General features: G+C 55.1%; 56 protein-coding genes (2 of these 56 running past the window's edge). 25 read left to right on the forward strand and 31 right to left on the reverse strand.

Annotated elements, in window-relative coordinates:
• On the reverse strand, positions 1 to 1,434 hold the 5' portion of the coding sequence (ftsH, locus tag ACOYA6_RS18585) for an ATP-dependent zinc metalloprotease FtsH (RefSeq protein ID WP_039031647.1). 501 nt of this gene lie to the left of the window's left edge; the window shows 1,434 of its 1,935 coding nt (coding positions 1-1,434); its start codon is at positions 1,432 to 1,434; the stop codon falls past the left edge of the window.
• Positions 1,435 to 1,536: 102 nt separating this feature from the next.
• Positions 1,537 to 2,163 carry a 23S rRNA (uridine(2552)-2'-O)-methyltransferase RlmE gene (rlmE, locus tag ACOYA6_RS18590; protein ID WP_039031646.1) on the reverse strand — a complete coding sequence of 209 codons (627 nt, stop codon included), beginning with the start codon at positions 2,161 to 2,163 and terminating at the stop codon, positions 1,537 to 1,539.
• A gap of 122 nt (positions 2,164 to 2,285) precedes the next feature.
• On the opposite strand from rlmE, the gene yhbY reads away from it, so the two are divergent.
• Positions 2,286 to 2,579, forward strand: a complete 294-nt coding sequence (gene yhbY, locus ACOYA6_RS18595; protein ID WP_032614629.1) for a ribosome assembly RNA-binding protein YhbY — start codon at positions 2,286 to 2,288, stop codon at positions 2,577 to 2,579.
• Positions 2,580 to 2,731: 152 nt separating this feature from the next.
• On the opposite strand, the gene greA is transcribed toward yhbY, so the two are convergent.
• A complete protein-coding gene (gene greA / locus ACOYA6_RS18600; protein ID WP_039031645.1) occupies positions 2,732 to 3,208 on the reverse strand; it encodes a transcription elongation factor GreA in 477 nt (158 codons plus the stop codon).
• Positions 3,209 to 3,454: 246 nt separating this feature from the next.
• Between greA and dacB the strand changes: the two genes are divergently transcribed.
• Genes dacB through pmrB form a run of 3 tightly spaced genes read left to right on the forward strand, consistent with a single transcriptional unit; the run spans position 3,455 to position 6,593 of the window.
• Positions 3,455 to 4,888 carry a serine-type D-Ala-D-Ala carboxypeptidase gene (gene dacB, locus ACOYA6_RS18605; RefSeq protein WP_422655190.1) on the forward strand — a complete coding sequence of 478 codons (1,434 nt, stop codon included), beginning with the start codon at positions 3,455 to 3,457 and terminating at the stop codon, positions 4,886 to 4,888.
• Positions 4,889 to 4,890: 2 nt separating this feature from the next.
• Positions 4,891 to 5,553: a two-component system response regulator PmrA gene (pmrA, locus tag ACOYA6_RS18610; protein ID WP_039031643.1), complete on the forward strand. Its 663-nt coding sequence runs from the start codon at positions 4,891 to 4,893 to the stop codon at positions 5,551 to 5,553.
• Positions 5,550 to 6,593, forward strand: a complete 1,044-nt coding sequence (pmrB, locus tag ACOYA6_RS18615) for a two-component system sensor histidine kinase PmrB (protein WP_138370305.1) — start codon at positions 5,550 to 5,552, stop codon at positions 6,591 to 6,593. Before pmrA ends, pmrB begins: the two co-directional genes overlap by 4 nt.
• A 35-nt stretch (positions 6,594 to 6,628) precedes the next feature.
• On the opposite strand, the gene cgtA is transcribed toward pmrB, so the two are convergent.
• From cgtA to rplU, 4 genes are all read right to left on the reverse strand, one after another.
• Entirely contained in the window at positions 6,629 to 7,804 is a 1,176-nt protein-coding gene (cgtA, locus tag ACOYA6_RS18620) for an Obg family GTPase CgtA (protein WP_039031641.1), read from the reverse strand.
• A complete protein-coding gene (locus tag ACOYA6_RS18625; RefSeq protein WP_039031640.1) occupies positions 7,801 to 8,784 on the reverse strand; it encodes a DMT family transporter in 984 nt (327 codons plus the stop codon). The genes cgtA and ACOYA6_RS18625 overlap by 4 nt, the downstream gene beginning before the upstream one ends.
• Positions 8,785 to 8,880: 96 nt before the next feature.
• Positions 8,881 to 9,138 carry a 50S ribosomal protein L27 gene (rpmA, locus tag ACOYA6_RS18630; RefSeq protein WP_007673187.1) on the reverse strand — a complete coding sequence of 86 codons (258 nt, stop codon included), beginning with the start codon at positions 9,136 to 9,138 and terminating at the stop codon, positions 8,881 to 8,883.
• Positions 9,139 to 9,157: 19 nt separating this feature from the next.
• Positions 9,158 to 9,469, reverse strand: coding sequence for a 50S ribosomal protein L21 (gene rplU, locus ACOYA6_RS18635; RefSeq protein WP_003025032.1), 312 nt, complete (start codon positions 9,467 to 9,469; stop codon positions 9,158 to 9,160).
• Positions 9,470 to 9,725: 256 nt separating this feature from the next.
• Here rplU and ispB point away from each other — a divergent pair, with 256 nt between their 5' ends.
• Positions 9,726 to 10,697 (forward strand): octaprenyl diphosphate synthase, encoded by a 972-nt coding sequence (ispB, locus tag ACOYA6_RS18640; RefSeq protein WP_039031639.1) that lies wholly within the window; start codon positions 9,726 to 9,728, stop codon positions 10,695 to 10,697.
• Between the two features lie 230 nt (positions 10,698 to 10,927).
• Positions 10,928 to 11,215, forward strand: a complete 288-nt coding sequence (gene sfsB, locus ACOYA6_RS18645; protein WP_138370306.1) for a DNA-binding transcriptional regulator SfsB — start codon at positions 10,928 to 10,930, stop codon at positions 11,213 to 11,215.
• A 60-nt stretch (positions 11,216 to 11,275) separates the two neighbouring features.
• On the opposite strand, the gene murA is transcribed toward sfsB, so the two are convergent.
• From murA to mlaF, 7 genes are all read right to left on the reverse strand, one after another.
• Entirely contained in the window at positions 11,276 to 12,535 is a 1,260-nt protein-coding gene (gene murA / locus ACOYA6_RS18650; RefSeq protein WP_039031637.1) for a UDP-N-acetylglucosamine 1-carboxyvinyltransferase, read from the reverse strand.
• A gap of 52 nt (positions 12,536 to 12,587) precedes the next feature.
• The gene (gene ibaG, locus ACOYA6_RS18655) at positions 12,588 to 12,842 is read right to left on the reverse strand and encodes a BolA family iron metabolism protein IbaG (protein WP_032614457.1); all 255 of its coding nucleotides are present in this window, start codon (positions 12,840 to 12,842) and stop codon (positions 12,588 to 12,590) included.
• 126 nt (positions 12,843 to 12,968) lie between these two features.
• Positions 12,969 to 13,259 (reverse strand): lipid asymmetry maintenance protein MlaB, encoded by a 291-nt coding sequence (gene mlaB / locus ACOYA6_RS18660; protein ID WP_039031636.1) that lies wholly within the window; start codon positions 13,257 to 13,259, stop codon positions 12,969 to 12,971.
• A 1-nt stretch (position 13,260) separates the two neighbouring features.
• Positions 13,261 to 13,896, reverse strand: coding sequence for a phospholipid-binding protein MlaC (gene mlaC / locus ACOYA6_RS18665; protein ID WP_039031635.1), 636 nt, complete (start codon positions 13,894 to 13,896; stop codon positions 13,261 to 13,263).
• A 3-nt stretch (positions 13,897 to 13,899) separates the two neighbouring features.
• Positions 13,900 to 14,460, reverse strand: a complete 561-nt coding sequence (gene mlaD / locus ACOYA6_RS18670; protein WP_139563703.1) for an outer membrane lipid asymmetry maintenance protein MlaD — start codon at positions 14,458 to 14,460, stop codon at positions 13,900 to 13,902.
• A 4-nt stretch (positions 14,461 to 14,464) separates the two neighbouring features.
• Positions 14,465 to 15,247, reverse strand: a complete 783-nt coding sequence (mlaE, locus tag ACOYA6_RS18675) for a lipid asymmetry maintenance ABC transporter permease subunit MlaE (RefSeq protein WP_103824932.1) — start codon at positions 15,245 to 15,247, stop codon at positions 14,465 to 14,467.
• A gap of 7 nt (positions 15,248 to 15,254) precedes the next feature.
• Positions 15,255 to 16,067 carry a phospholipid ABC transporter ATP-binding protein MlaF gene (gene mlaF, locus ACOYA6_RS18680; protein ID WP_039031633.1) on the reverse strand — a complete coding sequence of 271 codons (813 nt, stop codon included), beginning with the start codon at positions 16,065 to 16,067 and terminating at the stop codon, positions 15,255 to 15,257.
• A gap of 230 nt (positions 16,068 to 16,297) precedes the next feature.
• On the opposite strand from mlaF, the gene ACOYA6_RS18685 reads away from it, so the two are divergent.
• The 11 genes from ACOYA6_RS18685 (at position 16,298) to npr (ending at position 24,217) form a co-directional block, all read left to right on the forward strand.
• Positions 16,298 to 17,275 carry a calcium/sodium antiporter gene (locus ACOYA6_RS18685; protein ID WP_039031632.1) on the forward strand — a complete coding sequence of 326 codons (978 nt, stop codon included), beginning with the start codon at positions 16,298 to 16,300 and terminating at the stop codon, positions 17,273 to 17,275.
• Positions 17,276 to 17,288: 13 nt separating this feature from the next.
• The gene (gene kdsD / locus ACOYA6_RS18690) at positions 17,289 to 18,275 is read left to right on the forward strand and encodes an arabinose-5-phosphate isomerase KdsD (RefSeq protein WP_039031631.1); all 987 of its coding nucleotides are present in this window, start codon (positions 17,289 to 17,291) and stop codon (positions 18,273 to 18,275) included.
• 14 nt (positions 18,276 to 18,289) lie between these two features.
• Positions 18,290 to 18,856, forward strand: a complete 567-nt coding sequence (gene kdsC, locus ACOYA6_RS18695; protein WP_039031836.1) for a 3-deoxy-manno-octulosonate-8-phosphatase KdsC — start codon at positions 18,290 to 18,292, stop codon at positions 18,854 to 18,856.
• On the forward strand, positions 18,853 to 19,428 hold the full coding sequence (gene lptC / locus ACOYA6_RS18700) for an LPS export ABC transporter periplasmic protein LptC (RefSeq protein ID WP_039031630.1): 576 nt from the start codon (positions 18,853 to 18,855) through the stop codon (positions 19,426 to 19,428). The genes kdsC and lptC overlap by 4 nt, the downstream gene beginning before the upstream one ends.
• A complete protein-coding gene (gene lptA, locus ACOYA6_RS18705) occupies positions 19,397 to 19,951 on the forward strand; it encodes a lipopolysaccharide ABC transporter substrate-binding protein LptA (RefSeq protein ID WP_039031629.1) in 555 nt (184 codons plus the stop codon). The genes lptC and lptA overlap by 32 nt, the downstream gene beginning before the upstream one ends.
• 6 nt (positions 19,952 to 19,957) lie before the next feature.
• The gene (gene lptB / locus ACOYA6_RS18710; RefSeq protein ID WP_039031628.1) at positions 19,958 to 20,683 is read left to right on the forward strand and encodes an LPS export ABC transporter ATP-binding protein; all 726 of its coding nucleotides are present in this window, start codon (positions 19,958 to 19,960) and stop codon (positions 20,681 to 20,683) included.
• Positions 20,684 to 20,730: 47 nt separating this feature from the next.
• Positions 20,731 to 22,164 (forward strand): RNA polymerase factor sigma-54, encoded by a 1,434-nt coding sequence (gene rpoN, locus ACOYA6_RS18715; RefSeq protein WP_039031627.1) that lies wholly within the window; start codon positions 20,731 to 20,733, stop codon positions 22,162 to 22,164.
• A 22-nt stretch (positions 22,165 to 22,186) separates the two neighbouring features.
• Positions 22,187 to 22,474 (forward strand): ribosome hibernation promoting factor, encoded by a 288-nt coding sequence (gene hpf, locus ACOYA6_RS18720; protein WP_039031626.1) that lies wholly within the window; start codon positions 22,187 to 22,189, stop codon positions 22,472 to 22,474.
• 82 nt (positions 22,475 to 22,556) lie between these two features.
• The gene (gene ptsN, locus ACOYA6_RS18725; RefSeq protein WP_039031625.1) at positions 22,557 to 23,048 is read left to right on the forward strand and encodes a PTS IIA-like nitrogen regulatory protein PtsN; all 492 of its coding nucleotides are present in this window, start codon (positions 22,557 to 22,559) and stop codon (positions 23,046 to 23,048) included.
• Positions 23,049 to 23,093: 45 nt separating this feature from the next.
• Entirely contained in the window at positions 23,094 to 23,948 is an 855-nt protein-coding gene (gene rapZ / locus ACOYA6_RS18730; RefSeq protein ID WP_039031624.1) for an RNase adapter RapZ, read from the forward strand.
• Positions 23,945 to 24,217, forward strand: a complete 273-nt coding sequence (gene npr / locus ACOYA6_RS18735) for a PTS phosphocarrier protein NPr (RefSeq protein ID WP_032614489.1) — start codon at positions 23,945 to 23,947, stop codon at positions 24,215 to 24,217. The genes rapZ and npr overlap by 4 nt, the downstream gene beginning before the upstream one ends.
• Here the strand turns inward: npr and mtgA are convergent.
• The 5 genes from mtgA to lptF all read right to left on the reverse strand — a co-directional run bounded on the left by mtgA (position 24,214) and on the right by lptF (position 30,473).
• Positions 24,214 to 24,939, reverse strand: coding sequence for a monofunctional biosynthetic peptidoglycan transglycosylase (mtgA, locus tag ACOYA6_RS18740; protein ID WP_039031623.1), 726 nt, complete (start codon positions 24,937 to 24,939; stop codon positions 24,214 to 24,216). The two genes, npr and mtgA, sit on opposite strands and share 4 nt — an antisense overlap.
• Complete coding sequence (elbB, locus tag ACOYA6_RS18745; RefSeq protein ID WP_422655209.1) at positions 24,936 to 25,589, reverse strand: isoprenoid biosynthesis glyoxalase ElbB; 654 nt, start codon at positions 25,587 to 25,589, stop codon at positions 24,936 to 24,938. The genes mtgA and elbB overlap by 4 nt, the downstream gene beginning before the upstream one ends.
• A 233-nt stretch (positions 25,590 to 25,822) precedes the next feature.
• Entirely contained in the window at positions 25,823 to 28,156 is a 2,334-nt protein-coding gene (arcB, locus tag ACOYA6_RS18750) for an aerobic respiration two-component sensor histidine kinase ArcB (protein ID WP_039031622.1), read from the reverse strand.
• Positions 28,157 to 28,290: 134 nt separating this feature from the next.
• On the reverse strand, positions 28,291 to 29,373 hold the full coding sequence (lptG, locus tag ACOYA6_RS18755; protein WP_039031621.1) for an LPS export ABC transporter permease LptG: 1,083 nt from the start codon (positions 29,371 to 29,373) through the stop codon (positions 28,291 to 28,293).
• Positions 29,373 to 30,473, reverse strand: coding sequence for an LPS export ABC transporter permease LptF (lptF, locus tag ACOYA6_RS18760; protein ID WP_039031620.1), 1,101 nt, complete (start codon positions 30,471 to 30,473; stop codon positions 29,373 to 29,375). The genes lptG and lptF overlap by 1 nt, the downstream gene beginning before the upstream one ends.
• A 266-nt stretch (positions 30,474 to 30,739) precedes the next feature.
• Between lptF and pepA the strand changes: the two genes are divergently transcribed.
• The 5 genes from pepA to ahr all read left to right on the forward strand — a co-directional run bounded on the left by pepA (position 30,740) and on the right by ahr (position 37,289).
• Positions 30,740 to 32,251: a leucyl aminopeptidase gene (gene pepA, locus ACOYA6_RS18765; protein WP_039031619.1), complete on the forward strand. Its 1,512-nt coding sequence runs from the start codon at positions 30,740 to 30,742 to the stop codon at positions 32,249 to 32,251.
• Positions 32,252 to 32,372: 121 nt separating this feature from the next.
• A complete protein-coding gene (holC, locus tag ACOYA6_RS18770) occupies positions 32,373 to 32,816 on the forward strand; it encodes a DNA polymerase III subunit chi (RefSeq protein WP_039031618.1) in 444 nt (147 codons plus the stop codon).
• Positions 32,816 to 35,671: a valine--tRNA ligase gene (locus ACOYA6_RS18775; RefSeq protein WP_422655191.1), complete on the forward strand. Its 2,856-nt coding sequence runs from the start codon at positions 32,816 to 32,818 to the stop codon at positions 35,669 to 35,671. Before holC ends, ACOYA6_RS18775 begins: the two co-directional genes overlap by 1 nt.
• Positions 35,672 to 35,682: 11 nt before the next feature.
• Complete coding sequence (locus ACOYA6_RS18780; protein WP_039031834.1) at positions 35,683 to 36,186, forward strand: GNAT family N-acetyltransferase; 504 nt, start codon at positions 35,683 to 35,685, stop codon at positions 36,184 to 36,186.
• A gap of 83 nt (positions 36,187 to 36,269) precedes the next feature.
• A complete protein-coding gene (gene ahr / locus ACOYA6_RS18785) occupies positions 36,270 to 37,289 on the forward strand; it encodes an NADPH-dependent aldehyde reductase Ahr (RefSeq protein WP_422655192.1) in 1,020 nt (339 codons plus the stop codon).
• Between the two features lie 89 nt (positions 37,290 to 37,378).
• Here ahr and ACOYA6_RS18790 read toward each other — a convergent pair whose 3' ends face one another.
• Positions 37,379 to 39,016 carry a dihydroxyacetone kinase subunit DhaK gene (locus tag ACOYA6_RS18790; protein WP_422655193.1) on the reverse strand — a complete coding sequence of 546 codons (1,638 nt, stop codon included), beginning with the start codon at positions 39,014 to 39,016 and terminating at the stop codon, positions 37,379 to 37,381.
• 137 nt (positions 39,017 to 39,153) lie between these two features.
• Between ACOYA6_RS18790 and ACOYA6_RS18795 the strand changes: the two genes are divergently transcribed.
• Positions 39,154 to 40,656 carry a helicase HerA-like C-terminal domain-containing protein gene (locus ACOYA6_RS18795; RefSeq protein WP_422655194.1) on the forward strand — a complete coding sequence of 501 codons (1,503 nt, stop codon included), beginning with the start codon at positions 39,154 to 39,156 and terminating at the stop codon, positions 40,654 to 40,656.
• On the opposite strand, the gene mnmL is transcribed toward ACOYA6_RS18795, so the two are convergent.
• Positions 40,633 to 41,577 carry a tRNA modification radical SAM protein MnmL/YtqA gene (mnmL, locus tag ACOYA6_RS18800; RefSeq protein ID WP_039031613.1) on the reverse strand — a complete coding sequence of 315 codons (945 nt, stop codon included), beginning with the start codon at positions 41,575 to 41,577 and terminating at the stop codon, positions 40,633 to 40,635. The genes ACOYA6_RS18795 and mnmL overlap by 24 nt on opposite strands.
• A gap of 681 nt (positions 41,578 to 42,258) precedes the next feature.
• On the opposite strand from mnmL, the gene gltB reads away from it, so the two are divergent.
• Together gltB and ACOYA6_RS18810 are read left to right on the forward strand one after the other, a co-directional pair.
• A complete protein-coding gene (gene gltB, locus ACOYA6_RS18805; protein WP_138370315.1) occupies positions 42,259 to 46,719 on the forward strand; it encodes a glutamate synthase large subunit in 4,461 nt (1,486 codons plus the stop codon).
• A gap of 9 nt (positions 46,720 to 46,728) precedes the next feature.
• Positions 46,729 to 48,147: a glutamate synthase small subunit gene (locus ACOYA6_RS18810; protein ID WP_039031611.1), complete on the forward strand. Its 1,419-nt coding sequence runs from the start codon at positions 46,729 to 46,731 to the stop codon at positions 48,145 to 48,147.
• Between the two features lie 41 nt (positions 48,148 to 48,188).
• Here ACOYA6_RS18810 and ACOYA6_RS18815 read toward each other — a convergent pair whose 3' ends face one another.
• The 10 genes from ACOYA6_RS18815 to zapE all read right to left on the reverse strand — a co-directional run.
• Positions 48,189 to 48,872, reverse strand: a complete 684-nt coding sequence (locus tag ACOYA6_RS18815; protein ID WP_422655195.1) for a DUF1120 domain-containing protein — start codon at positions 48,870 to 48,872, stop codon at positions 48,189 to 48,191.
• 14 nt (positions 48,873 to 48,886) lie between these two features.
• On the reverse strand, positions 48,887 to 49,417 hold the full coding sequence (locus tag ACOYA6_RS18820; RefSeq protein WP_422655196.1) for a DUF1120 domain-containing protein: 531 nt from the start codon (positions 49,415 to 49,417) through the stop codon (positions 48,887 to 48,889).
• Positions 49,414 to 51,792, reverse strand: coding sequence for a fimbrial biogenesis usher protein (locus ACOYA6_RS18825; RefSeq protein ID WP_422655197.1), 2,379 nt, complete (start codon positions 51,790 to 51,792; stop codon positions 49,414 to 49,416). Before ACOYA6_RS18825 ends, ACOYA6_RS18820 begins: the two co-directional genes overlap by 4 nt.
• Positions 51,793 to 51,812: 20 nt before the next feature.
• Complete coding sequence (locus ACOYA6_RS18830) at positions 51,813 to 52,484, reverse strand: fimbria/pilus chaperone family protein (RefSeq protein ID WP_039031608.1); 672 nt, start codon at positions 52,482 to 52,484, stop codon at positions 51,813 to 51,815.
• Positions 52,485 to 52,626: 142 nt separating this feature from the next.
• Positions 52,627 to 53,331 (reverse strand): DUF1120 domain-containing protein, encoded by a 705-nt coding sequence (locus ACOYA6_RS18835; protein ID WP_138370319.1) that lies wholly within the window; start codon positions 53,329 to 53,331, stop codon positions 52,627 to 52,629.
• Positions 53,332 to 53,796: 465 nt separating this feature from the next.
• Entirely contained in the window at positions 53,797 to 54,288 is a 492-nt protein-coding gene (sspB, locus tag ACOYA6_RS18840; RefSeq protein WP_039031832.1) for a ClpXP protease specificity-enhancing factor, read from the reverse strand.
• A gap of 5 nt (positions 54,289 to 54,293) precedes the next feature.
• Positions 54,294 to 54,932, reverse strand: a complete 639-nt coding sequence (sspA, locus tag ACOYA6_RS18845) for a stringent starvation protein SspA (protein ID WP_039031606.1) — start codon at positions 54,930 to 54,932, stop codon at positions 54,294 to 54,296.
• 312 nt (positions 54,933 to 55,244) lie between these two features.
• Positions 55,245 to 55,637, reverse strand: a complete 393-nt coding sequence (gene rpsI / locus ACOYA6_RS18850; RefSeq protein WP_003025138.1) for a 30S ribosomal protein S9 — start codon at positions 55,635 to 55,637, stop codon at positions 55,245 to 55,247.
• A 15-nt stretch (positions 55,638 to 55,652) separates the two neighbouring features.
• Entirely contained in the window at positions 55,653 to 56,081 is a 429-nt protein-coding gene (gene rplM / locus ACOYA6_RS18855; RefSeq protein WP_024551131.1) for a 50S ribosomal protein L13, read from the reverse strand.
• Between the two features lie 338 nt (positions 56,082 to 56,419).
• Positions 56,420 to 56,874 carry the 3' portion of a cell division protein ZapE gene (gene zapE / locus ACOYA6_RS18860; RefSeq protein ID WP_138370320.1) on the reverse strand. 670 nt of this gene lie beyond the right edge of the window, so the window shows 455 of its 1,125 coding nt (coding positions 671-1,125); its start codon lies off the right edge, out of view — the gene reads right to left on this strand; the stop codon is at positions 56,420 to 56,422.

Raw genomic sequence — 56,874 nt, forward strand, 5'->3', positions numbered from 1 at the left:
AATCTCTTCTGCCAGACGACCGCCGTAAAGGGTCGAAATCTGGCTTTCCAGTTTCTGGCGGCTGGCGCTGATAGCATCGCCTTCCGGCAGGAAGAACGTCACGCCAAGCGCACGGCCACGAGGGATAATCGTCACTTTATGCACCGGATCGTGTTCCGGTACCAGGCGACCGATAATCGCATGACCTGCTTCGTGGTAAGCCGTGGACTCTTTCTGCGCTTCCGTCATCACCATGGAGCGACGTTCCGCACCCATCATGATTTTGTCTTTCGCTTTCTCGAACTCCACCATGGAAACCACACGCTTGTTGCCACGGGCAGCAAACAGCGCAGCTTCGTTCACCAGGTTAGCCAGATCGGCACCGGAGAAGCCCGGTGTACCGCGCGCAATGATTGCCGCATCGATGTCCGGAGACAGCGGTACGCGACGCATATGCACTTTCAGGATCTGCTCACGACCACGAACGTCTGGCAGACCCACTACAACCTGACGGTCAAAACGGCCTGGACGCAGCAGCGCAGGGTCAAGAACGTCCGGACGGTTAGTCGCCGCGATAACGATGATACCTTCGTTACCTTCGAAGCCATCCATCTCAACCAGCATCTGGTTCAGCGTCTGTTCACGTTCATCGTGACCGCCACCCAGACCTGCGCCACGCTGGCGGCCTACGGCGTCGATTTCATCGATAAAGATGATGCATGGGGCTGCTTTCTTGGCCTGTTCGAACATGTCACGCACACGAGATGCACCGACACCCACGAACATTTCCACGAAGTCAGAACCTGAAATGGTAAAGAATGGCACCTTCGCTTCACCTGCGATGGCTTTCGCCAGCAGGGTTTTACCGGTACCCGGAGGGCCGACCATCAGGACGCCTTTCGGGATCTTACCGCCCAGTTTCTGGAAGCGGCTCGGCTCGCGCAGGTACTCGACCAGTTCACCTACCTCTTCTTTTGCTTCGTCGCAACCTGCCACGTCAGCAAAAGTGGTTTTGATCTGGTCTTCCGTCAACATACGCGCCTTGCTCTTACCGAACGACATGGCACCTTTGCCACCGCCGCCCTGCATCTGACGCATAAAGAAGATCCAGACGCCGATAAGCAGCAGCATCGGGAACCAGGAAATGAAGATAGAAGCCAGCAGGCTTGGCTCTTCCGGCGGCTCACCGACCACCTTGACGTTTTTAGTCAGAAGGTTATCAAGCAGCTTAGGATCGTTCACCGGAATGTAAGTCGTGTAACGGTTACTATCTTTCTTGGTAACGTTGATCTCACGTCCGTTGATACGCGCTTCGCGAACCTGATCCTGGTTGACCTCTTGCAGGAAGGTAGAGTAGTCCACCTTGCGGCCATTAGACTCGCTGGGCCCAAAGCTCTGGAATACTGACATCAGCACAACGGCAATGACCAGCCAGAGTATTAGGTTTTTCGCCATGTCACTCAAGGGATTAACCTCTTATTACAACTGTGTTAAAAACAGCGTCAGGATACTCTGTATCCGATTTATTTCAAACTTTCGCCTGAAATTCACCGGTTATCATTTTCGCCCGGTCGCTACAATATACACTTCACGTGAACGCGCACGCGAAGAGTCCGGCTTACGAACTTTAACCTTCGTAAACAGGGAGCGAATTTCCTTCAGATACTCCTCGAAACCTTCGCCCTGGAACACCTTCACTAAAAAACTACCACCCGGCGCTAATACATCACGACACATTTCTAACGCCAGTTCTACCAGATACATGGAGCGAGGGATATCCACCGCCGGTGTTCCGCACATATTTGGCGCCATATCGGACATGACAACCTGAACTTTACTGTCACCTACCCGTTCAAGTAACGCTTTCAGTACTAATTCATCACGAAAATCGCCCTGAAGGAAGTCCACACCAACGATGGGATCCATAGGTAAAAGATCGCAGGCGATAATTCGACCAGTTCCGCCGATTTGTGTTACCGCATACTGCGACCATCCACCGGGCGCTGCACCGAGGTCGACAATCGTCATCCCCGGCTTAAAGAGTTTGTCACTTTGCTGTATTTCATCAAGTTTAAACCAGGCACGGGAACGTAACCCCTTTTTCTGTGCCTGTTGAACATATTTATCGCTAAAGTGTTCCTGGAGCCAGCGGCTCGAGCTAGCAGAACGCTTTTTACCTGTCATTTAACTTTCCGTCCTGGTTCATCGTAGCCTGTGGTGTAAATTTCCACTCAGCAATTTGGCGATATTAGGGAGATGGCGGTAGAATGAACCGTTTTCAATCCCAACGTAAGCAAAAATATACGATGAATCTGAGTACTAAACAAAAACAGCACCTTAAAGGTCTGGCACATCCGCTCAAGCCTGTAGTTATGCTTGGCAACAATGGTTTGACCGAAGGGGTACTGGCCGAGATTGAACAAGCGCTGGAGCACCACGAATTAATCAAGGTGAAAATTGCCTCTGAAGACAGAGACACCAAGACCTTGATCGTGGAAGCAATCGTGCGCGAGACCGGCGCCTGTAATGTACAGGTCATCGGTAAAACGCTGGTGCTCTACCGCCCATCTAAAGAGCGTAAAATCTCGCTGCCACGCTAAGATTATCCTGAATTGAACACAGTTACTGTGTAAAACGAGGGGTTTTTCTTTAGCAGGTGAGCAAAATGCCATGCTCCTTGAGTTGATAAAAGGCCGCTATGCGGCCTTTTTCCTATCTTTACAATGTATCAACATCTGCCCGTGGATGCGAATTACAGGTAATCAACCTTGGTAATTTCGAATTCCACTTCGCCACCTGGGGTGCGGATGGTGACAACATCGTCCTGCTCTTTACCCACCAGGCCGCGTGCGATTGGTGAGTTTACCGAGATCAGATTCTGCTTAAAGTCAGCTTCGTCATCACCCACGATGCGGTAGGAGACCTCTTCATCGGTATCCAGATTGATCACGGTGACGGTTGAACCAAAAATCACACGCCCGTTATTTGGCATTTTTGTGATATCAATCACCTGTGCATTCGACAGCTTGGCTTCGATATCTTTAATACGCCCTTCGCAGAACCCCTGCTGTTCACGCGCAGCGTGATACTCAGCATTCTCTTTCAGATCGCCATGCTCACGCGCATCAGCGATCGCAGCAATGATTTCAGGGCGGCGAACAGATTTCAGGAAATCCAGTTCTTCACGCAGTTTTTCAGCGCCACGTAAGGTCATCGGAATAGCTTGCATTTGTTATACCTCTTTGACATTCCTGTTGGGTACGGGTAACCGACCCGACGACTGGCCCCGCAGGCATCACAGCCTGGCACAGGTCAGAAGCAAAAGAAAACTGACCCGGAAGCAAACTCCCAGGTCAGCAGCAATTTTTCAATTTGATACGCATTTTACCGCGAAGTTCAGTATGGGTCATCGTTTACTTTACAGGGCGTTGGGCCGTAGTATGGCGGTTTGTTTCCGGGTTGTTAGCGCGAGATTATGCGATTTTCCAGATTTATCATCGGATTGACCACCACTATAGCGTTCACTGTCCAGGCAGCGAACGTCGACGAGTATATTAATCAGCTGCCCGATGGCGCCAATCTTGCTCTGGTCGTGCAAAAGGTGGGTGCCCAGGCGCCTGAAATTGATTATCACAGCCAGCAGATGGCTCTGCCCGCCAGTACGCAAAAGGTGATCACGGCGCTGGCTGCCCTGCTGCAGCTGGGACCTGATTTTCGTTTCACGACCACGCTTGAAAGCAAAGGCAACATCGAGAGTGGCGTACTGAAAGGCGATCTTATCGCCCGCTTTGGCGGCGATCCGACCTTTAAGCGTCAGGATATTCGCAACATGGTCGCCGTGTTGAAGAAGTCTGGCGTCCAGCGCATTGAAGGTAATGTGCTCATTGATACGTCCATTTTCGCCAGCCATGATAAAGCGCCCGGCTGGCCGTGGAATGATATGACCCAGTGCTTCAGCGCCCCGCCTGCGGCAGCGATTGTCGATCGCAACTGCTTCTCCATTTCGTTATACAGCGCACCAAAACCCAACGATTTAGCCTTTATTCGGGTGGCGTCTTACTATCCGGTCAACATGTTCAGCCAGGTGCGTACGCTGGCGAAAGGCTCACCGGAAGCGCAGTACTGCGAACTGGATGTGGTCCCGGGCGATCTGAACCGCTTTACCCTGACCGGTTGCCTGTCGCAGCGTGCCGATCCGCTGCCGCTGGCCTTCGCTATTCAGGACGGAGCAAACTATGCGGGGGCGATCCTCAAAGATGAGCTGAAGCAGGCCAACATTACCTACAGCGGTACCCTGCTGCGCCAGACGCAGAGCAACGAGCCCGGCACCGTGATTGCCAGTAAGCAATCGGCACCGCTGCACGATCTGCTCAAAATCATGCTGAAAAAATCGGACAACATGATCGCCGATACCGTGTTTCGCATGATTGGCCATGCACGTTTCGGCGTACCTGGCACCTGGCGTGCCGGTTCAGATGCGGTGCGTCAGATCCTCCGCCAGCAGGCCGGCATCGATCTCGGCAATACCATCGCGGTGGATGGTTCAGGTCTGTCGCGTCATAACCTGATCTCCCCTACCACCATGATGCAGGTGCTACAGTACATTGCTCAGCACGACACTGAACTAAACTTCATCTCAATGCTGCCGCTTGCCGGTTATGACGGTTCATTGCAGTACCGTGCGGGGCTGCACGCTGCGGGCGTCGATGGCAAAGTCTCTGCCAAAACGGGTTCCCTGCAAGGGGTGTATAACCTGGCCGGGTTTATCACCACCGCCAGCGGACAGCGAATGGCATTTGTGCAGTACCTTTCTGGCTATGCGGTTGAACCTGCTGACCAACGTAACCGCCGTATCCCGCTGGTGCGCTTTGAAAGCCGGCTTTACAAGGACATTTATCAGAATAACTAGCGATGAAATTACTCATTGTTGAAGACGATCTGCTGCTACAGGAAGGGCTGGCCCTGGCGCTCTCGGCCGAGGGCTACACGCTTGATTGTGCGGGTACTGCCGCCGAGGCTGATGGTCTTATCCAGAGCGGCGAGTACAGCCTGGTGATCCTCGATCTTGGCCTGCCGGATAAAGACGGGGCGACCCTGCTGAGCCAGTGGCGCCGCCGGGGGTTCGATAATCCCGTGCTGATCCTGACCGCCCGCGACGCGCTGGAAGACCGGATTAACGGCCTGGACTCCGGCGCCGACGATTATCTGGTTAAGCCCTTTGCGCTGGCAGAACTTCAGGCGCGCGCCAGAGCGTTGATACGCCGCTATCAGGGGCACAGTGACAACCTGCTCAGCGATGGCGATCTCACGCTGAATCTGCAAACGCAGCAGGTTTTACAGCACTCCCGGCCGGTCGAAGTCACCCCAAAAGAGTTCGCCCTGCTGACGCGGCTGATCATGCGTACTGGACAGACCGTCCACCGGGAAACCTTACAGCAGGATATCTACTCCTGGCAGGACGATCCGGGCTCCAACACGCTGGAGGTTCACATCCATAATCTGCGGCGTAAGCTGGGTAAAGACCGGATCAAAACGGTGCGCGGCGTGGGATATCGCCTTGAGAGTCAAAAATGAACAGCATGCGCCGTCGTCTGATGGTGCTGTTGGCAGTGATTCTGCTGTTCTTTCAACTGGTCAGCGTCATCTGGCTGTGGCATGAGAGCCGGGAGCAGATCAGCTTCCTGGTGAGCGAGACGCTCTCCGCAAAAGCCCGTAATCAGCATGTCGAGAAAGAGATCCGGGAGGCGATCGCCTCGTTGCTGGTCCCTTCGCTGGTGATGGTCGGCTTTACGCTGCTGTTCTCCTTCTGGGCCGTCAGCTGGATCACCCGTCCGCTCAATCAGCTACGCACCAGCCTGGCAAACCGATCTGCCGACAATCTCACCCCGCTGCCGATGTACTCCGACATGGAAGAGATTGGTGCCGTCACCACCTCATTAAATCAGCTCCTTGCCCGGCTGGATCAAACCATTCAGCAGGAGCGTCTGTTCACCGCTGATGCCGCGCACGAGCTCCGTACACCGCTGGCGGGCATTCGCCTGCATCTGGAACTGATGGCGCAGTCAGGCTCGCCTCAGGCGACGACGCTGGTTGCCCGCATCGACCAGTTGATGCATACCGTGGAACAACTGCTGATGCTGGCCCGCGCAGGCCAGGCTCTGGCTAGTGGGCACTACGACACGGTTAACTGGAGCGAAGCAATTTTTGCACCGCTGGCGCTGGAGAATGAGGCGAAAAGCCATACCCTCATCTGGCCGCAGGCGGGCCCGCAGAGCGTGCAGGGTGACGCCACCTTGCTGCGACTGATGCTGCGCAATTTGCTGGAAAATGCGGTGCGATACAGCCCGGCAGGAACCACCATTGAAGTGGGAATGCAGGAAGTCGACGGCGGTACGTGGGTGAGTGTCTGCGATCAGGGGCCTGGCATTGAGGAAGCCCATCGCCAGTCAATTACCGAGCCGTTCCGTCGTATCGATCAACGCTATGGCGGTAGCGGACTGGGATTGAGCATTGTTCAGCGTATCGTGCAGCTGCACCGCGGCAGACTGACGCTGGAGAATCGACCTGAAGGTGGATTAATCGTCGCCTGTTGGCTACCGGAAAAACTGAACTAAAAAAAGCCCCCTTGATAAGGGGGCTGATGACCGTCTTAACGCTTATAGATGAACTCGACGCCTTCTTCGTCGTCTTCATCCCAGTCGTCATCCCAGTCTTCGTCGTCTTCTGCTTCCGCCTGCTCTTCGAGCTGCTCGCGGTGGTAGTCATCCCACATGAATTCGACTTTTTCAGGCTGTTTCGCTTCTTCTGCCTGGGTAACCGGGTTCTCGATGATAAAGGTCATCACATCCCAGCAAAGGTCTTTTACGCCCATCTGGCTTGCAGCAGAGATGAGATAGTACTTATCTTCCCAGCCCATCGCTTCAGCAATGGCTTTCGCCTTCGCTTCGGCTTCAGCTTTGTCCATCAGGTCAATCTTGTTGAAGACCAGCCAGCGCGGCTTGGCAGCCAGTTTATCGCTGTATTTTTCCAGCTCGCCAATAATGATACGGGCGTTTTCTACCGGATCGGAACCGTCGATCGGATCGATATCGATGAGATGCAGCAGAACGCGGCAACGCTCAAGGTGCTTCAGGAAGCGAATACCTAAGCCCGCCCCTTCGGCAGCGCCTTCGATCAGGCCCGGGATGTCGGCCACCACGAAGCTCTTCTCGTTGTCCATACGCACCACGCCGAGGCTTGGTACCAGGGTCGTAAACGGATAGTCAGCCACTTTCGGTTTAGCTGCAGAGACGGCGCGGATGAAGGTAGATTTACCCGCATTCGGCATCCCCAGCATACCGACGTCAGCCAGCAGCATCAGCTCCAGCTGCAGATCGCGCTTATCGCCCGGCGTACCCATCGTTTTCTGACGCGGAGTACGGTTAACGGAAGATTTGAAACGGGTATTGCCCAGACCGTGCCAGCCGCCTTTAGCAACCATCAGGCGCTGACCGTGTTTGGTCATGTCACCCATGGTTTCGCCAGTGCCCTGATCGATAACGCGCGTACCGACAGGAACTTTAACCGTAACGTCTTTACCACGTTTACCGGTACAGTCACGACTCTGGCCGTTCTGGCCACGCTCAGCACGGAAAGATTTTTCAAAACGATAATCGATCAGGGTGTTAAGGTTCTCGTCGGCTTCAAGCCATACGTCACCGCCGTCGCCGCCGTCGCCGCCGTCAGGGCCGCCACGCGGAATGTATTTTTCACGGCGGAAGCTAACGCAACCATTACCGCCATCACCTGCCACGACCAGGATCGTTGCTTCATCAACAAACTTCATTTTACTCTCCGTAAATCATTCGCCTGAGCGGGGGACACTACGACCGCTTCACTTTTGCGCCAACGTCCCCAAAGACGATGACCAATGGCGGAATACATCGCGCCCGCAACCACGACAAACGCACCGAGATAAGCCAACAGGTTTAACATCGGTTTGACGAAGAAATCGGGCCAGGCCATTGATAATAAATCTGAAAATAACAGTGTAAACAGTGGCGTCAGGGTAATCAGCGCGCTCACCTGCGCTGCCTGCCAGCGCGCCATCGCTTCTGCAAGGGCACCATAGCCCACTAACGTGTTAAGACCACAGAAGATCAGACACGCCAGCTGCCAGTCGCTAAGCTGGGTAATCACACCCGGCTTCGCCAGCGGCAACAGTGCAATTGTACATAAAGTGTACAGCAAAAACAGGATCTGCTGTGACGCCAGACGGCGCAATAACACCTTTTGCGCGACGCCATAACTCACCCACACCGCCGCCGCACCCACGCCGAAAATCACACCCCAGGTGTAATCCGTCAGACGGGTAAAAATCTCTATCAGGCTGGTATTGAAGAACAACACCAGACCGCAGAGAAGCATCAGCGCCCCGATAATCTGCGTGCCGCGCATCTTCTCTTTAAGGATGAAGACGCTGGCAACCATCATGCCTACCGGTGAAAGCTGACCAATAACCTGCGAGGCCGTGGGACTGAGGTACTGCAGGGAAGAGCTGAACAAAATGAAGTTGCCAAACAGGCCGCCCGTCGCAATCGCCAGCATTACCAGCCAGCGTGGCTTACGAAAGATGCGCAGAGGGGGAAGCTTACCTTTTATCGCCAGGATAATCCCCAACCCAATGCCGGCCATCAGGAAGCGGTAGAACACCACCGTTGGCGGCTCCATCACTTCCAGTACCTGCTTCATTGCAATTGGCAGCGCACCCCAGCACATTGCGGTCGTGAGCGCCAAAAGAATACCAATGCCGGCCTGCTGCTTCATGCCCGTTTTCCCTACAGAAAAAATTACCGGGTTTCCAATGTAAAAAGCCCCGCAACAGGTTGCGGGGCTTTAATCCGTTACCGGACCGAGAAAACCTTACTCAGCAACAATGCTGATGTATTTACGGTTGTTCGGGCCTTTAACTTCAAATTTCACTTTACCGTCTGCTTTAGCAAACAGAGTGTGGTCACGACCGCAACCTACGTTGTTACCAGCGTGGAATTTGGTGCCACGCTGACGAACGATGATGCTACCCGCCAGAACGGTTTCGCCACCGAAACGCTTAACGCCAAGGCGTTTAGCTTCTGAATCGCGACCGTTACGTGTGGAGCCGCCAGCCTTTTTATGTGCCATTTAAATCTCTCCTCAGGTCTTAGGCGCTGATGCCAGTAATTTTCACATCAGTGAACCACTGACGGTGGCCCTGCTGCTTACGGTAGTGTTTACGACGACGAAACTTAACAATTTTAACTTTCTCGCCACGACCATGAGCAACAACTTCAGCTTTGATAACGCCGCCATCAACGAAAGGAACGCCGATTTTGACTTCTTCACCGTTTGCGATCATCAGAACTTCAGCGAATTCAACAGATTCGCCAGTTGCGATGTCCAGCTTTTCCAGGCGAACGGTCTGACCTTCGCTTACTCGGTGTTGTTTACCACCACTTTGGAAAACCGCGTACATATAAACTCCGCTTCCGCGCACATCCTCGTGTGATTCAGAGTGCGCTATAAATATTCACAATAGGGCGCGAATATTACGCAAAACGCGAGCCTTTGACAAGTGCTACAGTCAATACATGAAGAAAAAAAACACAACGCGTACGGTAACGTTTATCTGCCGCGTTTTTTCAGTACAATCAGCGCTACTATTGATAAACCGAACCCTTCGTTAGCCCATTTGATATGTGGTAAACAGGACTACAAGCCCGGCTTTTGCGATGAATTTAGAAAAAATCAATGAGTTAACCGCGCAAGATATGGCGGGTGTGAATGCAGCAATCCTGGAACAGCTCGATTCTGACGTTTCCCTAATCAATCAGTTGGGCTATTACATCGTCAGCGGCGGGGGCAAACGCATCCGTCCGATGATCGCTGTGCTGGCCGCTCGCGCGGTCGGCTATCAGGACAATGCCCACGTCACGATCGCGGCGCTGATCGAATTTATTCATACCGCCACGTTGCTGCATGATGACGTCGTCGATGAGTCCGACATGCGTCGTGGCAAGGCCACCGCCAACGCCGCGTTTGGTAATGCCGCCAGCGTGCTGGTAGGCGATTTTATCTATACGCGTGCCTTCCAGATGATGACCAGCCTGGGATCGTTGAAGATCCTTGAAGTGATGTCCAAAGCGGTGAACGTTATCGCGGAAGGCGAAGTTCTGCAGCTGATGAACGTCAACGATCCGGACATCACCGAAGAGAACTACATGCGGGTGATCTACAGCAAAACCGCGCGTCTGTTCGAGGCCGCTGCGCAGTGCTCCGGTATTCTTGCTGGCTGTACTGACGAGCAGGAACGTGGGCTGCAGGATTACGGGCGCTACCTTGGCACCGCCTTCCAGCTGATTGACGATCTGCTCGACTACAGCGCCGATGGCGAGACGCTCGGCAAAAACGTTGGTGATGACCTCAACGAAGGTAAACCGACGCTGCCGCTGCTACATGCCATGCGTAACGGCACCCCTGAGCAGGCAAAGCTCATCCGCGAAGCCATTGAGCAAGGAAACGGCCGGCACCTTCTGGAACCTGTACTGGAAGCAATGGCAACCTGTGGTTCTCTGGAGTGGACGCGCCAGCGTGCAGAGGAAGAGGCTGATAAAGCCATTGCCGCCCTCCAGGTTATTCCTGACAGTCCATGGCGAGATGCCCTAATCGGCCTCGCGCATATCGCTGTTCAGCGCGATCGATAATTACCCATGAACTCTCTTTTACGTGAAAAGAGAGTTCTAATAAGTTCCAAATCTTAATCCAGTAAATTGTTAAATAATTCGCTTACAGACCGCATGAATAAAGTCTTGGCAAAATCCGAATGTGGCTTCGTGTAATGCGAACTTTTTAGAACCGATGTTCGAAGTAGGTATAGTAACACTGTCATTTAAGAGGAAATGACGTACTCATACCAGAACAGAGGGATTGCTGAATGGATAAGAAATTTACCGACTGGCACTCGGCTGACATTATCGCCGCGCTGCGTAAAAAGGGAACATCACTGGCTGCAGAATCCCGCCGAAATGGTCTCAGTTCTTCTACCCTGGCTAATGCGCTGACGCGTCCCTGGCCGAAGGGAGAACTGATCATTGCCACGGCGCTCGGCACCGACCCCTGGATCATCTGGCCATCGCGCTACCACGACCCGCTCACCCACGAATTTGTCGACAGAACGCGCATGATGCGGCAGAAAAGAGAAGACAAAGAGCGCCAGGAGTGACGCTCTGTTAGACGGGAATAGCAACCCCCCGGTCGATACGGCAGGGGGCTGCCAGGACGATTACTCGCCCTTCACACGCTCAATGTTGGCACCCAGTGCGCGCAGTTTATCTTCGATGCGTTCATAGCCGCGATCGATGTGATAAATACGATCCACCAGCGTAGTACCTTCCGCAATACAACCCGCCAGCACCAGGCTCGCAGATGCACGCAGATCCGTTGCCATCACCTGAGCACCGGACAGTTTTTCAACGCCATGACAAATCACGGTGTTGCTTTCGATCTCAGCGTGCGCGCCCATACGGATCAGTTCCGGCACGTGCATAAAGCGGTTTTCAAAGATCGTTTCGGTGATCACACCCGTCCCTTCCGCCACCAGGTTCAGCAGAGTGAACTGCGCCTGCATATCGGTTGGGAATGCCGGATGCGGAGAAGTACGCACGTTGACGGCCTTCGGACGCTTACCGTGCATATCCAGGCTGATCCAGTCTTCGCCGGTTTCAACATCGGCACCCGCTTCACGCAGCTTGGCCAGAACCGCATCAAGAGTATCAGGCTGGGCGTTACGGCAGACGATTTTACCGCCGGAGATAGCTGCAGCGACCAGGAAGGTCCCGGTTTCGATACGGTCAGGCAGGACGCGATACACGCCGCCACCCAGGCGTGCGACGCCTTCAATGGTGATACGGTCGGTGCCCTGGCCGGTGATCTTCGCCCCGAGCGTGTTCAGGAAGTTCGCGGTATCCACGATCTCCGGCTCGCGCGCGGCGTTCTCGATGATGGTGGTACCTTCAGCCAGCGTGGCCGCAGACATGATGGTGACGGTAGCGCCAACGCTTACCTTGTCCATCACGATGTGCGCGCCCTTAAGACGGCCGTTCACGGACGCCTTAACGTAGCCCTCTTCCAGCTTAATTTCTGCGCCCAGCTTCTCCAGGCCAAAAATGTGCAGATCGACCGGACGCGCGCCAATAGCGCAACCGCCCGGCAGAGAGACCTGACCCTGGCCAAAACGTGCCACCAGCGGGCCCAGCGCCCAGATAGAGGCGCGCATGGTCTTCACCAGGTCGTACGGCGCAGAGAAGTTGTTCACGTTGCTGGCATCGATCCACACGGATCCATTACGCTCAACCTTGGTACCCAGCTGGCCGAGCAGCTTCATGGTGGTATCAATGTCTTTCAGCTTGGGTACGTTCTGGATCTCTACCGGCTCTTCCGCGAGCAGTGCGGCGAAGAGGATTGGCAGCGCGGCGTTTTTGGCGCCGGAAATTGTGACTTCGCCCTGGAGGCGCGTAGGCCCCTGAACACGAAATTTGTCCATGTGATTACTCTCTGTATGAATTCAACCGTGCTGCGGGCAAACCACCCTCAGCTCAAAAACCGTTTAGTTTGCGATCGCGTGCCCACTCAGTCGGGGTGAACGCTTTGATCGACAGGGCATGGATACGATTATCCGCGATATATTCCATCAGCGGCGCATAGACAGCCTGCTGCTTCTTCACGCGGCTCATGCCGTCAAAAATCTCACCCACAGCAATAACCTGAAAATGGCTGCCGTCGCCGGAGACGTGGGCTTCCTGAAGGGCGAGTGCGTTCATCAGCACTGTCTGGATTTCATGATTTTCCATGGGTTCTATATCATCTGGTAGTGAAAACAAGCCCAACATCTTAGAGCAAAGTGACGCGGTCTTAAACAAGCAAAAAGCCCCGACGATGAAACTGTCAGGGCTTTTGATAGTAACGTACTGAAAAAATTAGCGAGGCAATACGTCTTCCGGCAGATTATAGAGCTGGGCCAGCGTGACGACGTTGTCGCTGACGCCCGAAAGCGTCACCTGTGCGCCCTGCCGCTTGCCCGTTGACACCAGGTGAACCAGCAGCGCCACACCCGCCGTATCCACGCGAGAGATACCGCTCAGGTCGATACGGGAAACACCCTTCATGGCATCTTCACGCGCATCCCAGAGAGGATTCAGATAATCCTGATCCAGCTCGCCTGAGAGGAGTAACGTCTCACCCTCACGGGTCCAGCTCAGCTGCGACATATTACTTGTTCCCTTCCAGGGTAATTTTCTGACGTGCGATGCTGTTCAGCTGTGCAGTCAGACCATCGATACCCTTGGTACGCAGCAGATCGCTCCATTCGTTCTGCTTGGTGGTAATCATGCTGACGCCTTCTGCAATCATGTCGTAGGCCTGCCAGTTACCGGTCTGGGTGTTCTTACGCCACTGGAAATCCAGACGCACTGGCGGACGACCGTTCGGATCGACGATGGTCACACGGATAGGCAGGATAGTAGCGGAACCCAGCGGCTGTTCCGGCGCGATCTGATACGTCTGGCCGTGGTACATCGCCAGTGCCTGGCCGTAAGCCTGCTTCAGATATTCACGGAATGCAGTGAAATAGGCTTCACGCTGTGCTGGCGTAGCGTCTTTGTAGTAACGGCCCAGCACCAGTGCACCGGCATATTTCACCTGCACATACGGCAGCAGCTCCTGATCGACCACGTCACGCAGGTAATCGGGGTTGGAACGGATCTTCGGCTGCTCGTTTTTGAGGCGATCGAAGGTTTTCTTTGCTGCCTCATTCATCTGTTGATAAGGATTGCTCTGATCGGCTGCGTTAGCTGCAGTCAGAGGGGCAATCATCAACATGGCAACCATTAACAGTCGTTTAATCATGAATTACTTCTCCTGAGATGAATTCGTCGTGCCAACAGGCGGCGTAATGTCACTCTGCGCAGGGGTTTGCGCAGCCTGATTCTCGTCACCCCCTTTACTGTTACTGTTGTAAAGGAACTGACCAATCATATCTTCCAGCACCATGGCTGATTTTGTATCCTGAATGACACCACCGTCTTTCAGGATAGTCGTTCCCAGCTCGGGATCTTCAAAACCGATGTTCAGGGCCAGATATTGTTCACCTAACAGGCCGGATGTACGGATAGAAAGGGAGCTGGTATCCGGGATATGGTTGTAGCGCTCTTCGATATCCAGCGCGACGCGCGGCAGGTAGGTTTTCTCATCCAGCGTGATATCGGCAACGCGCCCTACCACCACCCCGCCAATACGCACCGGAGAACGGCTCTTCAGGCCACCGATATTATCGAAAGTGGCATAAACGCGGTATGTCGGCTCGGTACGGATGGTCGTCACATCGGCCACTTTAAAGCTTAAAAACAGCGCTGCCAGCAGTGCCAGCAACACAAATACGCCTACCCAAATTTCTACTTTTTTCGTTTGCATGAACTCATTTCCCAAACATCAGTGCGGTGAGCACAAAATCCAGTGCCAGTATGGCCAGCGACGAATGAACAACGGTGCGAGTGGTTGCCCGGCTGATCCCGGCAGACGTCGGGATCGCATCGTAGCCGTTGAACAGCGCAATCCAGGTGATCGTCACGGCAAATACCGCACTTTTAATCAGGCAGTTAACCAGGTCCAGACGCCAGTCAACGGCACCCTGCATCGCTGACCAGAAGAAACCGGCATCAATCCCTTTCCACTGGACGCCAACCATCGAACCGCCCCAGATCCCGACCGCGACAAAGAGGATAGTCAACAACGGCAGCGAGATCATGCCCGCCCAGAAGCGCGGTGAGATCACCCGGCGCAGCGGATCCACGGCCATCATCTCCATACTGGAGAGCTGCTCGGTGGCCCGCATCAGGCCGATTTCCGCCGTCAGCGCCGAACCGGCACGCCCTGCGAACAGCAGCGCAGCGACCACCGGCCCCAGCTCACGCAGCAGGGAGAGCGCCACCAGCATACCGAGGCTGGTTTCTGCGCTGTAGGTGGTGAGAACCAGATAGCCCTGCAGCCCCAGCACCATGCCGATGAAGACCCCGGAAACAATGATAATGAGCATCGACAGCACGCCGACATTATACAGCTGGCGTACCAGCAAAGGGGCATGTTTGCGGAATTCCGGTTTCCCGACCAGCGCATTGAATAACATCAACCCGGCACGCCCGAACGTCCTGATGGTTTTTATGCCACGGTGTCCGAGAGCGGCCAACGCATTTAACAGCATGAGTGGCTTAACTCCCTATTCCCAATAAATCTTTATGATAATCACCCGCCGGATAACGGAACGGCACCGGGCCATCTGCAATGCCGTCAAGGAACTGACGGACTCGCGCATCGCTGTTGGTTTGCAATGACTGGGCGCTACCGTGCGCCACAATTTTCTTATCCGCTACGATATAGGCGTAGTCGGCAATGCTCAGCACTTCGGGTACGTCGTGAGAGACCACGATACAGGTTACACCCAGCGCGCTGTTCAGCTCAGAGATCAGTTTGACCAGCACGCCCATGGTGATGGGATCCTGCCCGACGAACGGCTCGTCGAACATAATCAAATCGGGTTCCAGCGCAATGGCGCGCGCCAGGGCCGCACGACGGGCCATCCCGCCAGAGAGTTCGGAAGGCATCAGTTTCGCCGCGCCGCGCAGACCTACGGCCTCGAGCTTCATCATGACGGTGCTTTTTAACAGCTCCGGCGGCAGGTGCGTATGTTCACGCAGCGGGTAGGCGACATTATCGAAGACGTTCATGTCAGTAAATAGCGCGCCGGACTGAAACAGCATGCTCATGCGTTTACGCACGGTATAAAGGCGCGAGCGCGACATCGCCGGGATATTTTCGCCGTCAAAGAGGATTTCGCCCTGCGCTGGCGGGATCTGACCACCAATCAGGCGCAATAATGTCGTTTTACCAATGCCGGACGGGCCCATGATGGCGGTAATTTTACCGCGTGGCACGGTGAGAGAGATATTGTCAAAAATGACCCGGCTGCTGCGCGTGAAGCTGACGCCACGGACATCGACTAAATTCGCCTCATTCAGGCTCATGTACATTTCCTTTCTGTTGCCGGTTCAGGATCGGCTTGATGCCTGATTTCGCCGCAAACCCAACATTTTTACAGAATATTACCTCTGGGGGTAAGCGAAAGCTGGCATTTGTTTTACTTTTACAGCGCATAAAGTCAAAATTAGGAATTCGTTACGCCCACAGACAGTATGCAGCGGCAGAGATTTTTTTCTCGGTGGACCGGCGAGTATACCTGAAGAAAGGACTTTTGATGCTTCTTGCAACGGCACTGTTAATAATTGGTTTACTTTTGGTGGTCTACAGTGCCGACCGTCTGGTGTTCTCCGCATCAATACTCTGTCGTTTATTGGGCGTTCCCCCGCTAATTATTGGGATGACAGTGGTCAGCGTCGGCACCTCCCTGCCGGAGATCATTGTCTCTGCCGCCGCCTCGATGCACGATCAGGTCGATCTTGCCGTGGGAACGGCTATTGGCTCCAATATCGTCAACATTTTGCTCATCCTGGGCCTTGCTGCGCTACTGCATCCATTTCGCGTGCATTCTGATGTTCTGCGGCGTGAATTGCCGCTAATGTTAATTGTCAGCCTGCTGGCGGGTTACGTGTTATATGACGGGCAGTTAACCTTTAGCGACGGCATTTTCTTGCTGGCGCTGGCGGTCATCTGGCTGTTGTATATCGTCAAGCTTGCCCGGGCGGCAGAAAAGCAAGGCAGTGACACCTTAACCCGCGAACAGGTAGCAGAGTTGCCGCGTGAGGGAAATTTACCCGTCGCGCTGCTCTGGCTGGGCGTGGCATTAATCATCATGCCCATGGCGACGCAGATGATTGTTGATAACGCCACGGTGCTGGCCAACTATTTCGCCATGAGCGAATTGACTATCGGCCTGACGGTGATTGCCATTGGCACCAGTCTCCCCGAACTCGCGACGGCTATCGCCGGGGCGCGTAAGGGTGAGGACGACATGGCGATTGGCAATATCATCGGCGCCAATATTTTCAATATTGCCATTGTGCTTGGCCTGCCTGCCCTGATTGCCCCTGGCGCGTTCAATCCGCTCGCGTTCAGCCGAGACTACGGGGTAATGGTGGTCGTCAGCGCAATCTTCGCCCTGCTCTGCTGGCGGCGAAAAAGGCAGATTGGTCAGGGTGCTGGCGCGCTGCTGACGGTGGGATTTGTCGTATGGATGGCGATGCTGTACTGGCTCTCGCCGCTTCTCTCTGGGTAAACGGAAACGCATTATGTCGCAAATAGAATTGCAGCCGGGTTTTGACTTTCAGAAAGCAGGAAAACAGGTTCTGGAGATTGAACGTGAAGGTCTGGCGCAGTTAGATCAATATATTAATCATGACTTTAGCCTGGCGTGTGAGAAGCTTTTCCACTGCACCGGCAAAGTTGTGGTGATGGGGATGGGCAAATCCGGCCACATTGGCCGTAAAATGGCCGCTACCTTCGCCAGTACCGGTACGACCGCGTTTTTCGTTCACCCTGGCGAAGCGGCGCACGGCGATCTGGGCATGGTTTCATCCCAGGATATCGTCATTGCGTTATCCAACTCGGGCGAATCGAATGAGATCCTGGCGCTGATCCCGGTGCTGAAGCGCCTGCAGGTTCCGCTTATCTGCATCACCAGCCGCCCCGAGAGCAGCATGGCGCGCGCCGCGGATATTCACCTGTGTGTCAAAGTCCCAAAAGAAGCCTGCCCCCTGGGGCTGGCGCCGACCTCCAGCACCACTGCCGCGCTGGTCATGGGTGATGCGCTGGCCGTCGCCCTGCTTGAGGCGCGCGGCTTTACCGCTGAAGATTTCGCCCTCTCCCACCCCGGCGGTGCGCTGGGGCGTAAGTTGCTGCTGCGCGTGAATGACATCATGCATACTGGCGATGAAATCCCACACGTCAGTAAAGATGCCTCCCTGCGCGATGCGCTGCTGGAAATTACCCGCAAAAACCTGGGCATGACCGTCATCTGCAATGACCAGTGGAAGATTGACGGGATCTTCACCGACGGGGATTTGCGTCGGGTATTTGATATGGGCGTGGATGTCCGCAAGCTGGGTATCGCCGATGTCATGACCACAGGCGGCATTCGGGTGCGTTCCGGCACGCTTGCCGTCGAAGTGCTGAACCTGATGCAGTCCCGCCATATCACCTCCGTTATGGTTGCAGATGGCGACCAGTTGCTGGGTGTGGTACATATGCATGATCTTCTGCGCGCAGGCGTAGTGTAATGAAGGATAAGACAATGATTAATACGGGTGCTTCCCTTGCAACCTGTTATGGCCCGGTAAGTGCGCAAATGATGTCGCAGGCTGAAAAGATTCGCCTGCTGATCCTGGATGTGGATGGCGTGCTCTCTGATGGTCTGGTTTATATGGGCAATGATGGCGAAGAGCTGAAAGCGTTCAACGTACGTGATGGTTACGGCATTCGCTGTGCCCTGACGTCTGGCATAGAAGTTGCCATCATTACCGGACGTAAGGCTAAACTGGTAGAAGATCGGTGCGAAACGCTGGGCATTACACATCTCTATCAGGGGCAATCCGATAAGATGGTCGCTTTCAGGGACTTACTTGGTAAACTTGCCATTGCGCCGGAAAATATCGCCTATGTCGGAGACGATCTTATTGACTGGCCAGTGATGGCAGAAGTGGGACTCAGCATCGCCGTGGCCGATGCCCATCCGCTTTTGATCCCGCGCGCTGACTATGTCACCCGTATCAACGGTGGCCGTGGCGCAGTACGAGAAGTCTGCGACCTGTTGCTGCTGGCGCAAGGTAAGCTTGATGAGGCCAAAGGGCAATCGATATGAGTAAAACCAGACGTTGGGTTATTATTCTGCTAACGCTTGTCGCACTGGTACTGATTGGCGTGAATCTCGCTGACCGGGACGACGAACAAGCGCCGACGGTCAACACGAACGATCCGACGTATAAAAGCGATCACAGCGATACCGTCGTTTACAGCCCTGAAGGGGCGCTGAATTACCGCCTTATCGCTCAGCACGTTGAGTATTTTTCCGAGCAGGGCGTCTCGTGGTTTACCCAACCGGTAATGACCACGTTCGATACCAATAAGATCCCGACGTGGTCGATTAAATCAGACCGGGCAAAACTGACGAATGACCGTATGCTTTATCTGTATGGTCATGTTGAAGTGAATGCGCTGACTGCCGATTCGCAGCTGCGCAAAATCACAACCGATAACGCACAGATAAACCTTGTGACGCAGGATGTAACCTCGCAGGATCTGGTTACGTTATACGGCACAACATTTAATTCCAGCGGTCTGAGAATGCGCGGGAACTTACGCAGCAAGAACGCAGAGCTGATTGAAAAGGTTAGAACCTCCTATGAAATTCCAAGCAAACAAACTCAGCCTTAATAGTGTTATAGCCGGCGCGCTGCTGGCCCTCAGCCTTCCTGCGCTTGCTGTGACGGGTGATACCGAGCAGCCGATCCATATCGAATCTGACACGCAATCACTCGATATGCAGGGCAACGTGGTGACCTTTACCGGCAATGTGGTCGTGACTCAGGGCACCATCAAAATCAACGCCGATAAAGTCGTGGTGACGCGTCCTGGCGGTGAGGACGGAAAAGAGATTATCGATGGCTACGGCAACCCAGCCACCTTCTACCAGATGCAGGATAACGGTAAGCCGGTGAAAGGCCACGCTTCCCAGATGCACTACGAGCTGGCGAAAGATTTTGTGATTCTTACCGGTAATGCGTACCTGGAGCAGCTCGACAGCAACATCACGGGCGACAAGATCACTTACCTGGTTAAAGAACAAAAAATGCAGGCCTTCAGTGAAAAAGGCAAACGCGTGACTACCGTACTGGTTCCATCGCAGCTGCAGGACAAAAACAGCACTCAGGCCCCGGCACAGAAAAAGAGTAACTAATTCGTTATGGCAACATTAACTGCAAAGAATCTCGCCAAAGCCTATAAGGGCCGCCGCGTAGTGGAAGATGTCAGTTTGACCGTTAACTCCGGCGAGATTGTCGGCCTGTTGGGTCCTAACGGTGCGGGTAAAACCACCACGTTTTACATGGTTGTGGGCATTGTGCCGCGCGATGCGGGTAACATCATCATTGATGATGAAGATATCAGCCTGCTGCCCCTGCACGCGCGTGCGCGTCGCGGCATCGGCTATCTGCCGCAGGAAGCCTCGATTTTTCGCCGTCTGAGCGTTTACGACAACCTGATGGCCGTACTGCAGATCCGCGATGATTTGACCTCTGAGCAGCGTCAGGATCGCGCCAACGAGCTGATGGAAGAGTTCCATATTGAGCACCTGCGCGACAGCCTGGGTCAGGCGCTTTCCGGTGGTGAACGCCGCCGTGTGGAAATTGCCCGCGCGCTGGCAGCCAATCCGAAATTTATTCTGCTCGATGAACCTTTTGCCGGTGTAGACCCAATTTCGGTTATTGATATCAAACGTATTATTGAGCATCTGCGGGACAGTGGTCTTGGGGTTCTTATCACCGACCACAACGTGCGCGAAACGCTGGCGGTGTGTGAGCGTGCTTATATTGTCAGCCAGGGCCATCTTATCGCCCACGGTACCCCGCAGCAGATCCTCGAAGATGATCATGTTAAGCGCGTGTACCTTGGGGAAGACTTCAGACTCTGATAGGGTAGAAGCTAAGTCTCGCGTAAACGGAGAAAAATGCTCTGAACATGAAGCAAGGTTTGCAATTAAGGCTCAGCCAACAGCTGGCCATGACGCCGCAGTTACAACAGGCCATTCGTCTGTTGCAGCTGTCGACGCTGGAACTTCAGCAGGAGCTCCAGCAAGCGCTGGACAGTAACCCCCTGCTCGAGCAAACCGATCTTCACGACGAGGTAGAAACTCAGCAAACCCAGGATAACGAAACCCTCGACACGGTTGATGCGTTAGAGCAGAAAGAGATGCCTGACGAACTCCCGCTCGATGCCAGCTGGGATGAGATCTACACCGCCGGAACCCCATCCGGCACGCGGGCAGACTATCAGGATGACGAGTTACCGGTGTATCAGGGTGAAACCACCCAGTCGCTGCAGGATTACCTGATGTGGCAGGTGGAGCTGACGCCGTTTTCCGATACCGATCGTGCCATTGCCACCTCCATTGTGGATGCCGTCGATGAGACCGGCTATTTGACCGTGTCGCTGGACGATATCCTGGAGAGCATCGGCGACGATGATATTGAGATTGAAGAGGTCGAAGCGGTTCTGAAACGCGTGCAGCGTTTTGACCCGATCGGCGTCGCCGCGCGCGATTTGCGCGATTGTCTGCTGATTCAGCTTTCGCAGTTTGTGAAAGAGACCCCGTGGCTGGAAGAGGCCCGGCTTATCATCAGCGAACATCTGGATCTGCTGGCCAACCACGACTTCCGTTCACTGATGCGTGTGACGCGACTGAAAGAAGAGGTGCTGAAAGAAGCGGTCAATCTGATTCAGTCGCTGGATCCGCGCCCGGGGCAGTCCATTCAGACCAGCGAGCCCGAGTATGTCATTCCTGATGTGCTGGTGCGTAAACATAACGGTCTGTGGACCGTGGAGCTGAATTCCGACAGCATCCCCCGCCTGCAAATTAATCAGCAGTACGCCTCAATGTGCACCAGCTCCCGCAACGACTCGGATAACCAGTTTATCCGCAGCAATCTGCAGGAGGCACGCTGGCTGATCAAAAGCCTGGAGAGCCGCAATGATACCCTGCTGCGCGTCAGCCGCTGCATCGTCGAGCAGCAGCAGGCGTTTTTTGAGCAGGGTGAAGAGTTTATGAAGCCGATGGTGCTGGCCGATATCGCCCAGGCCGTCGAGATGCACGAATCGACAATTTCACGCGTGACAACGCAGAAGTATCTGCACAGCCCGCGCGGTATTTTTGAGCTTAAGTATTTTTTCTCCAGCCATGTCAACACCGAAGGCGGCGGCGAAGCCTCGTCGACGGCGATCCGGGCGCTGGTGAAAAAGTTAATCGCCGCGGAAAACCCCGCGAAACCACTGAGTGACAGTAAGTTGACCACCATGCTGTCCGAACAAGGTATCATGGTGGCACGCCGCACTGTTGCGAAGTATCGAGAGTCTTTATCCATTCCGCCGTCAAACCAGCGTAAACAACTGGTCTGACACAACCGATAAGGAAGACACTATGCAGCTCAACATCACTGGACATAACGTCGAGATCACTGAGGCCCTGCGCGATTTTGTGAATACTAAATTCGCCAAGCTCGAGCAGTATTTTGAGAGGATCAACCAGGTCTACGTTGTGTTAAAAGTGGAAAAAGTGACTCATATCTCGGATGCTACCCTGCACGTCAACGGGGGCGAAATCCATGCCAGTGCGGAAGGGCAGGACATGTACGCGGCTATCGACGGCTTGATCGACAAGCTGGCACGACAGCTAAACAAACATAAAGATAAACTGAAACAACACTAATTGTCCGGGCAGTTAACGGGTGCAGGTCGGCCTGTTGTGAAACACAACGGGCCCTTTGTACAGTTAGCGCTTAGGTGAAATTATGATGAATAACGATTCCACTCTACAACTGAGCAGTGTCCTTAATCAGGAATGTACCCGCAGTGCCGTTCACTGCCAGAGCAAAAAACGTGCGCTGGAGATCATCAGTGAACTGGCCGCAAAACAGCTGAGCCTGCCGCCACAAGTAGTCTTTGAAGCGATCCTGACCCGTGAGAAAATGGGCAGTACCGGCATCGGCAACGGCATCGCCATTCCCCATGGCAAACTGGAAGAGGATACTCTGCGTGCTGTAGGGGTGTTTGTTCAACTGGAAACACCTATCGCCTTTGATGCCATTGATAACCAGCCTGTCGATCTGCTGTTTGCCCTGCTGGTGCCAGCCGATCAGACTAAAACGCATCTGCATACGCTTTCGCTGGTGGCCAAACGTCTGGCGGATAAAACCATCTGTCGCCGTCTGCGTGCGGCACAGAGCGACGAAGAGCTCTATCAAATTATTACGGAAACGGAAGGCAATCAGGATGATGCGTAATCGGGTGATGGCTTTGACATCTGTAGTCCTGAGGAGAAACGGTACATGGTGCTGATGATCGTCAGCGGGCGTTCGGGGTCCGGGAAATCGGTCGCCCTGCGCGCGCTGGAAGATATGGGCTTTTACTGCGTGGATAACCTGCCGGTGGTGCTGCTGCCCGACCTGGCGCGTTCGCTGGCGGATCGGCAGATTTCTGCCGCGGTCAGCATCGACGTTCGTAACATGCCTGAATCGCCGGAGATCTTTGAGCAGGCGATGAGCAGCTTGCCGGAAGCATTTTCACCTCAGCTTCTGTTCCTTGACGCCGATCGCAACACGCTGATCCGTCGCTACAGCGATACCCGCCGCCTGCATCCGCTCTCCAGCAAAAACCTGTCGCTGGAAAGCGCCATCGACCAGGAGAGCGATTTGCTGGAGCCGCTGCGCTCCCGCGCCGATCTGATCGTCGACACCTCTGAAATGTCGGTCCATGAACTGGCGGAGATGCTGCGTACCCGTCTGCTGGGCAAACGCGAACGCGAACTGACGATGGTCTTTGAATCGTTCGGCTTTAAGCACGGCATTCCAATCGATGCAGACTACGTGTTCGACGTGCGCTTCTTACCGAACCCGCACTGGGATCCGAAGCTGCGTCCGATGACCGGCCTTGATAAGCCCGTCGCCGCGTTCCTTGACAGACATACGGAAGTGCATAACTTTATCTATCAGACGCGCAGCTATCTTGAACTCTGGTTGCCAATGCTCGAGACAAACAATCGCAGCTACTTAACGGTGGCGATTGGCTGTACCGGGGGCAAACACCGTTCGGTCTATATTGCTGAGCAACTGGCTGACTATTTCCGCTCGCGCGGTAAAAACGTGCAGTCCCGTCATCGTACGCTGGAAAAACGTAAAACATGACCGTAAAGCAGACCGTTGAAATCACCAACAAGCTGGGCATGCACGCACGCCCGGCGATGAAGTTATTTGAACTGATGCAGGGGTTTGACGCGGAAGTTCTGCTGCGTAATGACGAAGGCACCGAAGCCGAAGCCAACAGCGTAATTGCTCTGCTGATGCTGGATTCGGCGAAGGGCCGTCAGATTGAAATCGAAGCCACCGGCCCGCAGGAAGTCGAGGCGCTGGCGGCGGTGATTGCGTTGTTCAACGCCGGATTTGATGAAGATTAATGCAGCTTATTAGCCTGCATAAAGCCTTCGCCACCCAACTGGCGCATCTGGCGCAGGATCCACGCCTGACGGCTGCGTACATAGCCTGATGGCGCGCTGGCCTTAAAGCGGATCGGATTCGGTAACACAGCCGCCAGCAGCGCGGCCTCCGACGCCGTCAGACGGCTGGCTGGTTTGTTGAAATAGCGCTGCGACGCGGCTTCAACGCCAAACACACCCTCGCCAAACTCCGCGATATTCAGATAGACCGTCAGGATCCGTTTTTTACTCCACACCGTTTCGATACCCAGCGTCAGCCCGGCTTCAAAGCCCTTTCTCACCCAGCTGCGCCCGTCCCATAGAAACAGGTTTTTCGCCGTCTGCTGAGAAAGCGTCGATGCCCCCCGAATGCGGCTTTCGTTGCGCTCGTTATGCGCTAACGCCTTCTCAATCGCCCCGACGTCGAATCCCCAGTGTTCAGGGAATTTTTGATCTTCGGCGGCAATCACGGCCAGCCCCATCCAGGGAGAGATCTCATCCATACTCACCCAGTCAGAGTGGGCGATGTAGCTGAAATTGCCGCTCAGCCAGTTACCCAGCTGACGTTCAACCATCACCGCTGAAAACGGCACTGGCAGGAAGCTAAACAAGGCGATACCCCCGCCCCAGAAAACCGCCATGACCAGCAGAATGCGAATGACGATCCGTCTTAACCAGCCAGCTTTAGGACGCTTTAACCTCATTCAGCAAGCACCAGCACGCGGGTGACCAGCTTCTCGATACCCGTCGCGGCTTCCGCGATGGTTTGCGCCAGCATGTAAGCGGGCGTGGTCACGATCCTGTTCTCTTCATCGACCACGATATCGTCCACCGGACAAGGGATATGCTCACCGCCCATATCCTCAATGACCTCGGCGGTATCGATATCAGTCCCGATGGTCAGGCGCAGCGGTTTATCAAAAATGGCCGGCAGCATCGCGGGAGCGATACAGATAAAGCCCAGCGGCTTGCCTGCCTCATGCATCTGCAGGGCCAGCGCTTTTAAATCGTTATCTACCTGGCAGGCACTGTCCTGCCGGGCAAAATCACTCAGATTTTTGGCCGCACCAAAACCGCCCGGTACAATCAGCGCATCCAGTTCAGCGGCCAGGGCCTCGCTGAGCGGGCGAACCTCTCCACGTGCGATCCGTGCTGCCTCAACGAGGACATTACGGCTTTCGGCCATCGCTTCCCCGGTCACATGGTTGATCACGTCTGACTGGGCTTTATCCGGTGCAAAACAGACCGCTTCGGCACCGTTACGCGCCAGGGCCAGCAGCGTCAGAACGGCCTCATGAATTTCTGAACCGTCGTAAACTCCACAGCCGCTCAGGACTACACCAACCTTTTTCATCATGCGATCCCTCTCGAAAAATGTTAAATGCGCATTAAAAATTCTGATTAAAACGGTGTGCTTCACACATTTAACTGATTCATGTAACAAAGTATTTAAGATTTGCTATCTTAACTGCGTGCGGCCTAAATTTTCCGGCTACGCCATCTACGACAAAAACATCTTTATATTCAGGCGCAGCCAAGATTTCCCTGGTGTTGGCGCAGTATTCGCGCACCCCGGTTTAGCCGGGGTCATTTTTTTCTGCTCTCCACCCAGGCTTTCAGCACGGCCACATCGTTCTGCCACTCCTGCTTCATCTCTTCAACCCATTCACCTACGTTGTCTTCCCACGCCGGTAAATCCGGGGACTGAATCTGTTGGCCGAGCTGTTGCAGATGACGCAAACCCACCGACCCGGCCGCGCCTTTGATCTTATGGCCTTCTTCCACGATGCCTTTCTGATCCCGCGCCGTCAGGTTGGACTCCAGCACGTTCAAATAACCCGGCATCATCTTCTCGAAAATCGCCAGGCCGTCGGTGATCAACTTCGGACCAACCAGATCGATGTACTGCTCAAGCATGTCGATATCCAGCAAAGACTTCGCTTTCTCTGTATCTACCGTCGTCATGGTGCTCTCCTCTTCGTCACAGGTGTCCCAGAACTTCTTAATCATGGCGGTTAAGGCAGGTACCGCCAGCGGTTTGCTCAGCACATCGTCCATACCCGCGTCCAGGTACTCTTTTTTGTCTTTCAGCACGTTGGCGGTCAGCGCCACCAGCGGCGGCAGTTCGTCGCTGGCGTAACGGCTCGTCAGCTCACGCGAGATGTCCAGCCCGGTCATGTCCGGCAGCTGAATATCCAACAGCACCAGGTCGTACTCGCCCGGCGTGAACATCTCCAGCGCGGCTTTACCGGTCATGGCAACGTCGACGCTGCTGCCGAGTTTCTCCAGCACCGAGCGCGCCACAATTACGTTCAGCTCGATATCTTCCACCAGCAGCACGTGCAGGGCGGGCAGCGGCATATCGTCGTGGGCAAAGGTATCTTCAACCTCTTCCGCCACGGCCGGGGCACGCACGCTCAGCTTAAACACGGAGCCGTGCCCTGGGTTGCTGGAGACCGTAATGTCGCCCCCCATGCTCTTCGCCAGCCGGCGCGATACCGCCAGGCCAATGCCGGTGCCGGTGGCAGGCTTGCCCCCCTGGCTGTCTTTGACCTGGTAATACATGGCGAAGATTTTGTCCTGTTCCTCCTGCGGAATACCGATCCCGGAATCTTCCACTTCGAAGTGCAGCATCTCGCCCTCGCCGTAGCGCACGCGAACCGCCACCTGACCGTTCTGAGTAAATTTGACCGCGTTGCTGATCAGGTTCCACAGGATCTGACGCAGGCGCGTGCCGTCGGTGACCACCTTGTGCGGCAGCGGCAAGGTCGGTTCCATCACAAAGCGTAGCCCTTTCTGCTGCGCCTGCAGGCCAGAGAGGTTTTCCAGATCGGCGAGGAAACTGGTGAAGTCCACCGGCTGGTTATCCAGCTGGACTTTACGTCGCTCCATCTTATCCATATCAATAATATCGTTGAAGATATTGCCGAGCGTCACCGCCGAAACATGGATGGTTTTAAGATATTTCTCCTGCTCGCTGGTCAGTTCGGTGTCGAGCAGAATGCGGCTTAACCCGACGATACCGTTAAGCGGAGTACGCAGCTCATGGCTGATGGTGGAGATAAAGGTGGTTTTATCCCGGCTGGCGCGCTCCAGCGCATCCTGATAGCGCTTCCGCTCGGTAATATCACGCCCGAAGCCCATCAGCCCGTGGCGTTTCCCGACGCGGTCGTAGTACGGCACTTTACGGATTTCGAAGCAGGCTTTACGCCCGTCCGGGTAGTCGAGCCACTGCTCATAGGTCAGGGAGACGTTATGGCGGAACACCTTCTCATCGGTTTCGATAACTTTGGCGGCCGCTTCGGGGGAGTAGACGTCCTGCGGGCGCAGGCTGACGAGCTGTTTTTCACTTTTGCCGGTCAGGAGTTCCATCGCCCGGTTACAGCCGGAGAACTCTTTGTCTTCGTTGCGGTAGAAGACCAGATCCGGTGAGGCATCCAGGAAAGAGCGCAGGAAAGAAGATTGCTGCTCGAGCTGGATTTGCGTCTGTTCGCGCTCTTTCATCTCGATTTTCAGCTGTTCCAGCGTGGTCTGGCGCTCGGCCTCCGCTTTCACACGGTCTGAGATCTCCTGGTTCAGCTGGGCAATGTTGTCTTTAAGCTGGACGTTGAGCTTCAGGTCGCGCTCGCGCATCTCCTCCAGCTTTTCCACTACCCGGGTCAGCCGCTGGCGGGACTCTTCCAGCTGTTCAACCACCACCGAGAGAAAATAGACCGCCCACGGGGTAATCAGCAGGCCAAAGAAAATGGAACGAATCAGGTCGATGCTTTCCACCTGGCCGTGCAGCACCATGGTAATGGCCATCTGCACCACAATCGCCAGCACCACCAGCGCCAGCGCCAGCAGCAGGGAGAAGCGCACCAGGCCAAGCTTCATCATCAGATCGACATAGTATTGCGCCAGTAACCGAATTTGCTTCATAGGGGATCTCTTCACGACGTCATCGCACAATAATACTCAAATTCCAGGCAAGACGTTGAAGGTTGTGCAAAAAAGTGAGGGGTAAAACAGAGGATGCGCCTCGCTTCCCGGGCGGGGAAGCGAGGCGAGAAGGGTCAGGAGCGCTTCAGTAACAGCCAGAGGCTGATCAGGAAGAAAGAGGCGCTCGGCAGCAGCGCGCCGATCACCGGCGGTATGCCGTACACCAGGGTCAGCGGACCGAAAATCTGATCGAGGACGTAGAAGACAAAGCCGAAGCTGATGCCCGTCACGACCCGCACGCCCATAGGAACGCTACGCAGCGGACCGAAGATAAACGACAGCGCCATCAGCATCATCACCGCCACCGAGAGCGGCTGGAAGACCTTGCTCCACATGTTGAGCTGATAACGACCGGCATCCTGGCCGCTCGACTTCAGGTACTTCACATAGTTGTGCAGACCGCTGATGGAGAGCGCATCCGGGTCCAGCGCCACCACACCGAGCTTGTCCGGCGTCAGGTTGGTTTTCCAGGTGCCGGAGACGGTTTGCGACCCGGTGATCTGTTTTGGATCCTGCAGGTTTGACTCATCCACCTGGGACAGACGCCAGACCTTTTTATCGGCATCAAAGGCGGCCGTCGCGGCGTAACGCACCGCCTGCAGACGACGCTGGTCGTTAAAGCTGTAGATGCTCACGCCGCCAAGGGTACTGTCGCCGGTGACGCGTTCGATATAGACAAAGTTATTCCCGTCTTTTGCCCACAGCCCCTGCTGGGTAGAGAGCAGCGAGCCGCCGTACATCTGCTGGGCGCGGTAGTTACGCGCCATCTGTTCGCCCTGTGGCGCAACCCACTCGCCCATCGCCATGGTCAACAGCACCAGCGGGATCGCGGTTTTCATGACGGACAGCGCCACCTGCATGCGGGTAAAGCCGGAGGCCTGCATCACCACCAGCTCACTGCGCTGGGCCAGCATCCCCAGCCCCAGCAGCGCCCCTAACAGCGCCGCCATCGGGAAGAAGATCTGCACGTCTTTTGGAATGCTGAGCAGGGTATACATCCCCGCGCCCATGGCATCGTAGCTCCCCTGCCCGGCCTTTTTCAGCTGGTCGACAAACTTAATGATGCCGGAGAGCGACACCAGCATGAACAACGTCATCATGATGGTGGTAAAGATGGTTTTACCGATATAGCGGTCAAGAACGCCAAACGCCTGCATCACACCGCTCCTTTACGCGTAAACCGGGCCCGTACACGGCGCATCGGCACGGTGTCCCACATGTTGAGGGCGACGGCCAACAGCAGATAGAGTCCGTTAATCACCCAGGTCCAGATAACCGGGTCAATTTTTCCTTTACCACCGTTCGATTTGATCGAGGTCTGCAGCAGGAAGAACACCAGATAAAGCAGCATCGCAGGCAACATGGAGAGCACGCGGCCCTGACGTGGATTCACCACGCTGAGCGGCACTACCATCAACGCCATCATAAATACGGTGAATACCAGCGTGATGCGCCAGTGCAGCTCCGCACGGGCGCGATTGGTATCGGTATTGATCAGCGTGCGCATGCTCATCTGTTCAGTATCGGTAGGATCCAGCGCAACCGCCTGATGGCCAATAATCGCCTGATAGTTCTGGAAATCGGTGATGCGGAAATCACGCAGCATCGCCGTTCCTTCGAAGCGGGTACCTTTGTTCAGGGTCACAATCTGCGAACCGTCTTTACCCTGGGCGAGCTGACCGGAGTCGGCCACCACCACGGAGGGACGGGCGTTGCCCTTGGTGCGGATCTGCGCGAGGAACACTTCGTTGAAACGGCTGCCATCCACGCTTTCGATAAACAGCACGGAGTTACCGTCAGTCGCCTGCTGGAACTGGCCCTGGGCCAGTGCGGCCATGCCGGGGTTGGCTTTCGCTTCGGCCAGCACTTCGTCCTGATGACGAGAAGAGACAGGACCGGCCCACATGACGTTCACGGCGGCCACGATGCCGGTAAACAGCGCCAGGATCATGGCGGCTTTAACCAGCACCGCTTTGCTCAGACCGCAGGCATGCATGACCGTGATTTCGCTTTCGGTATAGAGTTTACCGAGCGTCATCAGCAGTCCGAGGAAAAGGCTAAGTGGCAGGATAAGCTGCGCCATTTCAGGCACGCCCAACCCAAGCAGAGAAAGCACCAGATTTGTGGGAATTTCGCCATCGACAGCCGCGCCGAGGATCCTCACCAGTTTCTGACAGAAAAAGATCAGAAGCAGGATGAAGAGTATCGCCAGCTGGCTTTTGAGCGTCTCCCGCACCAGATATCTTATGATTATCACATTAAATACGCCCGTAAAAACCCGTCTCTTTGCAGGAAAATCGCTTGTTTCATGGCTTAAACGTCATTTATTCTCTTGAGTCGTCGAAATCATCGCTAAGATTAGAACACCCGACGGATTCGCGCTTCAGGAGTTATTATGACGTGCCGAAACCGTAATAACGTAAGATTAACACGAAGTCACCGCAACAGCGGGTACGAGTTACGAAAGGTTTCAATTCTATCCGTAGCTGCCGCTGTTGTCTTTAAGATTCAGGAGCGTAGTTCATGGAGTTCAGTGTAAAAAGCGGTAGCCCGGAGAAACAGCGGAGTGCCTGCATCGTCGTCGGCGTGTTTGAACCCCGCAGACTCTCTCCGATCGCCGAACAACTCGATAAGATCAGTGACGGCTACATCAGCGCCCTGCTGCGCCGCGGCGAGCTGGAAGGTAAGCCGGGACAGACATTGCTGCTGCATCACGTGCCTAACGTCCTGTCCGAGCGCATCCTGCTGATTGGCTGTGGCAAGGAGCGCGAGCTGGATGAGCGCCAGTACAAACAGGTTATTCAGAAAACGATTAATACGCTGAATGATACTGGCTCAATGGAGGCTGTGTGCTTCCTGACCGAACTGCACGTCAAAGGCCGCAACACCTACTGGAAAGTACGTCAGGCGGTAGAGACAGCCAAAGAGACCCTGTACAGCTTCGATCAGTTGAAAACCACAAAAAGCGAACCCCGTCGCCCGCTGCGTAAGATGGTCTTTAACGTCCCTACCCGCCGTGAGCTGACCAGCGGTGAACGCGCCATTCAACATGGTCTGGCGATCGCTGCCGGTATCAAGGCCGCGAAAGACCTGGGCAACATGCCGCCAAACATCTGTAACGCAGGCTACCTTGCGTCACAGGCGCGTCAGCTGGCTGACTCCTACAGCAAAAACGTCGTCACCCGCGTGATTGGCGAACAGCAGATGAAAGAGCTGGGAATGCACTCCTACCTGGCCGTCGGCAACGGTTCACAAAATGAATCTCTGATGTCGGTCATTGAGTACAAAGGCAACCCGGCTGAAGACGTGCGTCCGATTGTGCTGGTGGGTAAAGGCCTGACCTTCGACTCCGGCGGTATCTCCATCAAGCCTGCCGAAGGCATGGATGAGATGAAGTACGACATGTGCGGCGCGGCGGCGGTTTACGGCGTGATGCGCATGGTGGCCGAGCTGCAGCTGCCGATCAACGTAATTGGCGTGCTGGCGGGCTGTGAAAACATGCCGGGTGGCCGCGCCTATCGTCCGGGCGATGTCCTCACCACCATGTCAGGCCAGACCGTTGAAGTGCTGAACACCGATGCCGAAGGCCGCCTGGTGCTGTGCGACGTGCTGACCTACGTTGAGCGCTTCGATCCAGAAGCGGTTATCGACGTGGCAACCCTGACCGGCGCCTGCGTGATTGCCCTGGGCCATCACATCACCGGCCTGATGTCGAACCACAACCCGCTGGCGCACGAGCTGATCGGTGCGTCCGAACAGGCGGGTGACCGCGCATGGCGTTTGCCAATGGCCGATGAGTACCAGGAGCAGCTGGAGTCTAACTTTGCGGATATGGCCAACATCGGTGGGCGTCCAGGCGGTGCCATTACCGCGGCCTGCTTCCTGGCGCGCTTTACCCGCAAGTACAACTGGGCTCACCTGGACATCGCGGGCACCGCATGGCGCTCTGGTAAAGCCAAAGGCGCAACTGGCCGTCCTGTTGCCCTGCTGTCACAGTTCCTGCTGAATCGTGCGGGTTTTAACGGCGAAGAGTAATTGCCGTCTGATGCCCGGTGGCGCTACGCTTACCGGGCCTACGGAAAGATGCCGTTTGTAGGCCGGGTAAGCGCAGCGCCACCCGGTTTTGCATTTAAATCCACAACAAGAAACCCCATATATGAAAAACGCAACGTTCTATCTTCTGGACAATGACACTCAACAGGATGGCTTAAGCGCCGTTGAACAGCTGGTGTGTGAAATTGCCGCAGAACGTTGGCGCGCGGGTCTTCGCGTGCTGATTGCCTGCGAAGATGAGCAGCAGGCCATCCGTCTGGATGAAGCGCTGTGGGCCCGACCGGCGGAAAGTTTTGTTCCGCATAATCTGGCGGGAGAAGGGCCGCGCGGCGGTGCTCCGGTGGAGATCGCCTGGCCGCAAAAGCGTAACAGCAGCCCACGCGATATTCTGATTAGCCTGCGTACCGGCTTTGCAGATTTTGCCACCGCTTTCACAGAAGTGGTAGACTTTGTCCCTTACGAAGACTCCTTAAAACAACTGGCGCGCGAACGCTATAAAGCGTATCGCCTGGCTGGTTTTAACCTGAATACGGCAACCTGGAAATAATGGAAAAGACATACAACCCACGCGATATCGAACAGCCGCTTTACGAGCACTGGGAACAGCAGGGCTATTTCAAGCCTAACGGCGATGAAAGCAAAGAGTCCTTCTGCATCATGATCCCGCCGCCGAACGTCACCGGCAGTTTGCATATGGGGCATGCCTTCCAGCAGACCATCATGGACACCATGATCCGTTACCAGCGCATGCAGGGCAAAAACACCCTGTGGCAGGCCGGTACTGACCACGCGGGTATCGCTACCCAGATGGTGGTTGAGCGTAAGATTGCCGCTGAAGAAGGTAAAACCCGTCACGACTACGGCCGCGACGCCTTTATCGACAAAATCTGGCAGTGGAAAGCAGAATCTGGCGGCACCATTACCCGTCAGATGCGCCGCCTCGGCAACTCCGTGGACTGGGAGCGCGAGCGCTTCACCATGGACGAAGGTCTTTCCAACGCCGTTAAAGAAGTCTTCGTCCGTCTGTATAAAGAAGACCTGATTTACCGTGGCAAGCGCCTGGTAAACTGGGACCCAAAACTGCGCACCGCTATTTCTGACCTGGAAGTGGAAAACCGCGAGTCTAAAGGCTCCATGTGGCATATCCGCTATCCGCTGGCCGACGGCGAGAAAACCGCAGACGGTAAAGATTACCTGGTTGTCGCCACCACCCGTCCGGAAACTCTGCTGGGCGATACCGGCGTGGCCGTTAACCCGGAAGATCCGCGTTACAAAGATCTGATTGGCAAATTTGTGGTTCTGCCGCTGGTGAACCGCCGTATTCCGATTGTGGGCGACGAACATGCCGACATGGAAAAAGGCACCGGCTGCGTGAAGATCACCCCGGCACACGACTTCAACGACTACGAAGTGGGTCGTCGCCACGCCCTGCCAATGATCAACATCCTGACCTTTGACGGCGATATCCGTGAAAGCGCAGAGGTCTACGACACCAAAGGCGAAGAGTCTGACGTTTACTCAAGCGATATCCCGGCAGAGTTCCAGAAGCTGGAGCGTTTTGCCGCGCGTAAAGCGGTCGTTGCCGCTGTCGACGCCCTGGGCCTGCTCGAAGAGATCAAACCGCACGACCTGACCGTCCCTTATGGCGACCGTGGCGGCGTGGTGATCGAGCCGATGCTGACCGACCAGTGGTACGTTCGTGCTGACGTACTGGCGAAACCTGCGGTGGAAGCCGTCGAAAACGGCGACATCCAGTTCGTACCAAAACAGTACGAAAACATGTACTTCTCCTGGATGCGCGATATTCAGGACTGGTGTATTTCCCGTCAGCTGTGGTGGGGTCACCGTATCCCGGCATGGTATGACAACGAAGGCAATGTCTACGTTGGCCGTACGGAAGACGAAGTGCGTCAGGAAAACAACCTGAGCGCCGACGTTGCCCTGCGTCAGGACGAAGACGTGCTGGACACCTGGTTCTCCTCCGCGCTGTGGACCTTCTCCACCCTCGGCTGGCCGGAAAATACCGACGCGCTGCGTCAGTTCCACCCAACCAGCGTGATGGTGTCCGGCTTCGACATTATCTTCTTCTGGATTGCCCGCATGATCATGATGACCATGCACTTCATCAAAGATGAAAACGGCAAACCGCAGGTTCCGTTCCATACCGTCTACATGACCGGTCTGATCCGTGACGACGAAGGACAGAAGATGTCCAAGTCCAAGGGTAACGTCATTGACCCGCTGGACATGGTTGACGGTATCTCCCTGGAAGAGCTGCTGGAGAAACGTACCGGCAACATGATGCAGCCGCAGCTGGCTGAGAAGATCCGCAAGCGCACCGAGAAGCAGTTCCCGGACGGCATCGAGCCGCACGGCACCGACGCCCTGCGTTTCACCCTGGCGGCGCTGGCTTCAACCGGTCGCGACATCAACTGGGACATGAAACGTCTGGAAGGTTACCGCAACTTCTGTAACAAGCTGTGGAACGCCAGCCGCTTCGTACTGATGAACACCGAAGATCAGGATTGCGGCTTTAACGGCGGCGAAATGACCCTGTCCCTGGCAGACCGCTGGATCCTGGCTGAATTCAACCAGACCACCAAAGCGTTCCGCGAGGCGCTGGATAACTACCGCTTCGATATCGCGGCAGGCATCCTGTACGAATTCACCTGGAACCAGTTCTGCGACTGGTACCTGGAGCTGACCAAACCGGTCATGAACGGCGGTACTGAAGCGGAACTGCGCGGCACGCGTAATACGCTGATCACCGTTCTGGAAGGTCTGCTGCGCCTGGCGCACCCGATCATCCCGTTCATCACCGAAACCATCTGGCAGCGCGTGAAGGTCATCGCTGGCATCAACGCTGACACCATCATGCTGCAGCCGTTCCCGGCATTCGACGCCGCGCAGATTGACGAAGCTGCTGCATCCGATACCGAGTGGCTGAAGCAGGCGATTATCGCCGTGCGTAACATCCGTGCCGAAATGAACATCGCGCCGGGCAAACCGCTGGAACTGCTGCTGCGCGGTTGCAGCGAAGCGGCACAGCGTCGCGTGAACGAAAACAGCACCTTCCTGCAGACCATGGCGCGTCTGGAGAGCATCACCGTGCTGCCTGCTGATGATAAAGGTCCGGTCTCCGTGACCAAAATCATCGACGGCGCCGAGCTGCTGATCCCGATGGCTGGTCTGATCGACAAAGATGCTGAGCTGGCACGTCTGGCGAAAGAAGTGGCTAAAGTTGACGATGAGATTGGCCGCATCGAAAACAAACTGTCCAACGAAGGCTTTGTTGCCCGCGCGCCGGAAGCGGTGATCGCCAAAGAGCGTGAAAAGCTGACCGGTTACGCGGAAGCGAAAGCGAAGCTGATTGAGCAGCAGGCCGTTATTAGTGCGTTGTAATGAGTGAAGCAATGCGTGTAAATGCTCCTGTAACGGCGCATCTGCGCCGTATCACCGCCACGGATAACCCGGCCATTGCCGGCGTTATCCGCCGGGTATCAGCCGAATACGGCCTCACGGCCGATAAAGGTTATACCGTTGCGGATCCCAATCTCGACGAACTGTACGCTCTGTACAGCCAGCCGGGGCATGCCTATTGGGTTGTAGAGCAGAACGGGCAGGTTGTGGGTGGCGGTGGCGTTGCACCGCTCGCCTGCAGCGAGCCGGACATCTGCGAACTGCAAAAAATGTATTTCCTTCCCGTCGTCCGCGGACAAGGCTTAGCGAAGAAACTGGCGCTACAGGCGCTGGATCACGCCCGTGCTCAGGGCTTTAAGCGCTGCTACCTTGAAACCACCGCCTTCCTGACCGAAGCCATCAGGCTGTATGAGCATCTCGGCTTTGAGCACATCGACCAGCCGCTGGGCTGTACCGGCCACGTCGATTGCGAAGTGCGGATGCTGAAAACGCTGTAATTCCCCTTCCCGCCCCCTTCTGTTAAGCGGCTGTAAACTGAATGCTCTACACTCTCAGTTCAACACCACGAGGGGGAATACTGATGTCAAAGATAAAAAGCTACGCCGCACCGCAGGCGGGTGCAGAGCTTGAGCTGTACGAATACGATGCGGGCGAGCTGCTAGCAGAAGACGTCGAAGTGCAGGTGGATTACTGCGGGATTTGCCATTCCGACCTGTCAATGATCGATAACGAATGGGGCTTCTCACAATATCCGTTGATTGCCGGTCACGAAGTTATCGGCCGCGTGGTTGCCCTGGGCGATGCCGCGCAGGATAAAGGCCTGAAGATTGGTCAGCGCGTGGGCATCGGCTGGACCGCCCGTAGCTGCGGTCACTGCGACGCCTGTATCAGCGGCAACCAGATCAACTGTCTGGAAGGTTCAACGCCAACCATTCTGAATAAAGGCGGTTTCGCCGATAAACTGCGCGCCGACTGGCAGTGGGTCATTCCTCTCCCTGAGCAGATGGATATTGAATCCGCCGGTCCGCTGCTGTGCGGCGGGATCACCGTCTTTAAACCGCTGCTGATGCACTATATCACCGCCACCAGCCGTGTGGGCGTGATTGGTATCGGTGGTCTGGGCCATATTGCCATCAAGCTGCTGCATGCGATGGGCTGTGAAGTCACCGCGTTTAGTTCAAACCCTGCCAAAGAGAAAGAAGTGCTGGCGATGGGTGCGGATAAAGTGGTGAACAGCCGCGATCCTGAAGCACTGAACGCACTGGCGGGGCAATTCGATCTGATCATCAACACGGTAAACGTCGATCTCGACTGGCAGCCCTATTTTGAAGCGCTGGCTTACGGCGGCAACTTCCATACCGTGGGTGCCGTGATGAAGCCGCTGCCGGTCCCTGCCTTTACGCTGATTGGCGGCGATCGCAGCATCTCTGGTTCCGCCACGGGTACACCGTACGAACTGCGCAAACTGATGAAGTTTGCCGGACGCACCGGTGTCGCCCCGACCATCGAGACGTACCCGATGTCGAAAATCAACGAAGCCATTCAACACGTTCGTGACGGCAAGGCCCGTTACCGCGTGGTATTGAAAGCAGATTTTTAAGCCGTTATTGCCCGGTGGCGGCTGCGCCTTACCGGGCCTACGCGTGCTTTGTAGGCCCGGTAAGCGTAGCGCCACCGGGCGTTTCTCCACTACCGCACTAACGCGCCAAACACCTCTGCAACCGCCACCGCGCCCGGATCGGTCACCCCAGCCAGATTCTCTTTATTGACGTACGATGAACGCCCTGCTCCGGCTTTTTGCATACTGGCTGTCGCTTGTGCACCCTTTTTCGCGGCCTCTGACGCGGCCTGGATACCCCCTCTTTGCAACGCTTCCAGCGCCGGCTGGAGGGCATCGATCAGGGTACGATCCCCCAGATCGGCCCCGCCATAGTGTTTCATTTGCGCAAGCCCGGTCAGCAAGGCATCCGGCAACGGCTTGCCGCTACGCAGCGCCTGCCCGGCAGCGGTAAAGAAGATCGACATTAATACGCCGCTCGACCCGCCCATTACCGTCGCCAGCCGTTCACCCACCACCAGCAACAGCTGCGGCAGATCGTTCAGCGGCAGGCGATCCTCTTCCAGCCATTGCGCAATGTCCCGTGCCCCTTGCGCAAAGGTCGAACCGGTATCGCCATCCCCGACTTTCGCATCCAGGGCGTTAAGGCGGTTTTCAAGGGCGATTAACCGCTCCGTCACCGCAGCGACGTGCTGCGCAACCTGCGCATTTGCCGACGGGGTAAACTCCACGCTGTCATGCAGCGGGGTATGCTTCAGCGTACGCAGCGGCGCAAAGCCCACGGGCTTTTGCCAGCCCAGCGTCTCTACCGGTGCGTTGAGCGCCTGCTCAAACGTCTTGTTCAGCTTCAGCAGGGATAACGAAAAACCTTTCATATCCAGCGAGCTCACCAGCGGCGCCGGACCAATCAGATACGCAATCCGATCCTTCAGGGCGGAATGCGCCAGCTCTTTGGTCAGCAGCGCCATCTCCAGGGCCGACACGCCGCCAAGGTTATTGATGAGCACCGCCAGCCGTCCCTCGCCCGCCTGCGCCAGCAGCGGTTGCACAAGGGTATCGATAATCTCCCTGCTGTTTTGCGTATCCACCACCGATGCCCCGGGCTCGCCGTGGATACCCAACCCCAGCTCAACATGGCCTTTTTTGATGCGCCCCTCTTCATCATCGCTGCCCGGCAGGTTGCAGGTCTGCATCGCCACACCCAGGCTCCAGAGGTTGTCGCAGGCCTCGCGTGCCATATCGCGCACCTCGTTTAACGACTTACCCTGTTCGGCGGCATATCCGGCGACCTTATGTACCAGCGCGGTTCCAGCGATGCCGCGCGGCTGCTTGTTATCCGGCAGGGCGATATCATCGGCCACGATCACCATCTCCACTTTGAGCCCGTAGCGCTTGGCTTTTTCTGCCGCGAGGCCAAAGTTGAGACGATCCCCGGTGTAGTTTTTGACAATCAGCAGACAGCCACGATCCCCCGTCACCGCCACAATGGCGCTGAGCACCGCCTCAACGCTCGGTGAGGCGAACAGATCGCCGCAGACGGCTGCGGTCAGCATCCCTTTACCAACAAAACCCGCATGGGCCGGTTCATGGCCGGAGCCACCGCCGGAAATGACCGCGACGCGACTTTTATCCCAGTCGGCACGCACCACCACGCGGATAGCCGGATCGATATCCAGCCTGGCGAGATTGCCGTGTGGAGCGGAGATCAGCATACCTTCAATGGCATCATTGACCAGCTGTTTGCGGTCGTTAAAGAAGAATCTGGACATAGCTTTCCAATATGTTGTTTACCGTATGCAAAAGCATAGCCCGCGTTGCGTAATGCGCTGCAAAGTAAGAAATTGACACATTCAATTTGCCGTCAGGTTGCCTATACTCCACGCAGGATCCCACGAGGAAATGCATCATGAGTACACCCCTGCTGATTGCCCGCACGCCGGATACTGAGCTGTTTTTACTGCCCGCGATGGCGAACCGTCATGGCCTAATCACAGGCGCAACGGGTACGGGTAAAACGGTGACGTTGCAAAAGCTGGCCGAGTCATTTTCGAACACTGGCGTGCCGGTGTTTATGGCTGACGTAAAAGGCGATATCAGCGGCGTAGCCCGGGAGGGTGTCGCATCGGATAAATTACTCGAACGGCTGAAAAACATCGGCGTCACCGACTGGCAGCCGCAAAGCAATCCGGTGGTGTTGTGGGATATTTTCGGCGAGAAGGGGCATCCGGTGCGGGCGACCGTTTCCGATCTCGGCCCGCTGCTGCTGGCGCGTCTGCTCGATCTGAACGAGGTGCAGTCTGGCGTGCTGAACATTATCTTCCGCATTGCCGACGACCAGGGGCTGCTGCTGCTCGATTTCAAAGATTTGCGGGCCATTACGCAGTACATCGGCGATAACGCCAAAGCCTTCCAGACGCAGTACGGCAATATCAGCTCCGCCTCCATTGGCGCCATCCAGCGTGGATTACTCTCCCTTGAGCAGCAGGGAGCCGAACACTTTTTTGGCGAGCCGATGCTGGATATCAAGGACTGGATGCGTACCGACAGCAGCGGTAAAGGCATCATCAACATCCTGAGTGCGGAAAAACTCTACCAGATGCCGAAGCTCTACGCGGCCAGCCTGCTGTGGATGCTCTCTGAGCTTTTTGAACAGCTGCCGGAAGCAGGCGATCTGGAAAAACCGAAGCTGGTCTTCTTCTTTGACGAAGCCCATCTCCTGTTCAGCGATGCGCCGCAGGTGCTGCTGGATAAGATCGAACAGGTGATCCGCCTGATCCGCTCTAAAGGCGTGGGCGTTTGGTTCGTTTCGCAAAACCCGGCTGATATTCCCGACAACGTGCTGGGCCAACTGGGTAATCGCGTCCAGCATGCCCTGCGCGCCTTTACGCCTAAAGATCAGAAGGCCGTGAAAGCCGCGGCCCAGACCATGCGCGCCAATCCGGCGTTTGATACCGAAGCGGCCATTCAGGCGCTGGGCACCGGCGAGGCGCTGATCTCTTTTCTCGATGCCAAAGGCAGTCCATCCATGGTCGAGCGGGCGATGGTCATTGCTCCCAACTCCAGAATGGGGCCGGTCAGCGACGACGAGCGTAACGGACTGATCAACCACTCGCCGGTCTACGGTAAATACGAAGATGAGGTGGACCGGGAGTCGGCGTTTGAGATGCTGCAGAAAGGGGTGCAGGCCACCACGGAACAGCAGCAGGCGCCTGCCGCTAAAGGCCAGACCGTGGCGGTCGATGACGGCATCCTCGGCGGCTTAAAAGACATTCTGTTTGGCAGCACCGGGCCGCGCGGAGGTAAACGCGACGGCGTGGTGCAAACCATGGCGAAAAGCGCGGCGCGTCAGGTGACGAATCAGATTATACGCGGTGTGCTGGGCAGCTTATTGGGCGGACGCCGCCGGTAACGTCGGCGCCCAGGGTGTACCCAGCGCCGAGCCCTGTACGCCCTGCTCGTTCAGATAGCGGTCCAGCTCCACCATCCCCGTCCAGCGGTTCTCGCACCACAGCGGTGCCAGCAGCGTTGGACGGCGGGCGCTGGCAGAGATGCGGTGATACACCACCTCCGGCGGCGTGTGGCGAATCATCTCCCCGGCGGTGAGGACATACTCGTCCAGTTCAATGCCGTTCAGTCGCCCGGCCTCCCACGCTTTCGCCATAATGCTGCCCGTGACGATATGCAGCGGGTGCAGCTTGATGCCATCCACCCCGGTCTCGACTACCTTATTCAGGGTTTCCAGGGCGTGATGCTGCCCTTCTCCCGGCAGGCCGACGATAAGATGGCTACAGACTTTCAGCCCGCGCTCCCGCGCCAGCCGGGTTGTGCGTTGATAGCAGGCAAAATCGTGTCCACGATTGATGCGATGCAGAGTTTTATCGTGCGCGGTCTGCAATCCCAGCTCCAGCCAGATCTCATATCCCTGCTCTTTATACTCGCTGAGCAGATCGAGTACCGCCTCGGGCACGCAGTCCGGGCGCGTGCCGACGCAGAGCCCGACAATATTCGCCTGGCTCACCGCCTGCTGATACATCGAGCGCAGCACCTGCACTTCAGCCCAAGTGCTGGTATAAGCCTGGAAATAGGCCAGATACTGCTTCGCACGGTTCACCCGCGTGGACTGATGAGCAAGCTGGGCGGCAATGGACTGATGCTGCTGCGCTTCGTCAGCAAAGGAGGCCACGTTACAGAAGGTGCAGCCGCCGCGTCCGATAGTGCCGTCGCGATTCGGGCAGCTAAAACCCCCGTGGAGCGACAGCTTATGGACCTTTTGCCCGTACCGGCGTGAAAGATCCCCACCAAACATATTGACTAATTTCTGTAACTGCATAATCTGTTAGACCGCCCCGTAGAAAGGGGACAAGCCTGCCATTTTTAACCGCCGTCGGCGATGACCTGGATCAATCGCCACGGTGCGCTTTTATCCTTTGCATAAATAACCAAGATAATTGCAATTTCATTCATCGCCTGCTTAATTACTTTTCCTTATGTTCTGATGGTTTTTTTCATTTATATCGTCCGCGCTAAAAAACAGTGACATCATGCGGGTTATTCCCATGCGGCGGCATTATATCCTGCTTAAATCGCACTATTTAGCATGCTACAGCGATAATACCGCTTTCATATAGTGAGTCAGATCACACTACCCCAAAGCCCACAGCAAGGTTACAGGGATGTGAAAGAGGTTAAATATCCATATAAATCAATTCACTAACCTTTCTTTAGCACATTTTTGTATAAATAAGATTGCCATTTGACCTGTGTACCGATTCCCGATAAGTTGGAAATCCGCTGGAAGCTTTCTGGATGAGCAGCCTGCTCATCATATTTATGCAGTAATTGAGATTCCCTCTGAAGCAAGTCCTCAAACTTGTTTACCTGCGCGAAAAGGATATTAAGAGGGCGAATGCGAGGTACGCGTATGAAACGCAAACCCCGTCGCCATGCTCTTTCTGTGCCTGTGCGCCACGGTTCAGTGGGAAGCCCGACGAGCCTGGGGAGGTTCACTGATATGTTGTACGATAAATCCCTTGAGAAGGATAACTGTGGTTTCGGCCTGATCGCCCACATAGAAGGCGAACCTAGCCACAAGGTAGTGCGTACCGCTATACACGCACTGGCCCGTATGCAGCACCGTGGCGCTATCCTCGCGGATGGTAAAACCGGCGACGGTTGCGGTCTGCTGCTGCAAAAACCGGATCGTTTCTTCCGCATCGTGGCGGAAGAGCGCGGCTGGCGTTTAGCTAAAAACTACGCCGTCGGCATGCTGTTCCTGAATCAAGACGCTGAAAAAGCAGCCGTATCACGCCGCATCGTCGAAGAAGAACTTCAACGCGAAACCCTGTCTATTGTCGGCTGGCGCGATGTGCCAACCAACGAAGGGGTCCTCGGTGAAATCGCCCTCTCCTCGCTGCCTCGTATCGAGCAAATCTTTGTCAACGCGCCTGCGGGCTGGCGTCCGCGTGATATGGAACGCCGCCTGTTCATCGCCCGCCGCCGCATTGAAAAACGCCTGCAGGACGATAAAGAGTTCTACGTTTGTAGCCTCTCGAACCTGGTGAACATCTATAAAGGTCTGTGTATGCCGGCTGACCTGCCGCGCTTCTACCTGGACCTGGCGGACCTGCGTCTGGAATCGGCCATTTGCCTGTTCCACCAGCGCTTCTCCACCAACACCGTACCACGCTGGCCGCTGGCTCAGCCGTTCCGCTACCTGGCGCACAACGGCGAAATCAATACCATTACCGGTAACCGCCAGTGGGCACGCGCCCGTACCTATAAATTCCAGACCCCGCTGATCCCGGATCTGCACGATGCCGCGCCGTTCGTGAACGAAACCGGCTCTGACTCCAGCTCCATGGATAACATGCTGGAACTGCTGCTTGCCGGCGGGATGGATATCGTCCGCGCCATGCGTCTGCTCGTTCCGCCAGCCTGGCAGAACAACCCGGATATGGATCCGGAGCTGCGTTCCTTCTTCGACTTTAACTCCATGCACATGGAGCCGTGGGATGGCCCGGCCGGTATCGTCATGTCCGACGGCCGCTTTGCCGCCTGTAACCTGGACCGTAACGGCCTGCGCCCTGCGCGCTACGTCATCACTAAAGACAAGCTGATTACCTGTGCCTCTGAAGTGGGCATCTGGGATTACCAGCCTGACGAAGTGGTGGAAAAAGGCCGCGTTGGGCCTGGCGAGCTGATGGTTATCGATACCCGTGTCGGTCGCATTCTGCACTCTGCGGAAACCGATAACGATCTGAAGAGCCGTCATCCGTATAAAGAGTGGATGGAGAAAAACGTCCGCCGTCTGGTGCCGTTCGAAGATCTGTCGGATCAGGACGTGGGCAGCCGCGAGCTGGATGATGATACTCTTGCCAGCTACCAGAAACAGTTTAACTACAGCGCGGAAGAGCTGGACTCCGTTATCCGCGTGCTCGGTGAAAACGGCCAGGAAGCGGTCGGCTCCATGGGCGACGACACCCCATTCGCCGTGCTCTCCAGCCAGCCGCGTATCATTTACGATTACTTCCGTCAGCAGTTTGCGCAGGTTACCAACCCGCCAATCGATCCGCTGCGTGAAGCACACGTGATGTCGCTGGCCACCAGCATCGGCCGTGAGATGAACGTCTTCTGCGAAGCCGAAGGCCAGGCCCACCGTCTGACCTTTAAATCGCCGATTCTGCTCTACTCCGATTTCACCCAGCTGACCACCATGAAAGAGGAACATTATCGCGCCGACACGCTCGATATTACCTTTGACGTGACCGAAGCGAGCCTCGAAGAGACGGTGAAAGCGCTGTGTGATAAGGCCGAACAGATGGTGCGTAACGGTACCGTCCTGCTGGTCCTCTCCGACCGTAACATTGCCAAGAATCGCCTGCCGGTTCCGGCGCCAATGGCGGTGGGTGCAATCCAGACTCGCCTGGTGGATAAGAGCCTGCGCTGCGATGCCAACATCATTGTTGAGACCGCAAGCGCCCGCGATCCGCACCACTTTGCCGTGCTGCTGGGCTTTGGCGCGACGGCGATCTACCCGTACCTTGCCTACGAAACGCTGGCAAAACTGGTCGACACCAACGCCATTGAAAAAGACTACCGTACCGTGATGCTGAACTACCGTAACGGCATCAACAAAGGTCTTTACAAGATCATGTCCAAAATGGGCATCTCGACCATCGCCTCTTACCGCTGCTCGAAGCTGTTCGAAGCCGTGGGTCTGCATGATGACGTCGCGGATCTGTGCTTCCAGGGCGTGATCAGCCGTATCGGCGGAGCGGACTTCAGCGACTTCCAGCAGGATCTGCTGAACCTCTCCAAACGTGCCTGGCTGGCGCGTAAGCCGCTGGATCAGGGCGGACAGCTGAAGTACGTGCATGGCGGCGAATACCACGCCTATAACCCGGACGTGGTGCGCACCCTGCAGCAGGCCGTTCAGAGCGGCGAGTACAGCGATTATCAACAGTATGCTGAGCTGGTAAACAACCGTCCGGCGGCCACGCTGCGTGATTTGCTGGCGCTGAACCCGGGTGATACCGCCGTCAGCATCAACGACGTTGAACCAGCAACCGAGCTGTTCAAGCGCTTTGATACCGCCGCGATGTCTATCGGCGCGTTAAGTCCGGAAGCCCACGAGGCGCTGGCAGAAGCAATGAACAGCATCGGCGGGAACTCTAACTCCGGCGAAGGCGGTGAAGATCCGGCGCGCTACGGCACCAATAAAGTGTCGCGCATCAAGCAGGTTGCTTCCGGCCGCTTCGGTGTGACGCCTGCCTACCTGGTCAACGCCGACGTGATTCAGATTAAAGTCGCTCAGGGTGCAAAACCGGGCGAAGGCGGTCAGTTGCCGGGTGACAAAGTGACCCCGTACATCGCCAAACTGCGCTACTCGGTACCGGGCGTGACGCTGATCTCCCCGCCGCCGCACCACGATATCTACTCTATCGAGGATCTGGCGCAGCTGATTTTCGACCTGAAACAGGTCAACCCGAAAGCGATGATCTCCGTGAAGCTGGTTTCCGAGCCGGGCGTGGGCACTATCGCCACCGGCGTGGCGAAAGCCTATGCCGACCTGATTACCATCGCCGGTTACGACGGTGGTACTGGCGCAAGCCCGCTCTCCTCCGTGAAATATGCGGGCTGTCCATGGGAGCTGGGTCTGGTTGAAACCCAGCAGGCCCTGGTGGCTAACGGTCTGCGTCACAAGATCCGCCTGCAGGTGGACGGTGGCCTGAAAACCGGCCTCGACATCATTAAAGCGGCGATTCTGGGTGCAGAGAGCTTCGGTTTCGGTACCGGTCCGATGGTCGCGCTGGGCTGTAAATACCTGCGTATTTGCCACCTGAACAACTGCGCAACCGGTGTTGCAACCCAGGACGAGAAGCTGCGTAAGAACCACTACCACGGCCTGCCGTTCAAAGTGACTAACTACTTTGACTTCATCGCCCGCGAAACCCGCGAGCTGATGGCGCAGCTGGGCGTGACGCGTCTGGTGGATCTGATTGGCCGTACCGACCTGCTGAAAGAGCTGGACGGGTTCACCGCCAAACAGCAGAACCTGAAGCTGTCCCGTCTGCTGGAAACGGCTGAGCCTAAGGCAGGCAAAGCGGTGTACTGCACCGAGAACAACCCGCCGTTCGACAATGGCGTGCTGAACGCTCAACTGTTGCAGCAGGCGAAGTCGTTTGTGGATGAAAAGCAGAGCAAAACCTTCTGGTTTGATATTCGCAACACCGACCGTTCCGTGGGCGCAAGCCTCTCGGGTTATATCGCACAGACGCACGGCGACCAGGGTCTGGCTGCCGATCCGATTACCGCGCACTTCAGCGGCACCGCGGGCCAGAGCTTCGGCGTCTGGAACGCAGGCGGCGTTGAGCTCTACCTGACCGGCGATGCCAACGACTACGTCGGCAAAGGCATGGCGGGCGGTCTGCTGGCGGTACGTCCTCCGGTGGGTTCAGCCTTCCGCAGCTGTGATGCCAGCATCATCGGCAACACCTGTCTGTACGGTGCAACCGGTGGTCGTCTGTTCGCCGCAGGTCGTGCGGGCGAGCGTTTCGCGGTGCGTAACTCCGGTGCTATCACCGTGGTTGAAGGCATCGGCGATAACGGCTGTGAATACATGACCGGCGGGATTGTCTGCGTACTGGGTAAAACCGGCGTTAACTTCGGTGCGGGTATGACCGGTGGTTTCGCCTATGTCCTGGACGAAAGCGGTGACTTCCGTAAACGCGTGAACCCGGAACTGGTGGAAGTGCTGGATGTTGAAAGCCTGGCGATCCACGAGGAGCACCTGCGTGGTCTGATTACCGAGCACGTGCACCACACCGGTTCCGTGCGCGGCGAAGAGATCCTGGCGAACTGGCCGGCGTTCTCAGCGAAATTCGCGCTGGTTAAACCGAAGTCCAGCGATGTTAAAGCCCTGTTGGGTCACCGTAGTCGTAGCGCAGCAGAGCTGCGTGTGCAGGCGCAGTAAGGAATTCAGATGAGCCAGAATGTTTACCAGTTTATCGACTTGCAGCGCGTTGATCCGCCGAAGAAACCGCTGAAGATCCGTAAAATTGAATTTGTTGAAATCTACGAGCCGTTTTCCGAAGGCCAGGCCAAAGCACAGGCAGACCGCTGCCTGTCCTGCGGTAACCCGTACTGCGAGTGGAAATGTCCGGTCCATAACTACATCCCGAACTGGCTAAAGCTGGCCAACGAAGGGCGTATTTTTGAGGCAGCCGAGCTGTCTCACCAGACCAACACCCTGCCGGAAGTGTGCGGCCGCGTGTGTCCTCAGGACCGTCTGTGTGAAGGCTCCTGCACCCTGAACGACGAGTTCGGTGCGGTGACTATCGGCAATATCGAACGCTACATCAACGATAAAGCGTTCGAGATGGGCTGGCGCCCGGATATGACCGGCGTGCGTCAGACCGACAAACGCGTGGCGATTATCGGTGCCGGTCCGGCGGGCCTGGCCTGTGCCGACGTGCTGACCCGCAACGGCGTGAAAGCCGTGGTGTTTGACCGTCACCCGGAGATCGGCGGTCTGCTCACCTTCGGCATCCCGGCCTTCAAGCTGGAAAAAGAGGTGATGACCCGCCGCCGTGAAATCTTCACCGGCATGGGCATTGAGTTCAAACTCAACACCGAAGTGGGCCGTGACGTACAGCTCGACGATCTGCTCAAAGATTACGACTCGGTATTCCTGGGCGTGGGCACCTATCAGTCGATGCGCGGTGGGCTGGAGAACGAAGACGCGTCGGGCGTATATGACGCGCTGCCGTTCCTGATTGCCAACACCAAGCAGATGATGGGCTACGGCGAAACTGCTGATGAGCCATACGTCAGCATGGAAGGCAAACGCGTGGTGGTTCTGGGCGGCGGTGATACCGCGATGGACTGCGTGCGTACCTCCATTCGTCAGAATGCCACGCACGTTATCTGTGCCTATCGTCGTGACGAAGAGAACATGCCGGGCTCCAAACGCGAAGTGAAAAACGCGCGTGAAGAGGGCGTGGAGTTCCAGTTCAACATCCAGCCTCTGGGTATTGAAGTGAATGCCAACGGTAAAGTCAGCGGCGTGAAGATGGCGCGTACTGAGATGGGTGCGCCGGATGCGAAAGGCCGTCGTCGCGCGGAAATCGTTGCCGGTTCCGAGTATGTGATCCCAGCCGATGCGGTGGTGATGGCGTTTGGTTTCCGTCCACACAGCATGGAGTGGCTGGCGAAACACAGCGTTGAGCTGGATTCTCAGGGCCGCATCATTGCCCCGGAAGGCAGCGATAACGCCTTCCAGACCAGCAACCCGAAAATCTTCGCCGGTGGCGATATCGTTCGCGGTTCAGACCTGGTAGTTACCGCCATTGCCGAAGGCCGTAAAGCGGCTGAGGGCATCATGAACTTCCTGGAAGTGTAATAAATCAGGGCTCGGCGAGCGCAGGCCCGCCGAGCGTCCTATCACAAATAGACGATGCTGATCACTGCTTCGCCGTCCAGCTTAATCACCTGACTGCTGTTCAATTTGTTCGCCAATGTAACACTCACCTGCAGCGGAAGGCTGACGGTGCTGATGGGCTGTGGGCTCAGCATACCTTTCTGCACAAAGGTGTAAAAATAGTCCTGACTTGTTGGCAGGGGCAATAACGCGCTTTTTGCCCACGGCCCCGCCTGGTTTGCCGAACCCGCAATATCAACCAACACGCTTTTGTCGCCATCCGTTGCGGTCACGCCTGCCGCATTGATTTGTACGGCATAACTTCCAATCGCTTTTTTCTCCGCCGTCAACCCGAGTCCAAAAAGCCGCGCCGGCTCGCTGACGTACTGTCCGCCATTAATCTGAAACCGCGCTCCCGTATGGCCATTTTCATCCTCGCCAGATACTACCGACGCTGCACGCGTGTCCCGGGCAGTAATGGCTATTGCTGTAGAGGATTCGCAGGTGACCGATAACGTTATATCTCGCGTGCCAAGCTGGGAAAAAGTAGCAGTAGAGATACTTCCTGTAGTGCGGCTACCGAAATCAACGACGCCGTTATTGCTCAGGGTCGGGGTGCAGGCCGCGGCATCAGCCGTGACCTCAAAGTCGACGCTGACGGTATCATTTGCCGCCGCAGAGGCGGCCATCAGGACTGCCACCAGCACGCATATTCGTCGCATCATCGCACATCCATTTTTATCTTCAGGTTACCGCGCCAGGTAGTTCTTTCAACAATCGCGCCGGGTTTGATGGCAGAACGGACGGTAAAAGTTACCGTAGCCGTTTTCCCGTAGGTCTCGCTGCCGTCCATGAAAGCGAGCCCCTGATGCGGTAAAATCGCCAGGTTCTCGCTGTCGCTGGAGTGCGGCAGGACATCTGCCAGATTGACCGGCGCAAGACGGACAGGTTTGTCATCAACCAAGGCATGCGAAGCGACTATCTGCATCTCACCGTCGGCACCGAGTGCAAACGTCCCGTTTTGTACACGATCGCTCCCCGGAAACAGCCGTATACGCTGCGGTTCGCTGCATACCACCCGCACCTGGAATTGTTTTTCCGGCAGTGAAAGCAATGGTCCTTTAACTTGCTGCCGCTCGGCGGGGCTCAGATTGCCCCAGCTCACCTTTTGCTGGCTGGCAAAAATCTGGCATTCAGCCCAGCCACGCCCCGATATGGCCAGCAGCGCAACCATCAGCACGATTTTTTTCACAGGCAAACTCCTTTTGCCGTTTCGTAGAACACACCTGTTTCCACCACTTCCGGTAACGCCAGCTTAATGCGGCAGACGCCGGACTCCCCCTGGGCCAGGAGCACCTGACTTGAGTTGACGTTATTCAGGAAAACCACCCCCTCGTCTACGGATGTGGTGAGGTAGTTGCCGTCCTCGTCCGTAATGGCGAGGTTTTTAGGCAGTTTTTTACCATCAGCCATACTTATTTCCAGTAAGACGCGACGCTGGGTAACGGCAGTAAACTGGACTTTCCCCACAGAACCCCGGCCCTGCTTCAGCTGGTGCGTACCGTTGCCGATATCGACGTTTTTAGGCAACGTTTCGGTACTCACTTCAATACGGGAATTCCGCCAGGCGTTAAGCGCAGGCAATACGGCATATCCGCGCGAATCCGTCCAGACTGGCCCCTGAGGCGTATCAATTTTTACCCCTGAAAGCGGCTGTGCCAGTGAGGCAATCCCGAACGTTTCACGTACCGGTACAGGCGATAACGTAATGCCATCGCCGTGGGCCACAATCCCGCCCTGCAATGAGCCGGTATAGCTGCGCCGATCCTGCCCTGCCACGCTGCCGTTCAGCATCAACTGCGTATAGTGCAGATTGCTGCTGATGCTCGCGTTTACGCTCCTGTCGTGCGCATACCTGCCCTTATCAGTTCCCAGGGTATAAATAGTCTCGTCTCCAAGATTACCGGACATCGTTGAGCCATACCGGGTTTCACTATCTCCATGACGCACATAGGTATTCACGTGACTTTTACCCAGCGGAATACTGACGTTGAGATAGAACGAATCTTCTTTTTTCCCCTCGCCACTGCTGCCATTCAGCTGACGTTGCCAGTTAGCCGAGACATACGCAGAAAAAATCTTGTCGCCCCAGCCTGCCGTTACATAACCGGTTTTAGTGTCATCCTGGCGACTTTTCGTCTCATAGAAACTGCTGCTGAAAGTTCCCCAGCCTGGACTGCTCCACTGGAGTCCAACTGAATATTCCAGCTTTTTCGTCGCGGTGTAGTTTCGATCAATAAACTGCGAGAACTCGCGATAGCCAGAGGTGTAGTAAGCCGATGACGCCGTAATGCTTAAGCCGGCCGCCATCGTCATGCTGGCCTCAGCGCGGTAGCTCTGCCCATGCAGCGCAAGCTTGCGATCGTATGATTGATTCGCCTTCAGACCCAGCGATAGCGGCGTCAGGGGGGCTGCATCAATACTTGCCCCCACCGCCTGAAAATCACTGGCGACAATCGCACCGACATTGATATTGCTGCCCGACAGTAAACGCCAGCCGTTTGACGCGCTGACTACCAAAGGTTTGTCATCATAATTGTCGCTGACGCGTCCCAACGATAAAAAGAAACCAGCCGGATTGCCCATCCGCTGAAGATAAAGCGTGGAAGGAACCGCATAGCTATGCTTATTACCGTCATTTTCGATAACCGTGACGTTCAGATCGCTGGTGTAATTGCGCAGTGAAATATCTGTTAAGGTAAACGGCCCAACGGGAACCAGAGTGGAATGAATCAGGATCCCCTGCTGGCGAACCTCGACTCTCGCCTGGCTGGTATTGGCTATGCCGCTGACCTTTATTCTCCCTTCTGGTGCTTCCAGCGCATCTTCTGGCGTAAATGTCATGCCATATAAACCAACCCCTTCCAGCAGCGCGTTGTTCATATTTACTTCTCCCGCCATGGCGGTAGTGCGTAAACCTACGAAAGTACGCTGCAAATAGGTCTGCCCATTTTCACTGTTAAACTGCCCCTGAGAATGGCTTAAGAGCTGCTGGCTACGTAATAACCAACCGGCGACATTCACACCGCCGTCAAGCTGCATCTGAGAATAGGTCGCACTGTCACCACTATATTCGCTGCGTGAACTCATCGCCGAATAATTCAATACACCAGCGGAACCGTCAGTAATAAATTCAGCTGCTGATAAGCTTTGGCGGGCAATGTTATCAGCTGACACTACTAACTCAACCAATTCCCTGCCCGGCACAGGATTGAGTACCGTCTCTGGAAAGTGCTTAAGATAGTCATAACATCCCTCTGTATAATCAGCAGGAAGACGTAAACCCGCCAGCTCAATAAACGACTTACTGAAGCAGAGTTCGCCGTCCTGATTAAAAGAGGCAATGATATTGCCTTTATTTTCCCCGTTAACAATAACTGTTATAGAAATTTCACCGGGCATAAACCGTGCCTTTTGGGCAAAATAACCGGATATCCCAGGATCAATACCTAAGGATTTTAATGTTTCACTATCAAACTCAATCGGAGAGGGATCTGTATCAGAGGCATATCCTTGCCTCGATAATATCAAACTGAGCGCACACACGAGCAGCGTTCTTTTAAACATCCTTGTCTTCCCTGAACGACTTACTGTAACGGTGCTATATATCGTTCACCTTTGTATCCATAGCGACTGGCCGGATAAAATTCCACTTTAGTATCCGATTTATTGGGCAGCGCCAGCGTCATACTGGTGTGAGGCAATAAATAGGTGTTTTTCAATGAGCCTTGCTTGCCAGAGGGCAAAGAGGTAAAAGAGGCCGTCATCCGGACCACATAACTCGATGGGTTACTTACCACTAAGTCGTTGCCGCGTTTGTTCCACTTGAGGTGTTTCCATGGTTCAAGATCTTGCGCGAGTCCGGCAGGATGAATAATTACCGGCAGATCCTGACGCACAGTAACAGCCAGTCTCTGTTTATTTTTCTCTTTAGGGGGAATCCCCTCAAAAGTTACCCTTTTTAGCTCTTCATGCATTAGAGGCTTTGTCATCTGCAACATAAAGCGAACACGTTGCATCGCCCCTGCCTCTACCCGTACCACAGGTTGCGAGGCAATTAAACGCACCGTCTTGTCGCTTTCTGGCAAATCAACAATAGTGGTGTAAAGCAATGCTGGACCCGAATCGGTGTTTGTCACATTCATACTGGCTTCACCTTTTTCTGCGTCAACCAGCAATACGGACGTTTCAGGCAACATACCTGAGGCAAATACCTGTCCGGATAAAATAAGCAGTGAAAGAATAACGCTACGTTTCATAATGTTCTCATTAATAGTAATAATGAAAGAAAGTGTTAACTCCCAGAGGTTAAAATAATTACCACAATAAAATCATAGTATTTTAACTGGCATGCGACATTTTCCCTTTATGGATTATTTATCGCATGCCTTTAATTATATATTACAGATATACCAGGCTCAGCGTAGCGTTACCGTCGAAGTTAATTTCATCGAAGCCCAGGATATCGCTGGTCTGAACGCCAGCGGAAATTTTCAGCGGTACAGATATTTCGGTGAACATGTCTGGCGCAGCGCCGCCTGCTTTGCCTATACCAGTGATACGTGACAGGCGCTGGCGAACGGCAGTATCGGTTCTCCAGTTTGCGCCGTTATCATCAGTGAAGTACAGTTTTGCAGCAGCGCCATCAATAGTGGCGTTCGCGCTGACAGCAACAATGGTGTACACGCCAATGTTCGCGTTGTTGGCTGCTTTACCCAGCCCAAACCCAAACAGAGGGTCATCAGAATTGTTGAAACCAGCAATTGGATGAGGAAGGAATTTGTTTGCAGACAAGGCCACCGCCGAGCTGGAGCGATTATCTGTTACTTTCAAACCTACTGATGCTGACGCATCGCAGGTCACGCTCAGGTTAATATCCTTGCTACCCAGCTGTACCAGGGTGTTACCGGATGTTGCGGTACGAATAGACGCTGCTGCGATAGAACCGAACGACACCTCACCACTGTTGCTTAATGTCGGAGTACAAGCAGCCGGAACAACGCTGCCAGAGACTTTTAACGTTACATCGTTAGCAGCATTTGCCTGAGCAGCGACCAGCAGAGCAGCACATACACCCAGCGCGGATAAATTAAGTTTAAAAGCCATTTTTAAATTTCCTTAACTTGATCAACCAACTTTCTAATTAGCTGGTTGTTTCCTTTTGAAATATTACGACTCACTATGGAGGGTATTATTAATAAACTATTTGTAATAAATAGTGTCGACAAGGTTACAGGATTTTCTCATAGAGAGTATTTATGATATCTAAACAAATTTTCAACCTTACCTAAAAACATATTTATAAAAAATAGATTGTGGGTGCAGAAATAATCGCACTCCAGGTTGGGGTTAGTTTTCAGGCTAAAAATCAAGAGAGTAATCGTGATGCAATTAAATTAAATATATCACACTGATAAAAGAACAGAAGGTTTAATAATCCATACAAATAGATTGCAGACTAATGATAATTAATAAAACTCTTTTTAAGCGACTGAATGGCTGCTTTCCTACAACTGTAGACAAGGGCAGCAGAAATAAAAAAGGGCCTTTCGGCCCTTTTGTTTACACATTTTATTTCACAACGCGTAACGATGGACGCCCACCGCGCGGCGGCGGTGTATCGTCAGGGTCATCGTCGTGATCGGGTTTATCGCCGTCGATAATCGACATAACCGGTTCGCTTTCGCTCTCGGCTGCGCCATTTTCATCGTTGAGGCTGGAAACGTCTTCATCATAAGCCGCTTCCGGCTCAAACATGGTGCCCGCGCCGTTTTCACGCGCATAGATTGCCAGTACGGCAGCCAGCGGCACAGATACCTGACGCGGAACGCCGCCGAAGCGGGCATTGAAGCGCACTTCGTCGTTCGCCAGCTCAAGACCGCCCACCGCGCGCGGCGCGATGTTCAGCACAATTTGCCCGTCACGTGCGTATTCCATAGGAACCTGCACGCCCGGTAACGTCACATCCACTACCAGGTGCGGCGTGAGCTGGTTATCCAGCAGCCATTCATAGAAGGCACGCAGCAGATACGGACGGCGCGGAGACAGCTGTGACATTTCCACAATCATTAGCCCCGGCCGAGACGCATTTCACGTTCAGCTTCAGTCAGAGAAGCCAGGAAAGAGTCGCGTTCAAATACGCGCGTCATATAGCCTTTCAGCTCTTTCGCGCCCGGACCGCTGAACTCAACGCCCAGAATCGGCAGACGCCACAGCAGCGGAGCCAGGTAGCAGTCTACCAGGCTGAACTCGTCGCTCAGGAAGAATGGACGCTGACCGAACACCGGTGCGATGGCCAGCAGCTCTTCACGCAGCTGTTTACGCGCAGCATCGGCTTCTGAGGAGGAACCGTTAGCAATAACGTTCATCAGCGTATACCAGTCTTTCTCGATACGCTGCATGTACAGACGGCTTTCCCCACGCGCAACCGGGTAGACCGGCATCAGCGGCGGATGCGGGAAACGCTCATCCAGATATTCCATAATGATACGGGATTCCCACAGGGTCAGTTCACGATCCACCAGCGTTGGCACGCTCTGGCTTGGGTTGAGATCGATCAGATCCTGAGGCGGGTTATCCTTTTCCACATGCTCGATCTCAAAACTGACACCCTTCTCGGCCAGCACGATACGAACCTGATGGCTATAAATGTCAGTAGGACCAGAAAACAGCGTCATTACCGAACGTTTGTTGGCAGCGACAGCCATGAAAACCTCCAGGTATATTCAGAATTTTTACTGCTACCGGCCATACAGGCCAGCCAGATGTTTTACTGCCCATCCCAGGGAATTCTTAATCCTGTTCAAAAAGAGAACAAAAATCGAGCATTCACCGTTATTTGGACACAAAAGTGGATGATAGTTTACCAGATTTTGCGACCTTTGTGGTGAGGGGATTCTGGAAATGCGGAAAAAGAGGTCAGAAAGGAAGTCTGCAAGGGAAGGCGTTGCGCTTTCGCCATAAAAAAACCCGCCGAAGCGGGTTTTTCGCAAATTGTTGTCTGCCGAAGCAGAAACCAATTAACGTTTGGAGAACTGTGGACGACGACGTGCTTTACGCAGACCGACTTTCTTACGTTCAACCTGACGAGCATCACGAGTAACGAAGCCAGCTTTACGCAGTTCGCCACGCAGGGACTCATCGTACTCCATCAGAGCGCGGGTGATACCGTGACGGATCGCACCAGCCTGACCAGAGATACCACCACCTTTAACAGTGATGTACAGATCCAGTTTCTCAACCATGTCGACCAGTTCCAGCGGCTGACGAACTACCATGCGGGCAGTTTCACGACCGAAGTACTGTTCCAGAGAACGTTGGTTGATAACGATTTTACCACTGCCCGGTTTGATGAACACGCGAGCGGCGGAGCTTTTGCGGCGACCAGTGCCGTAGTATTGATTTTCAGCCATTGCCTATAATCCCGATTAGATGTCAAGAACTTGCGGTTGCTGTGCCGCGTGGTTGTGCTCGTTACCTGCGTAAACTTTCAGTTTACGGTACATAGCACGACCCAGCGGGCCTTTTGGCAGCATGCCTTTAACCGCGATTTCAATCACACGCTCAGGACGGCGGGCAATCATCTCTTCAAAGGTCGCTTGTTTGATACCGCCGATGTGGCCGGTGTGGTGATAGTACACTTTGTCAGTACGCTTGTTGCCGGTTACAGCAACTTTGTCAGCGTTCAGAACGATGATGTAATCACCGGTATCGACGTGCGGAGTGTATTCCGCTTTGTGCTTACCGCGCAGGCGACGAGCCAGTTCGGTAGCCAGACGGCCCAGAGTTTTACCGGTCGCGTCAACAACATACCAGTCGCGTTTTACGGTTTCTGGTTTAGCTGTAAAAGTTTTCATTAAAAGCTTACCCAAATAAATAAGTTACACGTTGGTGAACACCCAAACGTTTAGTAGTTGAGGTTCACACGACATTGTCCAGCAAACCTACCCCTTCGAATAGCCTATGCCGGCGCAGAGAAAGTTTTGGGAAAAAAACCTTCTTGTAACGTGGGGTCGCAAGATTATAGAGAAGTCAGGGGTAAAGATCGACCCCTAATTGTGATTTGACGCGGGTTTTTCCGGGGTGTGGAAAGTGCGCTCTGGTGCCCTCACTCCCGGCCCCTCTCCCACGGTGAACAGTGCGGTCTGGTGCCCTCACCCCCAGCCCCTCTCCCACGGGGAGAGGGTGGCTATCTTTAGGGCATGTGTTCGCGCTTGAGGTACTCTTCGCTCTGCATCTCCTGCAGGCGTGACAGGCAGCGCTGGAACTCAAACTTCAGCCGCTCCCCCTGATAGATCTCATATAAAGGGACGGCGGCGCTCACCACCAACTTAACGTGGCGCTCGTAAAACTCATCCACCAGCGCGATAAAACGTCGGGCTTCGCTCTCCATTAGCGTGGTCATCACCGGCACATGGAACAGCATTACCGTATGGAACAGGCGCGAGAGCGCAATGTAGTCGTGCTGGCTGCGGGCATCGACACAGAGGGTATCAAACGACACGGCGAGGGTCTGGTTGACGACGCCCAGCGTTTGCAACGGACGATGGTTTACCTCCAGCACCGGGGCGTCACCCCGTTCCGCACCGGCCAGCGCCAGCCACAGTTTGTCCATCTGCTGCTGTGTCTCTTGATTTAACGGCGAAATCC

It is taken from the genome of Leclercia barmai, from assembly GCF_049312895.1.
GTDB classification, from domain to species: Bacteria; Pseudomonadota; Gammaproteobacteria; order Enterobacterales; family Enterobacteriaceae; genus Enterobacter; species Enterobacter barmai.

Excerpts from the sequence above, each read along its gene's own strand:
- ACOYA6_RS18790 (WP_422655193.1), bottom strand. The coding sequence starts at position 39,016 with ATGTCCAGATTCTTCTTTAACGACCGCAAACAGCTGGTCAATGATGCC.
- mlaE (WP_103824932.1), bottom strand. The coding sequence starts at position 15,247 with ATGCTGTTAAATGCGTTGGCCGCTCTCGGACACCGTGGCATAAAAACC.
- kdsC (WP_039031836.1), top strand. The coding sequence starts at position 18,290 with ATGATTAATACGGGTGCTTCCCTTGCAACCTGTTATGGCCCGGTAAGT.
- greA (WP_039031645.1), bottom strand. The coding sequence starts at position 3,208 with ATGCAAGCTATTCCGATGACCTTACGTGGCGCTGAAAAACTGCGTGAA.
- pmrA (WP_039031643.1), top strand. The coding sequence starts at position 4,891 with ATGAAATTACTCATTGTTGAAGACGATCTGCTGCTACAGGAAGGGCTG.
- ptsN (WP_039031625.1), top strand. The coding sequence starts at position 22,557 with ATGATGAATAACGATTCCACTCTACAACTGAGCAGTGTCCTTAATCAG.
- lptG (WP_039031621.1), bottom strand. The coding sequence starts at position 29,373 with ATGCAGGCGTTTGGCGTTCTTGACCGCTATATCGGTAAAACCATCTTT.
- ACOYA6_RS18835 (WP_138370319.1), bottom strand. The coding sequence starts at position 53,331 with ATGGCTTTTAAACTTAATTTATCCGCGCTGGGTGTATGTGCTGCTCTG.
- mlaB (WP_039031636.1), bottom strand. The coding sequence starts at position 13,259 with ATGTCGCAGCTGAGCTGGACCCGTGAGGGTGAGACGTTACTCCTCTCA.
- lptC (WP_039031630.1), top strand. The coding sequence starts at position 18,853 with ATGAGTAAAACCAGACGTTGGGTTATTATTCTGCTAACGCTTGTCGCA.
- gltB (WP_138370315.1), top strand. The coding sequence starts at position 42,259 with ATGTTGTACGATAAATCCCTTGAGAAGGATAACTGTGGTTTCGGCCTG.
- kdsD (WP_039031631.1), top strand. The coding sequence starts at position 17,289 with ATGTCGCAAATAGAATTGCAGCCGGGTTTTGACTTTCAGAAAGCAGGA.
- pmrB (WP_138370305.1), top strand. The coding sequence starts at position 5,550 with ATGAACAGCATGCGCCGTCGTCTGATGGTGCTGTTGGCAGTGATTCTG.
- pepA (WP_039031619.1), top strand. The coding sequence starts at position 30,740 with ATGGAGTTCAGTGTAAAAAGCGGTAGCCCGGAGAAACAGCGGAGTGCC.
- npr (WP_032614489.1), top strand. The coding sequence starts at position 23,945 with ATGACCGTAAAGCAGACCGTTGAAATCACCAACAAGCTGGGCATGCAC.
- rlmE (WP_039031646.1), bottom strand. The coding sequence starts at position 2,163 with ATGACAGGTAAAAAGCGTTCTGCTAGCTCGAGCCGCTGGCTCCAGGAA.
- murA (WP_039031637.1), bottom strand. The coding sequence starts at position 12,535 with ATGGACAAATTTCGTGTTCAGGGGCCTACGCGCCTCCAGGGCGAAGTC.
- holC (WP_039031618.1), top strand. The coding sequence starts at position 32,373 with ATGAAAAACGCAACGTTCTATCTTCTGGACAATGACACTCAACAGGAT.
- ahr (WP_422655192.1), top strand. The coding sequence starts at position 36,270 with ATGTCAAAGATAAAAAGCTACGCCGCACCGCAGGCGGGTGCAGAGCTT.
- ACOYA6_RS18810 (WP_039031611.1), top strand. The coding sequence starts at position 46,729 with ATGAGCCAGAATGTTTACCAGTTTATCGACTTGCAGCGCGTTGATCCG.
- elbB (WP_422655209.1), bottom strand. The coding sequence starts at position 25,589 with ATGAAAAAGGTTGGTGTAGTCCTGAGCGGCTGTGGAGTTTACGACGGT.
- mtgA (WP_039031623.1), bottom strand. The coding sequence starts at position 24,939 with ATGAGGTTAAAGCGTCCTAAAGCTGGCTGGTTAAGACGGATCGTCATT.
- sfsB (WP_138370306.1), top strand. The coding sequence starts at position 10,928 with ATGGATAAGAAATTTACCGACTGGCACTCGGCTGACATTATCGCCGCG.
- rpsI (WP_003025138.1), bottom strand. The coding sequence starts at position 55,637 with ATGGCTGAAAATCAATACTACGGCACTGGTCGCCGCAAAAGCTCCGCC.
- ACOYA6_RS18825 (WP_422655197.1), bottom strand. The coding sequence starts at position 51,792 with ATGTTTAAAAGAACGCTGCTCGTGTGTGCGCTCAGTTTGATATTATCG.
- mlaD (WP_139563703.1), bottom strand. The coding sequence starts at position 14,460 with ATGCAAACGAAAAAAGTAGAAATTTGGGTAGGCGTATTTGTGTTGCTG.
- cgtA (WP_039031641.1), bottom strand. The coding sequence starts at position 7,804 with ATGAAGTTTGTTGATGAAGCAACGATCCTGGTCGTGGCAGGTGATGGC.
- ACOYA6_RS18830 (WP_039031608.1), bottom strand. The coding sequence starts at position 52,484 with ATGAAACGTAGCGTTATTCTTTCACTGCTTATTTTATCCGGACAGGTA.
- ACOYA6_RS18780 (WP_039031834.1), top strand. The coding sequence starts at position 35,683 with ATGCGTGTAAATGCTCCTGTAACGGCGCATCTGCGCCGTATCACCGCC.
- rapZ (WP_039031624.1), top strand. The coding sequence starts at position 23,094 with ATGGTGCTGATGATCGTCAGCGGGCGTTCGGGGTCCGGGAAATCGGTC.
- ACOYA6_RS18775 (WP_422655191.1), top strand. The coding sequence starts at position 32,816 with ATGGAAAAGACATACAACCCACGCGATATCGAACAGCCGCTTTACGAG.
- lptB (WP_039031628.1), top strand. The coding sequence starts at position 19,958 with ATGGCAACATTAACTGCAAAGAATCTCGCCAAAGCCTATAAGGGCCGC.
- arcB (WP_039031622.1), bottom strand. The coding sequence starts at position 28,156 with ATGAAGCAAATTCGGTTACTGGCGCAATACTATGTCGATCTGATGATG.
- dacB (WP_422655190.1), top strand. The coding sequence starts at position 3,455 with ATGCGATTTTCCAGATTTATCATCGGATTGACCACCACTATAGCGTTC.
- mlaF (WP_039031633.1), bottom strand. The coding sequence starts at position 16,067 with ATGAGCCTGAATGAGGCGAATTTAGTCGATGTCCGTGGCGTCAGCTTC.
- rpoN (WP_039031627.1), top strand. The coding sequence starts at position 20,731 with ATGAAGCAAGGTTTGCAATTAAGGCTCAGCCAACAGCTGGCCATGACG.
- ACOYA6_RS18795 (WP_422655194.1), top strand. The coding sequence starts at position 39,154 with ATGAGTACACCCCTGCTGATTGCCCGCACGCCGGATACTGAGCTGTTT.
- ACOYA6_RS18685 (WP_039031632.1), top strand. The coding sequence starts at position 16,298 with ATGCTTCTTGCAACGGCACTGTTAATAATTGGTTTACTTTTGGTGGTC.
- sspA (WP_039031606.1), bottom strand. The coding sequence starts at position 54,932 with ATGGCTGTCGCTGCCAACAAACGTTCGGTAATGACGCTGTTTTCTGGT.
- ibaG (WP_032614457.1), bottom strand. The coding sequence starts at position 12,842 with ATGGAAAATCATGAAATCCAGACAGTGCTGATGAACGCACTCGCCCTT.
- ispB (WP_039031639.1), top strand. The coding sequence starts at position 9,726 with ATGAATTTAGAAAAAATCAATGAGTTAACCGCGCAAGATATGGCGGGT.
- hpf (WP_039031626.1), top strand. The coding sequence starts at position 22,187 with ATGCAGCTCAACATCACTGGACATAACGTCGAGATCACTGAGGCCCTG.
- ACOYA6_RS18625 (WP_039031640.1), bottom strand. The coding sequence starts at position 8,784 with ATGAAGCAGCAGGCCGGCATTGGTATTCTTTTGGCGCTCACGACCGCA.
- rplU (WP_003025032.1), bottom strand. The coding sequence starts at position 9,469 with ATGTACGCGGTTTTCCAAAGTGGTGGTAAACAACACCGAGTAAGCGAA.
- lptA (WP_039031629.1), top strand. The coding sequence starts at position 19,397 with ATGAAATTCCAAGCAAACAAACTCAGCCTTAATAGTGTTATAGCCGGC.
- mnmL (WP_039031613.1), bottom strand. The coding sequence starts at position 41,577 with ATGCAGTTACAGAAATTAGTCAATATGTTTGGTGGGGATCTTTCACGC.
- yhbY (WP_032614629.1), top strand. The coding sequence starts at position 2,286 with ATGAATCTGAGTACTAAACAAAAACAGCACCTTAAAGGTCTGGCACAT.
- rplM (WP_024551131.1), bottom strand. The coding sequence starts at position 56,081 with ATGAAAACTTTTACAGCTAAACCAGAAACCGTAAAACGCGACTGGTAT.
- rpmA (WP_007673187.1), bottom strand. The coding sequence starts at position 9,138 with ATGGCACATAAAAAGGCTGGCGGCTCCACACGTAACGGTCGCGATTCA.
- mlaC (WP_039031635.1), bottom strand. The coding sequence starts at position 13,896 with ATGATTAAACGACTGTTAATGGTTGCCATGTTGATGATTGCCCCTCTG.